Annotated in this window: 59 protein-coding genes (2 of these 59 only partly in view); 31 read left to right on the top strand and 28 right to left on the bottom strand. The window is 65.5% G+C overall.

Annotated features, from left to right (window positions below; translation table 11 throughout):
- The 3 genes in view from BLV60_RS05525 to rlmD are tightly spaced (at most 30 nt apart) and all read left to right on the top strand, a layout consistent with a single transcriptional unit that may run on beyond the window.
- Window positions 1-312: the 3' portion of a peptidoglycan DD-metalloendopeptidase family protein gene (locus BLV60_RS05525; protein WP_093051166.1), read on the top strand. 603 nt of this gene lie to the left of the window's left edge; 312 of the gene's 915 nt are visible here — the last part of the coding sequence; its start codon lies beyond the left edge, outside the window; its stop codon occupies window positions 310-312.
- 4 nt (window positions 313-316) lie between these two features.
- A complete protein-coding gene (locus BLV60_RS05520; RefSeq protein WP_093051163.1) occupies window positions 317-1,363 on the top strand; it encodes a sigma-70 family RNA polymerase sigma factor in 1,047 nt (348 codons plus the stop codon).
- A gap of 30 nt (window positions 1,364-1,393) precedes the next feature.
- Complete coding sequence (rlmD, locus tag BLV60_RS05515) at window positions 1,394-2,830, top strand: 23S rRNA (uracil(1939)-C(5))-methyltransferase RlmD (RefSeq protein ID WP_093051159.1); 1,437 nt, start codon at window positions 1,394-1,396, stop codon at window positions 2,828-2,830.
- Window positions 2,831-2,890: 60 nt separating this feature from the next.
- Here the strand turns inward: rlmD and BLV60_RS05510 are convergent, their stop codons facing one another.
- Window positions 2,891-3,592, bottom strand: coding sequence for a Bax inhibitor-1/YccA family protein (locus tag BLV60_RS05510; protein ID WP_093051157.1), 702 nt, complete (start codon window positions 3,590-3,592; stop codon window positions 2,891-2,893).
- A gap of 164 nt (window positions 3,593-3,756) precedes the next feature.
- Here BLV60_RS05510 and BLV60_RS05505 point away from each other — a divergent pair, with 164 nt between their 5' ends.
- Complete coding sequence (locus BLV60_RS05505; protein WP_093051154.1) at window positions 3,757-4,164, top strand: GlcG/HbpS family heme-binding protein; 408 nt, start codon at window positions 3,757-3,759, stop codon at window positions 4,162-4,164.
- A gap of 182 nt (window positions 4,165-4,346) precedes the next feature.
- Here BLV60_RS05505 and hemP read toward each other — a convergent pair whose 3' ends face one another.
- From hemP to bfr, 13 genes are all read right to left on the bottom strand, one after another.
- On the bottom strand, window positions 4,347-4,559 hold the full coding sequence (gene hemP, locus BLV60_RS05500) for a hemin uptake protein HemP (protein ID WP_093051151.1): 213 nt from the start codon (window positions 4,557-4,559) through the stop codon (window positions 4,347-4,349).
- 95 nt (window positions 4,560-4,654) lie between these two features.
- On the bottom strand, window positions 4,655-5,068 hold the full coding sequence (locus BLV60_RS05495; RefSeq protein ID WP_007830740.1) for an ExbD/TolR family protein: 414 nt from the start codon (window positions 5,066-5,068) through the stop codon (window positions 4,655-4,657).
- Window positions 5,069-5,073: 5 nt separating this feature from the next.
- A complete protein-coding gene (locus BLV60_RS05490; RefSeq protein ID WP_093051148.1) occupies window positions 5,074-5,790 on the bottom strand; it encodes a MotA/TolQ/ExbB proton channel family protein in 717 nt (238 codons plus the stop codon).
- Between the two features lie 22 nt (window positions 5,791-5,812).
- Window positions 5,813-6,523 carry an energy transducer TonB gene (locus tag BLV60_RS05485; RefSeq protein ID WP_093051145.1) on the bottom strand — a complete coding sequence of 237 codons (711 nt, stop codon included), beginning with the start codon at window positions 6,521-6,523 and terminating at the stop codon, window positions 5,813-5,815.
- 92 nt (window positions 6,524-6,615) lie between these two features.
- The gene (locus BLV60_RS05480) at window positions 6,616-6,888 is read right to left on the bottom strand and encodes a (2Fe-2S)-binding protein (RefSeq protein WP_093051142.1); all 273 of its coding nucleotides are present in this window, start codon (window positions 6,886-6,888) and stop codon (window positions 6,616-6,618) included.
- A gap of 115 nt (window positions 6,889-7,003) precedes the next feature.
- Entirely contained in the window at window positions 7,004-7,684 is a 681-nt protein-coding gene (locus BLV60_RS05475) for a Fe2+-dependent dioxygenase (RefSeq protein ID WP_093051139.1), read from the bottom strand.
- 91 nt (window positions 7,685-7,775) lie between these two features.
- Window positions 7,776-10,172 (bottom strand): catecholate siderophore receptor Fiu, encoded by a 2,397-nt coding sequence (locus tag BLV60_RS05470; protein WP_093051136.1) that lies wholly within the window; start codon window positions 10,170-10,172, stop codon window positions 7,776-7,778.
- 231 nt (window positions 10,173-10,403) lie between these two features.
- A complete protein-coding gene (locus BLV60_RS05465; protein WP_093051845.1) occupies window positions 10,404-11,768 on the bottom strand; it encodes a sulfite reductase subunit alpha in 1,365 nt (454 codons plus the stop codon).
- Window positions 11,765-12,769 (bottom strand): FAD:protein FMN transferase, encoded by a 1,005-nt coding sequence (locus tag BLV60_RS05460; protein ID WP_093051133.1) that lies wholly within the window; start codon window positions 12,767-12,769, stop codon window positions 11,765-11,767. Before BLV60_RS05460 ends, BLV60_RS05465 begins: the two co-directional genes overlap by 4 nt.
- Window positions 12,770-12,783: 14 nt before the next feature.
- Entirely contained in the window at window positions 12,784-13,593 is an 810-nt protein-coding gene (locus tag BLV60_RS05455) for a DUF4198 domain-containing protein (protein WP_093051130.1), read from the bottom strand.
- A gap of 52 nt (window positions 13,594-13,645) precedes the next feature.
- A complete protein-coding gene (locus BLV60_RS05450; RefSeq protein WP_371127353.1) occupies window positions 13,646-14,146 on the bottom strand; it encodes a DUF2271 domain-containing protein in 501 nt (166 codons plus the stop codon).
- A gap of 72 nt (window positions 14,147-14,218) precedes the next feature.
- A complete protein-coding gene (locus BLV60_RS05445) occupies window positions 14,219-14,863 on the bottom strand; it encodes a PepSY-associated TM helix domain-containing protein (protein ID WP_093051127.1) in 645 nt (214 codons plus the stop codon).
- A 121-nt stretch (window positions 14,864-14,984) separates the two neighbouring features.
- A complete protein-coding gene (gene bfr, locus BLV60_RS05440; RefSeq protein WP_007830763.1) occupies window positions 14,985-15,461 on the bottom strand; it encodes a bacterioferritin in 477 nt (158 codons plus the stop codon).
- Window positions 15,462-15,717: 256 nt separating this feature from the next.
- Between bfr and ahpC the strand changes: the two genes are divergently transcribed.
- From ahpC to BLV60_RS05405, 7 genes are all read left to right on the top strand, one after another.
- Entirely contained in the window at window positions 15,718-16,290 is a 573-nt protein-coding gene (gene ahpC / locus BLV60_RS05435; RefSeq protein ID WP_093051124.1) for an alkyl hydroperoxide reductase subunit C, read from the top strand.
- 89 nt (window positions 16,291-16,379) lie between these two features.
- On the top strand, window positions 16,380-17,936 hold the full coding sequence (gene ahpF / locus BLV60_RS05430) for an alkyl hydroperoxide reductase subunit F (RefSeq protein ID WP_093051121.1): 1,557 nt from the start codon (window positions 16,380-16,382) through the stop codon (window positions 17,934-17,936).
- A 148-nt stretch (window positions 17,937-18,084) separates the two neighbouring features.
- A complete protein-coding gene (locus tag BLV60_RS05425; RefSeq protein WP_093051118.1) occupies window positions 18,085-20,298 on the top strand; it encodes a TonB-dependent hemoglobin/transferrin/lactoferrin family receptor in 2,214 nt (737 codons plus the stop codon).
- A 37-nt stretch (window positions 20,299-20,335) separates the two neighbouring features.
- Entirely contained in the window at window positions 20,336-21,439 is a 1,104-nt protein-coding gene (locus tag BLV60_RS05420) for a hemin-degrading factor (RefSeq protein WP_093051115.1), read from the top strand.
- On the top strand, window positions 21,436-22,338 hold the full coding sequence (locus BLV60_RS05415) for a heme/hemin ABC transporter substrate-binding protein (RefSeq protein WP_256328871.1): 903 nt from the start codon (window positions 21,436-21,438) through the stop codon (window positions 22,336-22,338). Before BLV60_RS05420 ends, BLV60_RS05415 begins: the two co-directional genes overlap by 4 nt.
- Window positions 22,335-23,369: a FecCD family ABC transporter permease gene (locus BLV60_RS05410; protein ID WP_093051112.1), complete on the top strand. Its 1,035-nt coding sequence runs from the start codon at window positions 22,335-22,337 to the stop codon at window positions 23,367-23,369. The genes BLV60_RS05415 and BLV60_RS05410 overlap by 4 nt, the downstream gene beginning before the upstream one ends.
- 5 nt (window positions 23,370-23,374) lie before the next feature.
- Window positions 23,375-24,172: a heme ABC transporter ATP-binding protein gene (locus BLV60_RS05405; protein WP_093051838.1), complete on the top strand. Its 798-nt coding sequence runs from the start codon at window positions 23,375-23,377 to the stop codon at window positions 24,170-24,172.
- 46 nt (window positions 24,173-24,218) lie between these two features.
- Here the strand turns inward: BLV60_RS05405 and BLV60_RS05400 are convergent, their stop codons facing one another.
- Window positions 24,219-25,046, bottom strand: coding sequence for a posphoenolpyruvate synthetase regulatory kinase/phosphorylase PpsR (locus tag BLV60_RS05400; RefSeq protein ID WP_093051109.1), 828 nt, complete (start codon window positions 25,044-25,046; stop codon window positions 24,219-24,221).
- 177 nt (window positions 25,047-25,223) lie between these two features.
- Between BLV60_RS05400 and ppsA the strand changes: the two genes are divergently transcribed.
- The 7 genes from ppsA to dnaB all read left to right on the top strand — a co-directional run bounded on the left by ppsA (window position 25,224) and on the right by dnaB (window position 31,392).
- Window positions 25,224-27,617, top strand: coding sequence for a phosphoenolpyruvate synthase (gene ppsA / locus BLV60_RS05395; RefSeq protein ID WP_093051106.1), 2,394 nt, complete (start codon window positions 25,224-25,226; stop codon window positions 27,615-27,617).
- 123 nt (window positions 27,618-27,740) lie between these two features.
- Entirely contained in the window at window positions 27,741-28,238 is a 498-nt protein-coding gene (locus BLV60_RS05390) for a hypothetical protein (RefSeq protein WP_093051103.1), read from the top strand.
- 116 nt (window positions 28,239-28,354) lie between these two features.
- Window positions 28,355-28,729, top strand: coding sequence for a 30S ribosomal protein S6 (rpsF, locus tag BLV60_RS05385; RefSeq protein WP_093051100.1), 375 nt, complete (start codon window positions 28,355-28,357; stop codon window positions 28,727-28,729).
- A 4-nt stretch (window positions 28,730-28,733) separates the two neighbouring features.
- Window positions 28,734-29,048: a primosomal replication protein N gene (gene priB / locus BLV60_RS05380; protein WP_093051097.1), complete on the top strand. Its 315-nt coding sequence runs from the start codon at window positions 28,734-28,736 to the stop codon at window positions 29,046-29,048.
- 21 nt (window positions 29,049-29,069) lie between these two features.
- Window positions 29,070-29,351: a 30S ribosomal protein S18 gene (gene rpsR / locus BLV60_RS05375; RefSeq protein ID WP_007830781.1), complete on the top strand. Its 282-nt coding sequence runs from the start codon at window positions 29,070-29,072 to the stop codon at window positions 29,349-29,351.
- 12 nt (window positions 29,352-29,363) lie between these two features.
- Window positions 29,364-29,816, top strand: a complete 453-nt coding sequence (rplI, locus tag BLV60_RS05370; protein WP_093051094.1) for a 50S ribosomal protein L9 — start codon at window positions 29,364-29,366, stop codon at window positions 29,814-29,816.
- Window positions 29,817-29,985: 169 nt separating this feature from the next.
- On the top strand, window positions 29,986-31,392 hold the full coding sequence (dnaB, locus tag BLV60_RS05365) for a replicative DNA helicase (RefSeq protein WP_093051090.1): 1,407 nt from the start codon (window positions 29,986-29,988) through the stop codon (window positions 31,390-31,392).
- 17 nt (window positions 31,393-31,409) lie between these two features.
- Here dnaB and BLV60_RS05360 read toward each other — a convergent pair whose 3' ends face one another.
- The 8 genes from BLV60_RS05360 to BLV60_RS05325 all read right to left on the bottom strand — a co-directional run bounded on the left by BLV60_RS05360 (window position 31,410) and on the right by BLV60_RS05325 (window position 37,076).
- Window positions 31,410-32,159 carry a helix-turn-helix transcriptional regulator gene (locus BLV60_RS05360; protein ID WP_093051088.1) on the bottom strand — a complete coding sequence of 250 codons (750 nt, stop codon included), beginning with the start codon at window positions 32,157-32,159 and terminating at the stop codon, window positions 31,410-31,412.
- The gene (locus tag BLV60_RS05355) at window positions 32,159-32,626 is read right to left on the bottom strand and encodes an MGMT family protein (protein WP_093051085.1); all 468 of its coding nucleotides are present in this window, start codon (window positions 32,624-32,626) and stop codon (window positions 32,159-32,161) included. The genes BLV60_RS05360 and BLV60_RS05355 overlap by 1 nt, the downstream gene beginning before the upstream one ends.
- Window positions 32,623-33,072, bottom strand: a complete 450-nt coding sequence (locus tag BLV60_RS05350) for a GyrI-like domain-containing protein (protein WP_093051082.1) — start codon at window positions 33,070-33,072, stop codon at window positions 32,623-32,625. The genes BLV60_RS05355 and BLV60_RS05350 overlap by 4 nt, the downstream gene beginning before the upstream one ends.
- 13 nt (window positions 33,073-33,085) lie before the next feature.
- Window positions 33,086-33,535 (bottom strand): EVE domain-containing protein, encoded by a 450-nt coding sequence (locus BLV60_RS05345; protein WP_093051079.1) that lies wholly within the window; start codon window positions 33,533-33,535, stop codon window positions 33,086-33,088.
- A 7-nt stretch (window positions 33,536-33,542) separates the two neighbouring features.
- Window positions 33,543-33,920 (bottom strand): VOC family protein, encoded by a 378-nt coding sequence (locus tag BLV60_RS05340; protein WP_093051076.1) that lies wholly within the window; start codon window positions 33,918-33,920, stop codon window positions 33,543-33,545.
- 153 nt (window positions 33,921-34,073) lie between these two features.
- Complete coding sequence (locus BLV60_RS05335; protein ID WP_093051073.1) at window positions 34,074-35,855, bottom strand: PhoH family protein; 1,782 nt, start codon at window positions 35,853-35,855, stop codon at window positions 34,074-34,076.
- 211 nt (window positions 35,856-36,066) lie between these two features.
- Window positions 36,067-36,543, bottom strand: a complete 477-nt coding sequence (locus BLV60_RS05330) for a peroxiredoxin (RefSeq protein WP_007830801.1) — start codon at window positions 36,541-36,543, stop codon at window positions 36,067-36,069.
- Between the two features lie 149 nt (window positions 36,544-36,692).
- Window positions 36,693-37,076, bottom strand: a complete 384-nt coding sequence (locus tag BLV60_RS05325; protein WP_093051070.1) for an Mth938-like domain-containing protein — start codon at window positions 37,074-37,076, stop codon at window positions 36,693-36,695.
- 133 nt (window positions 37,077-37,209) lie between these two features.
- Here BLV60_RS05325 and BLV60_RS05320 point away from each other — a divergent pair, with 133 nt between their 5' ends.
- Genes BLV60_RS05320 through moaD form a run of 7 tightly spaced genes read left to right on the top strand, consistent with a single transcriptional unit; the run spans window position 37,210 to window position 44,325 of the window.
- The gene (locus BLV60_RS05320) at window positions 37,210-38,442 is read left to right on the top strand and encodes a pyridoxal phosphate-dependent aminotransferase (protein WP_093051067.1); all 1,233 of its coding nucleotides are present in this window, start codon (window positions 37,210-37,212) and stop codon (window positions 38,440-38,442) included.
- Window positions 38,439-39,473 (top strand): DUF1176 domain-containing protein, encoded by a 1,035-nt coding sequence (locus BLV60_RS05315; RefSeq protein WP_093051063.1) that lies wholly within the window; start codon window positions 38,439-38,441, stop codon window positions 39,471-39,473. Before BLV60_RS05320 ends, BLV60_RS05315 begins: the two co-directional genes overlap by 4 nt.
- 14 nt (window positions 39,474-39,487) lie before the next feature.
- On the top strand, window positions 39,488-40,810 hold the full coding sequence (locus tag BLV60_RS05310; protein ID WP_093051060.1) for a homoserine dehydrogenase: 1,323 nt from the start codon (window positions 39,488-39,490) through the stop codon (window positions 40,808-40,810).
- On the top strand, window positions 40,807-42,222 hold the full coding sequence (thrC, locus tag BLV60_RS05305; RefSeq protein ID WP_093051057.1) for a threonine synthase: 1,416 nt from the start codon (window positions 40,807-40,809) through the stop codon (window positions 42,220-42,222). Before BLV60_RS05310 ends, thrC begins: the two co-directional genes overlap by 4 nt.
- 18 nt (window positions 42,223-42,240) lie before the next feature.
- Window positions 42,241-42,786 carry a molybdopterin-guanine dinucleotide biosynthesis protein B gene (gene mobB / locus BLV60_RS05300; protein ID WP_093051054.1) on the top strand — a complete coding sequence of 182 codons (546 nt, stop codon included), beginning with the start codon at window positions 42,241-42,243 and terminating at the stop codon, window positions 42,784-42,786.
- Window positions 42,779-44,065 (top strand): molybdopterin molybdotransferase MoeA, encoded by a 1,287-nt coding sequence (glp, locus tag BLV60_RS05295; RefSeq protein WP_093051051.1) that lies wholly within the window; start codon window positions 42,779-42,781, stop codon window positions 44,063-44,065. The genes mobB and glp overlap by 8 nt, the downstream gene beginning before the upstream one ends.
- 8 nt (window positions 44,066-44,073) lie before the next feature.
- Window positions 44,074-44,325 carry a molybdopterin converting factor subunit 1 gene (moaD, locus tag BLV60_RS05290; RefSeq protein ID WP_093051047.1) on the top strand — a complete coding sequence of 84 codons (252 nt, stop codon included), beginning with the start codon at window positions 44,074-44,076 and terminating at the stop codon, window positions 44,323-44,325.
- Here moaD and dapA read toward each other — a convergent pair.
- The gene (gene dapA, locus BLV60_RS05285; RefSeq protein ID WP_093051044.1) at window positions 44,312-45,208 is read right to left on the bottom strand and encodes a 4-hydroxy-tetrahydrodipicolinate synthase; all 897 of its coding nucleotides are present in this window, start codon (window positions 45,206-45,208) and stop codon (window positions 44,312-44,314) included. The genes moaD and dapA overlap by 14 nt on opposite strands.
- A gap of 257 nt (window positions 45,209-45,465) precedes the next feature.
- On the opposite strand from dapA, the gene BLV60_RS05280 reads away from it, so the two are divergent.
- Entirely contained in the window at window positions 45,466-45,942 is a 477-nt protein-coding gene (locus tag BLV60_RS05280) for a molybdenum cofactor biosynthesis protein MoaE (protein WP_093051040.1), read from the top strand.
- 6 nt (window positions 45,943-45,948) lie between these two features.
- Here the strand turns inward: BLV60_RS05280 and BLV60_RS05275 are convergent, their stop codons facing one another.
- On the bottom strand, window positions 45,949-46,944 hold the full coding sequence (locus BLV60_RS05275; protein WP_093051835.1) for a Bug family tripartite tricarboxylate transporter substrate binding protein: 996 nt from the start codon (window positions 46,942-46,944) through the stop codon (window positions 45,949-45,951).
- 140 nt (window positions 46,945-47,084) lie between these two features.
- On the opposite strand from BLV60_RS05275, the gene clpB reads away from it, so the two are divergent.
- The 4 genes from clpB (at window position 47,085) to arfB (ending at window position 51,751) form a co-directional block, all read left to right on the top strand.
- Complete coding sequence (clpB, locus tag BLV60_RS05270) at window positions 47,085-49,706, top strand: ATP-dependent chaperone ClpB (protein ID WP_093051037.1); 2,622 nt, start codon at window positions 47,085-47,087, stop codon at window positions 49,704-49,706.
- Between the two features lie 9 nt (window positions 49,707-49,715).
- Window positions 49,716-50,045 carry a hypothetical protein gene (locus BLV60_RS05265; RefSeq protein WP_256216808.1) on the top strand — a complete coding sequence of 110 codons (330 nt, stop codon included), beginning with the start codon at window positions 49,716-49,718 and terminating at the stop codon, window positions 50,043-50,045.
- Between the two features lie 108 nt (window positions 50,046-50,153).
- Window positions 50,154-51,338 (top strand): acetyl-CoA C-acyltransferase family protein, encoded by a 1,185-nt coding sequence (locus tag BLV60_RS05260; RefSeq protein WP_093051031.1) that lies wholly within the window; start codon window positions 50,154-50,156, stop codon window positions 51,336-51,338.
- A 5-nt stretch (window positions 51,339-51,343) separates the two neighbouring features.
- Complete coding sequence (gene arfB, locus BLV60_RS05255) at window positions 51,344-51,751, top strand: alternative ribosome rescue aminoacyl-tRNA hydrolase ArfB (protein ID WP_093051028.1); 408 nt, start codon at window positions 51,344-51,346, stop codon at window positions 51,749-51,751.
- Here the strand turns inward: arfB and BLV60_RS05250 are convergent.
- A complete protein-coding gene (locus BLV60_RS05250; protein ID WP_093051025.1) occupies window positions 51,720-52,253 on the bottom strand; it encodes a DUF2306 domain-containing protein in 534 nt (177 codons plus the stop codon). The genes arfB and BLV60_RS05250 overlap by 32 nt on opposite strands.
- Before the next feature lie 129 nt (window positions 52,254-52,382).
- On the opposite strand from BLV60_RS05250, the gene BLV60_RS05245 reads away from it, so the two are divergent.
- On the top strand, window positions 52,383-52,964 hold the full coding sequence (locus BLV60_RS05245; protein ID WP_093051022.1) for a DUF3299 domain-containing protein: 582 nt from the start codon (window positions 52,383-52,385) through the stop codon (window positions 52,962-52,964).
- Window positions 52,965-52,983: 19 nt separating this feature from the next.
- Here the strand turns inward: BLV60_RS05245 and BLV60_RS05240 are convergent, their stop codons facing one another.
- Both BLV60_RS05240 and BLV60_RS05235 read right to left on the bottom strand, forming a co-directional pair.
- A complete protein-coding gene (locus BLV60_RS05240; RefSeq protein WP_093051019.1) occupies window positions 52,984-53,868 on the bottom strand; it encodes a LysR substrate-binding domain-containing protein in 885 nt (294 codons plus the stop codon).
- A gap of 13 nt (window positions 53,869-53,881) precedes the next feature.
- Window positions 53,882-54,318, bottom strand: the end of a protein-coding gene (locus tag BLV60_RS05235; protein WP_093051015.1) for a SulP family inorganic anion transporter. It continues 1,285 nt past the right edge of the window; 437 of the gene's 1,722 nt are visible here — the last part of the coding sequence; its start codon lies beyond the right edge, outside the window — the gene reads right to left on this strand; the stop codon is at window positions 53,882-53,884.

Raw genomic sequence — 54,318 nt, 5'->3', positions numbered from 1 at the left:
GCCAAGAACAAGGGCTACGACATCAGTGGCAAGGCGGGCGACCCCGTGCTGGCCGCCGCCGACGGTCGTGTGGTCTATGCAGGCGCAGGCCTGCGTGGCTACGGCAACCTGATCATCCTGAAGCACAACAATACCTACCTCACGGCGTATGCGCACAACCAGACGCTGCTCGTGAAGGAAGACCAGTCGGTTCAGAAGGGCCAGAAGATCGCCGAGATGGGCAACAGCGATGCTGATCGCGTGAAGCTGCATTTCGAGATTCGCCGCCAGGGCAAGCCCGTCGATCCTTCGCGCTACCTGCCCGGCCGGTGATGCCATGGCTGCCTCCCGCCCCCGCCGCACACTGTTGCCTGTGCGCGGGTCGACGGGCAGGGGCAGCAGCCCATCTTCCAGCAAGGGCCAGCGCGAGCTCACCAGCGAGAGCGCTGGTCCCCAAGAAGAAGGCGTAGATCCGTCGTCGACAGACACCGCGCTGCCCAATGGCGTCGCGAGCGAACTGATTGGCGGCGAGGGCGCGGATGCGCTGACCATCTACCTGCGCCAGGTCCGGCGCACCGAGCTCTTCACGCCCGCGCAGGAATACCAGACTGCATGCGCCGCGCGGGCTGGCGACTTCGCCGCGCGCCAATCGATGATCGAGCACAACTTGCGGCTCGTGGTCAACATCGCCAAGAGCTACCTGGGCCGGGGCGTGCCGCTGTCCGACCTCATCGAGGAAGGCAATCTTGGCCTGATGCACGCCATCACCAAGTTCGAGCCCGAACGCGGCTTTCGCTTTTCCACGTATGCGACCTGGTGGATCCGCCAGTCTGTCGAGCGCGCCGTCATGACGCAGGCGCGTGCGATCCGGCTGCCGGTGCACGTGGTGCGCGAACTGCAGCAAGTTCTGAGGGCTCGCCGCACGCTCGAAGGCGACGCCGAATTCCTTGCGCACCGGCCCGACGGCGTGCGCGTGGAAGACATTGCCGCGCTGCTGGGCCGCGAGGTGCAGGCGGTGGCCGACCTGCTGGCCCTGTCCGAGGCCCCGCGCTCGCTGGATGCGGGCGATGCCCGGGGAGACGAGGGCTTCACGCTGGCCGATACCGTGGCTTCTGAAGACGAGCAGAGTAGTCCGACTGGCGTGGCGCACACGCACGAGGTGGAGCGCCTGCTCGACCAATGGGTGCACGCCCTCGATGCGCGCGAACGCGAGGTGCTGGAGGGGCGCTATGGCCTGCACGACCGCGAGCCCGAAACGCTGGAGGTGCTGAGCGTGCGCCTCGGCCTCACGCGCGAGCGTGTACGGCAGATCCAGAACGAGGCGCTGGCCAAGATGCGCCGCCAACTGGCCCGTTCGGGCGTGGGCCGCGACGCGCTGTTCTAGGGGGGCCGGCCACGCTGAGACAATCGGGGGATGACGGAATCCATCGAAGAAAAGAAAGTCCCCACGAATCCCGGCGAAGAATGGCTGCAGGTCGAGTCTCTTGACCTCGATGCGCAGGGCGTGGCGCACAAGGCCGACGGCATGGTCGTGTTCATCGAAGGCGCATTGCCTTTCGAGGAAGTGCAGTTCAATGTCCATCGCCGCAAGAACAACTGGGAGCAGGGCACGGTCACGACCATCCGCCGCGAATCGTCGCAGCGGGTGCGCCCGGGCTGCCCGCATTTCGGCCTGCACACGGGTGCCTGCGGCGGTTGCAAGATGCAGCACCTGGACGCAGCCGCCCAGGTGGCCGTGAAGCAGCGCGCACTGGAAGACAACCTGTGGCACCTCGGCAAGGTCAAACCCGACAACCTGCTGCGGCCGCTCGAAGGGCCGGCCTGGCACTACCGCTACCGTGCGCGTCTTTCGGTGCGCCATGTGGTCAAGAAGGGCACGGTGCTGATCGGTTTTCACGAGCGCAAGAGCCGCTACCTGGCCGACATGCAGGTGTGCCCGGTGCTGCCGAAGCAGGTCAGCGAGATGCTGATGCCGCTGCGCGCGTTGATCGGCTCGATGGATGCGCGCGAGACATGCCCGCAGATCGAGCTGGCCTGTGGTGACGCACCCGATTCCACGCGGCTCGGCACGATCGCTTTGGTGTTGCGTCACCTCGAGCCGCTCTCGCGTGCGGACATCGATCGGTTGAAGGCCTTTGCCGCGGATAACGAAGGCGTCCAGTGGTGGCTGCAGGCCAAGGGGCCGGAAACCGTGAAGCTGCTGGAAGAGGGCGGCACGCCGCTGGCGTATCGGTTGCCGGAGTTCGGCGTCACGATGCCCTTCAAGCCCACCGATTTCACGCAGGTCAATCCGCACATCAATCGGGCGCTGGTGGGCAAGGCGCTGCGCCTGCTCGACGTGCAGTCGGACGAGCGCGTGATCGACTGGTTCTGCGGCCTCGGCAACTTCACCCTGCCGCTGGCGAGCAAGGCGCGCGAGGTGCTGGGCATCGAGGGCAGTGACACGCTGGTGGCGCGCGCGACCGACAACTTCAAGCGAAATCAGCCCGCAACGTCGGCCCGCCGTGCGTTGTCGCCTGCAACCTTCGTGGCGCGCAATTTGTTCGACATGACGCCGGCGATGCTGGTGGCAGATGGCAGCGCCGACAAGTGGCTGGTCGATCCGCCGCGCGAAGGCGCGTTCGCGTTGGCCAAGGCCATGGCCGACCTACACCAGCAGCCCGAGTTGCGCACTGATGGCTGGACGCCGCCCAAGCGCATCGTGTACGTGAGTTGCAATCCCTCAACGCTCGCGCGCGACGCCGGCTTGCTGGTGCACCAGGCGGGCTACCGCTGCACATTCGCGGGGGTGGTCAACATGTTTCCGCACACCGCGCACGTCGAGTCGATAGCGGTCTTCGAGCTGGAATGAAAAAGGGCCCCTCGGGGCCCTTTGTTCTGGTGAGCGCGATTCGCTCGCTTGTTCGTTCGTTCAGTCGCGCTCGCCGCCGAAGATGCCCAGCAGCGCCAGCAGACTCTGGAACACGTTGAACAGGTCGAGGTATAGCGCGAGCGTGGCGCTGATGTAGTTGGTTTCGCCGCCGTCCATGATCTGCTTCAGGTCATAGAGCATGTAGGCAGAGAAGATACCGATGGCAGCCACCGAGATGACCAGCATGCCCGTGGTCGAACCAACGAACACGTTGATGATGGCGCCGAACATCAGCACCAGCGCGCCGACGAACAGGAACTTGCCCATGCCCGACAGGTCGCGCTTGATGACCGTGGCCAGCGAGGCCATCACGAGGAACACGCCGGCGGTGCCGCCGAAGGCCGTCATGATGAGTTCCGAGCCATTCTTGAAGCCGAGCACCATCGCGATCAGGCGCGACAGCATCAGGCCCATGAAGAAGGTGAAGGCCAGCAGCACCGGCACGCCGGCGGCGGAGTTCTTGGTCTTCTCGATGGCGAACATGAAGCCGAAGGCGCCGCCGAGGAAGACGATGAGGCCCAGGCCACTGGTGAGCGAGCGGGTGATGCCGGTGCTCACGCCGACCCAGGCGCCCAGAACGGTGGGCAGCATGCTCAGTGCAAGCAGCCAGTAGGTGTTGCGCAGTACGCGCTGGCGTTCAGCCTGCGCCAGCGGCTGGCCGTAGCCTGTTGAAGTATCTAGGGTGGTAACGCGGTCGTTCATGGCCGGAGCTCCTGTGATTGCTGCAATGACGCAGTTGGGCGCATTCTAGGGGGCTGCAAGAGGGGGTGTCGCAAAGACCGTATGCGGGGTGTTCTCAAGCCCTGAAGACACCCCTGGCAGCATGGCCGTTATGCTGTCGGGTTTTCACGCAAACTGAGCTCATCATGAAGACCAAATCTTTCCTCGAACTCGCCGACGTCAAGGCCGTTGCCGCAGCGGCTGAAGCCGAGGCCCTGAAGAACAACTGGGCGGTGACGATCGCGATCTCGGACGACGCCGGCAACCTGCTCTGGCTGCAGCGCTTGGACGGCGCCGCGGCGCTGTCTTCGCACATCGCTCCTGCCAAGGCGCACACGGCAGCCATGGGCCGGCGCGAAAGCAAGGTCTACGAAGACATCATCAACGGCGGCCGCACGGCGTTCCTGACGGCTCCCGAAGTGCAGGGCTTGCTCGAAGGCGGCGTGCCGATCGTCAAGGACGGCCAGGTGATCGGCGCTGTTGGCGTGAGCGGCGTGAAGTCGAATGAAGATGCCCAGATTGCCAAGGCGGGCATTGCGGCTCTCGGCCTCTGAGTTTTTCTTCCGCACAAAGCAAAACGCCGACTTCGAGGTCGGCGTTTTCTTTTGGGCTGCTTCAGCGTGAAAAAAAGCTTGGCTAGTCGGCGAACCGTTGGCTAGCAAAAAACGACCCTTCGGAGATGAATCTCCTTGAGTCGCCCCACGATGAAACTTGCGCGAAGGGCGGGCTGGACGACTTACTTGGTCAGGATCAGCTTGCCGAGTTTGGTGGCTTGAAGCCGATAGAGAGAACCGTTGTGCATGATGCCCACGGTCTTGCTTCCTTTCAGAAGCTCCGTGCTTTCGACCATCGGCACCGGACGCGTTGCCTGGATGGACGCATGGCCGCCACCCGACTGGTCGAGCGAAGGATGGTTCAGGACAGAAAAGGCATTCGGTGTGGCTGGCATCTGGAGTTCCCTTATCGAAGCGATGAGTGAATGATAATGATTCGCAATAAAAAGTCAATCGTCGCGATCAACTTTTTTTGGCTTGCGATTTCAGATCACTTCGCTTCAGGCTCCGTGATGAAGCCGATCTTGCGCACACCGGCTTCACGGGCTTCCGACATCGCCTTGGCCACGCGCTCGTAACGCACGGCCTTGTCGCCGCGGATATGCAGCTCGGGCTGCGGTTCCTTGGCGGCTTCGGCGGCGAGGCGGTTGGGCAGCTCGCTGTCGTCGATCTTCTGTTCGTTCCAGTAGTAGGAACCGTCAGCCGTGACGCTGAACAGGATGTTCTGCGGTTTGGGCTGCTCTGGCTCGCTGGAAGCGCGCGGCAGGTCGATGTTGACTGCGTGCTTCATCACCGGCACGGTGATGATGAAGATGATGAGGAGCACCAGCATGACGTCGACCAGCGGCGTCATGTTGATCTCGTTCATCACCTCATCGGGTTCGTCTTGCGTTCCGAAAGCCATGATGCTCAGCCCTTCTTGAGCGGAACCACGACGGCATCGCCGCTGCCGCTCTGGACGCGGGCGCCGGTCACGAAGTAGGCGTGCAGGTCGTGGGCGAAGGCGTTGAGCTTGGTCAGCACGAACTTGTTGCCGCGCACCAGGGCGTTGTAGCCCAGCACCGCGGGAATGGCCACGGCAAGGCCGAGCGCTGTCATGATCAACGCTTCACCGATCGGGCCAGCCACCTTGTCAATGGTCGCTTGGCCGGCCGAGCTGATGCTCATGAGCGCGTGATAAATACCCCAGACAGTGCCGAACAGGCCGATGAACGGCGCGGTGGAGCCGACCGAAGCCAGGATCGCGAGGCCGGTCTGCAGTCGGGCAGTGAAGGCGTCGATGCCATTGCGCAGTGCGCGCGTGATCCAGTCGCTCACGTCGAGCGCATCGTGCAGATGGGCCTTGGTGTTGCGATGGTGGGCTGCCGCCTCGCGGCCTTCAAGGGCCAGCGCGCGGAAGGGGTTGCTGTCGTCCTTGCCCAGTTTGTTCAGCGCGGTGGCGAAGTCTTCGCTGTGCCAGAAGTCCTGCGAATGCTTGGCAAGGCGCTTGTAGCGGACGACATCGAGTGCCTTGACGATGATCACGATCCACGACGCGAGCGACATGCCGACCAGCAGCACCGCCACGGCCTTGGTGACGAAATCGCCCTGATTCCAGACGTTCATCAAGCCAAATTGGGAATCCATACGAAGTTGCTCCAGAGAAAAATTAGTTCAGGACGTAGTTGACGGGGGCGTCATAGGACATGGCCTGCACCACGCCGTTGACCTTGCCGGGCACAAACCGGCATTTCATGATGTATTCCACGGCCGCCTCGTCGAGGCGATCGAAGCCGCTGGATTTCTTGACCTCGGCGCTCTTGGGCAGGCCGTCGACACCGACGAGCACTCGCACGATCACCTTGCCCTGTTCGCCGAGCCGTTTGCTCATGGCGGGGTAGGTGGCTTTCGGGTTTTGAAGATAGTCGGCGTTGCTCGATGGCAGCTGCACGGCCGGCGGAGCCGGGGGTGCAGGTGGCGGCGCGGGCGGCGCCGGTGGAGCGGGAGGTGCCGGCGGCGCTGCCGGTGGCGGGGGTTCCGTGACGCCGACGGGCGCCATGGGCGCCGGCGTTGGCTTTGGCTCGCGAATGGCCTGGGGCCGCGGTGGAGGCGGCGCCTTGGTCACCTTGGGTTGGGGCGGTGGTGGGGGCGGCGGAGGCGGGTCCGCCTTCGGCTTCGGTGGCTCGACGAACTGGCTCAGTATCTCGACGGGAATCACCACTTCGGCGGCGCGGCGCAGTAATCCGCTTTGAAGCGCCCAGAGCGCGGCCGCGTGAAACAGGATGACACCGCCGGCAATGACGACATTGCGCGAAAGGCCAAGGACGGATGGGGGGGGAGCAAAGCGGTCAGACACGATCAACCATTCGAATGCGGGCACCGCGAAAGGTGCCCCGATTGCAGCAAAACCGCTACGAAGACGCCACGCGCGCTACTTGCGAAAGATCCACCAGACCGAACCTGCGACCAGAATCAGGCTGCCGCCGAGTGCCGAGACGAGTTCCATGCCTTGCTTTCCTTGATGGAGTTGGCAAGCTGGATCGCTCTCGGACCCGAATCGCAATTCAGCGCGGCGACCGGATGCGAAGCGCTGCACTGCGCGACGATATCGCGCGCACAACCTTCACATTGACCACACTGGGTGGCCACGCCAAGTTCGAATTGCACTTCGTCAAAAGTCATGCCGGCCCGCACGTGGCGTGCGATTTCTCGGTCGGAGACTCGGCGGCAGACGCAAACGATCATGGCTGTGAAAGCGGCAGTTGGCTGGCTGTTGGATGTGGTCGATTATAAATAAGAATCCATCGCATTTGCAATAACTATGTGTTACTGATTCATGCAACATCTTGTTCCCCCGGAATCAGACCTCCGACCAGAGCCGCAGCAGGTTGTGATAGTGCCCGGTCAGCGCCACCGTTTCCTCGCATTCGCCGAGGCGCGCGCGCAGTTTCTGGATGTTCTGGTCGAGCTCGAACAGCATGCTGCGCTGCTGATCGTTTCGCACCATGCTCTGCAGCCAGAAAAATGAGCAGATCCGCGCTCCCCGGGTCACAGGGTGAACGCGATGCAGGCTGCTGGCCGGGTAGAGGATGAGATCGCCGGCCGGCAGCTTCACTTCGTGCGAGCCGTAGGTGTCGATCACCTCCAGTTCGCCGCCCTCGTAGTCTTCGGGGTCGCACAGGAAGAGGGTGCACGACAGGTCAGTGCGCAGTTGTTGACCACTGCCGGGCAGAGCACGGACCGCACCGTCGACATGAACGCCGTAATGCTCGCCCCCCTCGTAGCGATTGAACAGCGGCGGCACGAAGCGCGACGGAAGCGCTGCCGAGAAAAAGAGCGAGTGCCGGGCCAGCGCGGCCAGCACGATGTTGCCCAGCTCCCGGCCGACGGCCGACTGTTCCGGCAACTGGCGATTGCGCTTGACCTGCGCGCCTTGTGCGCCGACCGTCTCGCGCCCGTCGGTCCATTGCGTGGCATCGAGTGCGGTGCGCATTTCACGCACCTGGTCAGGGCTCAGCACTTCGGGCACATGCAGCATCATTTTCAGGAACTCCGCAATGAGAAAAGCCCCGGCGCGGGCCGGGGCTCGAGTTTCGCACCGCACCGGGCAAGCCCGGCGCGCGCAAGGACCGTCAGAACGCGAAGTTCGCGGTGATCTTGGCCGAGCGCGGCGTGCCCGGCGTGTAGCGGTAGCCGCTCTTGTTGATGGCCGCCACGTAGTCCTTGTCGAACAGGTTGTACAGGTTCAGCTGGATGTCGATGTTCTTGTTGATGCGATAGGAGGCCATCGCATCGAACACCCAGTACGAATCGACGTACGCCGGCGTTCCCACCGCACCGTCGGTGCCGCGCTGCAGCTTGCCGTTGTAGCGGGCGCCGCCGCCGACAGTCAGGCCGAACGGGAACTGGTAGGTGGTCCAGAGCGTGAAGGCCTTCTTCGGCGTGTAGGCGAGGGCGGTCGAGCCATCGGCCAGCACCGAGGGGCCGCTCGCCACACGGGTGTTCATGGTGGTGAAGCCCGAGCTCACGCCCCAGTTGTCGGTCAGCGCGCCTGATACGCCCAGCTCGACGCCCTGCACGCGCTTCTTGCCGGTCTGGAAGTACTGCTGCGAGACCGCGTCCTGCACGACTTCGTTGCTCACGTCGGTGCGGTACAGCGCCGCCGTCAGGGCCACCCGCTTGTTCATCACGTCCCACTTGGTGCCGACCTCGTAGGTCTTGGCCTTCTGCGGCAGGAAGTCGGTGCGCCCGGCGCTGTTGCCGGTGCCGCTGGCGGCCAGCTGGAAGTTGGCGCCGCCCGGCGGCTGTGCGGCGGTGCCGTAGGCCGCGTAGACGCTGCTGTTCTCGGTGGGCTTGTAGACCAGGCCGATCTTGCCGGAGAGCAGGTTGTCCGACAGCTTCAGGTTGGTCGGCGTGATCGTCGAGGTCTGCGGGCCGTTGCCGGTGCGTGCCAGCGTCAGTGCGGTGGCGTTGTACGTGGTCGAGTAGTGGTCATAGCGCAGGCCGGCGGTCAACTGCCATTGCTCGTTGAACTTGAGCGTGTCGAAGGCGTAGAGGCCGATGGTGTCGGTGCTGCCGTCCGAGCCGGTGCCGTTGGCAATGCGGTTGTAGCCGCTCACGTACGGGTTCGGGTTGTACAGGTTGGCGGCTGGCCACGAACCGGCTGCTGCTAGCGTGGTGCCTACGCTGGGGTAGCCCGCAGCGTAGTAGTTGTTGGCGGTCTGCTTCTCGCGGATGAATTCGAGACCGCCGTTGAACGAGTGGCTGATGCTGCCGGTGTTGAACTTGGCCGACACGCTCGTCTGGTTGGTGAAGATCGTGTTTTCCTGGTCCTTGTTGGTGGGCAGGTTGCGCGTGACGGTCCAGCTGGCGGGAATCGTGGGGATCACCGTGTTGAGGAAGCCCGCGTTCGCGGCCGGCAGTTGGCCGACACCGGTTGCCGACGCCGTGAGGCCGCCGCCCATGAACGACGTCAGCATGTAGTCCTGCGAGGTCTTGCCGTAGCGCGTGGTGTTGCGGATGGTGATGTCGGGCGTCAGGTCGTGCTCGATGCGCGCGGTGAACATGTCCGCGGTCACATTGTCGAAGTCCGAGCTGGTGCCGTAGAAGTTGCTCGAATCCACGCGCGCGGCGGCGTTCAGGTAGGTGCGGCGCGCCAGGCCGCGCGTGATCGCGGTGGCGTCAGGCGTGCTGTAGCCCGGCAGGCCGATGGTGGGCACACCGCCATCGGGAATGTTGTTCTGCTTGACGTGCAGGTAGTCGAGGAAGATGCGCGTCGGGCTGTTCAGGCCGAGGGCCAGCGACGGGGCGATCGCCGTGCGCTTGTTCTTGACGAAATCGCGGCCGGCCACGCCGCCGTCTTCGGTTACTGCATTCAGGCGGAACGCCGCGCCGATGCCGTTGGCGCTGCTGAGCGACTTGTTCCAGTCGACGCTGCCGCGCTTGAAGTCGGCGCTGCCGAAGCTCAGCGAACCAAGGAAGCTGTCTTCGAGCTTGGGCTTCTTGGTGACGAGGTTGATGTAGCCGGTGGGCGAGGTGCGGCCCACGTCGGTGCCCGACGGGCCCTTCACGACCTCGATCTGTTCGATGTTGAACACGTCGCGCGACACCGAGCCCAGGTCGCGGATGCCGTCGACGAAGATCGCGCTCGAGCTGTCGAAGCCGCGCATGAAGACGGCGTCGCCCGTGTTGGTGTTGCCGTTTTCCCCGAGGAAGAAGGTGCCCACGCCGGGCGTGTTGCGCAACGCCTCGGTCAGGGTGGTCGCGCCCTGGTCGCGAATGATCTGTTCCTTGATGACCTGGATGGTCTGGGGCGTGTTCACCAGAGGAGCCGTGAACTTGGGGTTCGACGAGTTGTCGGTCTTGTAGTCGGCGGCAGTGGAGTCCTGAACGCGGACTTCAGGCAGTGCGCCACCCGATTGGGCGAGAGCGGCTGGGGCCGCAATGGCCATCAGCGTGGCGGCGGCAGCGCCTGAGAGGTGTGGAACGGCGCGCGAAACGGTGTGTTTGCGGCTCTTGATGTAGGCCATGAAGTTCTTCTCCGAAAAGGGCGGCAGCAGGACTCGACTGGCGATGTCCTGGCGGCCTGCGTTTTCTGGAGAAGCGAGGGCGGACTGGCTGGGTGAGTCGACTTACAAAGCGTTTGTAAATCGCTGCGAATGATATTGTTTCTCAATACGGAGAAGCGCAGATGGAGCACTTTCTAATCCGAAAGTTTTGCTTTCTGTTGCTATCGCGCAACTGAAGCAAGCGTGCGGGCCTCAATAGACGTCGCGGCGATAGCGTCCGCTGGCCGTCAGCTCACTCACCAATGCCTCGCCCGCAATCTGCCGCAACGCAGCATCCACGCCCGACGCCATGCCTTGCAAGCTTCCGCAGACATAGACGGCCGCACCGTCGCGCAGCCACCGCAGCAAGGCGTCGGCCGACTGCAGCAGCCGGTGATGGACATAGAAGCGCTCCGCCTGATCGCGCGAGAACACCATGTCGAGCCGCTGCAGCACGCCGTTGGCCTGCCAGGTTTCGATTTCTTCGCGGTAAAGAAAGTCGTGGGCGGCTTGGCGTTCGCCGAACACCAGCCAGTTGTCGTGCCTGCCCGCGGCGGCACGGGCCCGCAGGTGCGCGCGCAGACCGGCCAGGCCGGTGCCGTTGCCGATGAGGATCAGCGGCCGCGTTTCGTTGCCGTCCAGGCGGAATCCCCGATGAGGCCGCAGCCGCAAGGCCACCGTGTCGCCGATGCTGAGGGTGGACGTGAGCAGCCCCGACGCAGCACCAAGCGTCCCGTCGGGATGCTGCTCCTGCCGGACGAGCAATTGCAGTTCGCCGTCGGCATGCACGGATGAGATCGAATAGTCGCGCGGGCGGGCCGGATCGCTTGCCACCGCCACCTGCGCCAGGTCGCCCGAAACCCAATGCGGCATCGCACCGGCCTGCGGCACAAGTCCGAGGTGGAAGACAGGTGCGCCCGCACTGCCTTGATTGAGCCGCTCGCGTGCAGTGAGCCGCCACTGCGTGAAGCTGGTAGTCGTCGCGCTGTCGTCGGTCGCCGGCGTATCGCCCCATTGCGCCTGCCATGCGGCCAATGCAGCAGGGTCGCTGTTGTCGACCTCGATGCGATCGAACTCGCGCTTGGCGCCCGTCGCAAGCAGCCACTCGTCGAGCGCGCGGCCGAAGCCGCAGAAGTTGGCGTACTGGCGGTCGCCCAGCGCCAGAACGGCATAGCGCAGCGAAGGCAGCTTGGGTGGCGAATCCATCATCACGCGTTCGGCGAACAGGCTGGCGCCATCAGGTGCGTCGCCTTCGCCGTAGGTGCTTGCGATGAAGAGTGCACGCCGCGCGGCGGCAAGCGTCGGGGCATCGAGCGTGTTCAGCTCCATCACGCGAGCCGGCATGCCTGCGGCGCTCAGCTGCCGCGCGGTCTGCCAGGCGATGGCTTCGGCCTGTCCGGTCTGGCTGGCGAACAGCACGAGAACGGGGGGCTCGTCGCCGTTCCCCGAGAGCGCCACGGCGTCGCGTGCGGCAGCGGCTTGACGCCTGCGCTCGCGCATGTAGATCGATGCACAAAGCGCCGCATACACCACCACGGTGGAACCCGCGCCCAGCGCGCGCAAGGTGAGGTCGGTCATGCCCGGGCCGGTGCGGGCCACGCGCGCGTGGCCTTTGCCGCAGGCGATGCGTCGCCGTGGCTCACGAACAGTGCGGCAACGTCGTGCTGCTGCGCAAAGTCGAATCCTTCGTCCGGGCCCAGCACCGTCAGCACGGTGGCCAGCGCGTCGGCCTGCATGCATTCCACGTGCAGCACGGTGACGCTGGCCAGCGCATGAGCGACAGGCTCGCCCGTGCGCGGATCGATGGTGTGCGGCCAGTGGCGCCCTTCGTGCGAGCGCCGATGCCAGCGGTCGCCCGAAGTGGCGATGGTCATGTCGGCGAGCGCAACGCGCCGCGCCTTGGTCGGGTCGCCGTCGACGAGCACTTGCCAGGGCTGCCCACCGGGACGTTGCCCGGTGCCTCGCAACTCCCCGCCGACTTCAAAGAGAAGGTCGACAAGGCCAAGTGCGCGCAGCGCCTCGACGCCGTGGTCGACCGCGAAGCCCTTGGCAATGCCCGAAAGGTCGAGCGCGACGCCGCCCGGTTGCAGCAGCGAGCCATCGACCGAATCGAAGGCCAGCCGCGACCAGCCGACGCGCGCACGCGCATCGGCCAGGGCCTTTGCAGCAGGTAGGCCGCCTTCACGCGCTTCGGGGCCGAAGCCCCAGCAAGCGACGAGCGGACCGACTGTCGGATCGATCGCACCACCGCTGGCTGCTGCCCATCGGGAAGCACAGCGCATCACTTCGGCGAACTCCGCCGGCAGCACATACCGCGACCCGGCCGGCGCCCGGTTGAACCGGCTGATGTCCGAGTCCGGCTCCCAGTGGCTCATCTGCGCGATCACGCGGCCAAGCGCCGATTCGACGGCCGCGCGCACCTGCGCCAGCGGCAGCATCCGCGGATTGTCGAAGCGCAGCGACCAGGTCGTGCCCATGGTCTGCCCGCCAAGCTGCTGCAGGGTCGCGGGATCGGCGGGACGCGGTACGGCCGCGTTGGCGTAGCCGCCAGCGCGCCATGTGCTGAACGAAATGCCCAAGGTGGCTTGCTGCGTCAGGGCATCACTTCAAGGGTGGCCGCGTAGTTCAGGCGGCGTTCCTTGGCTTGCGGCACCGTGGTCTTGTTGTCCTTGGTGCTGGCGTCGAGCCAGTACATGCCGGCGGCCGGCCAAGTCACGCTGAACTGGCCCTTGTCGTCGGTCTTGAGCTTGATTTCTTCGAGCTTGTCGCGGTACTGGGTGTTGCCTGCCGTCACCGTCACTTCGAGGCCTTTGGCGGGTTGGCCGTCGAGGTTCAGCGTGAAGGTGGCCTTCTCGCCCTTGACCAGGTCGGTCGGGCTGCCGGTTGCGATCAGTTCCAGCCCCTGGCCGGTCGGCTTGAGCGCCGAAGGCTTGCCGACCGTCACGAAGGTCTCGATGCGGCCGGACGACTGGGTGACCGTCACGTCCTGCGCATCGGCCGGGATTTCCTTGCCGATGGTCTCGGCCGTGCCGCGCGCACGCTTGGTCTGGCCCGTGGCCTTGTCCTTCCAGCTCGCGAAGGCGCCGGCATTGATCACGGCGATGCGGTAGGTGCCCGATTGCGCCACGTTCACGTCGAACACGTTGCGCAGCTTGAGCTTGGCTTCGGTCTCGGGCTTGATGGTGCTGCCGTCGGGCGCGGTGATCTGCAGGCCGTCGAGCCGCAGCGGTGCGTGGTTGGCAACGAACAAGTCGTTCGACACCGCGGCATCGACGCTCACGGTGTCGGCCTTGGAGAACACGGTGGAAGAGGGCAGCAGCCAGGCGTTGTGCGCCTGGGCGAGCGAAGCGGCGGCTGACAGGGCAATGGCGATGGAGGCAGCGCGCAGGTTGAAATGGGTCATGGCAGTTCCTTGATGTGACGGGCTGGCGGTGAAAGGGGCTGTGCGGCGCAGGTCAGGGCTTGAGTTCGAGCTTGATCTCGCCGAGCTCTTCCTTGCCCGTGGCAGTTGGCTGTGCGGCTGCCGTCGGCGGCCACTGGAAGGGAATGCTCACGACCTCGCGGCCACCGACTTCGCGCGCGGCTTCCACCACGAGCTTGTAGGCGCCCGGTGCGAGCTTGGGCATGGGCGCCGTGCCTTCGGTGAAGCTCAGCTGATGCTTGCCGGCGGGCTTGGTGGCGCCCGTCACGCCATCGACCGGCACCGCGAGTTCGCGGCCGCCGCGGCGCCACCACTGGCGCATGTCCTTCAACCATTTCGTGCCTTCGCCCTCGGGGTTGTTGGTCTTGGTGCGCACGTCGTACCAGACGGCCAGCGTGCCGGCGACGGTGTTGTCGGCGCGCTCGATCCAGGTCGCCACGTAGGGGCGGTGGTACTCGGAGACGTTCAGCCGGGGTATCTCGATGTTGACGGCCAGTCCCGACGCGAAGGCCGGGGCTGCGAACAGCGCCGACATGGCCAGCGGTGCGAGTGAATAGCGAACGTGCACGGGAAACCTCTTTTCCTGGATCGACGATTGATGAATGAATCAGTGAATGAACATCAGCGCGAGCAGCACCGGCACGACGAGCCCCATGCCCACCATCGGCCAGGTGAACGGCCTGTTGCCTGCATGCATCTTGAGAATGAACAGGCCGGTGATCGAGAAGACCAGCGCGGCGCCCGCGAAGATGTCTATGAACCAGCTCCACGCGGCGCCGGTGTTGCGGCCCTTGTGGAGGTCGTTGAAGTAGGAGAGCCAGCCGCGGTCGGTGCGCTCGTATTCGATTTCGCCGTCGGCCAGGCTCAGGCGCAGCCAGGCGTCGCCGCCGGGGCGGGGGAGCGACAGATAGATTTCGTCGTCCGACCACTCGGCCTCGCGGCCGGCGGTGCCGACGTCCCAGTGCGTCTGCACCCAGGTCTGGAGTTCGGTGGGCAAGGGCGCTTTCCCCTTGCTGGCCTTGGCGGCGGGCAACTGCTTTTCGAGTTGCGCGCGAAGGGCTTCGTCGATCGAACCGCTCAATTTCGTGACGGCCGGCTTGGCCTCGATCTGTCCCGCGTGGTTGAGCGTGAAGCCCGTGACGCTGAACAGGATCATGCCGATGAGGCAGATGGCCGAACTCACCCAATGCCATTCGTGCAGGGTCTTGAGCCAATAGGCACGGCGGCGGTTGTCGGGGCGGGTGGCAGTCATCGAAGGCGCGGATTTTATCCGTGCAAATGAGAATGACTGTTATTCGTGCAGAGTTAAGTTACGTAAAGCAATAAAAAACGGGACCGAAGTCCCGTTGATTGGCTGGTGCGAGAGCTTCGCGTTACTCGAGTTCGCCCATCTGCGATTGCAGGTAGTTCTGCACCCCGACCTTGTCGATCAGGTCGATCTGGGTTTCGAGAAAGTCGATGTGCTCTTCGGTGTCGTCCAGGATCTCTTGCAACAGATCGCGCGAGACATAGTCGCGCACCGATTCGCAATGCGCGATGCCGTCCTTGATGGTGGCCTGCGCGCCGGTTTCTGCACCGAGGTCGCAGCGCAGCAGTTCGGGCACGTCTTCGCCGATGTTCAGCTTGCCCAGGTCCTGCAGGTTCGGCAGGCCGTCGAGCATGAAGATGCGGTCCATCAGCTTGTCGGCGTGCTTCATTTCGCCGATCGATTCCTCGTATTCCTTCTTCGCCAGCTTGTCCAGACCCCAGTGCTTGAGCATGCGGTAGTGGAGGAAGTACTGGTTGATCGCGGTGAGCTCGTTCTTGAGCTGCGCCTGCAGATGTTCGATGACCTTGGGGTCGCCCTTCATGGTTTTTTCCTTGTTCTGAAAGCGGTGATTGTCAGAGGGGCGCGGTGGCACTTGCAAGCAATCCCATGCTGCGCCGGTCTGCATGCGTGTGATGGTGATACACGTTCGTATTGCGGCCTCGAAAAGGAGGTTCCAGGCTCATCGTGAACATAGCGACTTGCAATACTTTTGATAGATATCAACTATCAAAATATCTTGATTGGTAGTTATACTGATGCTTCGCCCTTTACATCAGTCACCACCACTAGGAACCAGCATGTCCCTGATCAATACCGAAATCATTCCCTTCAAGGCCACCGCGTATCACAACGGCAAGTTCGTGCCCGTCAGCAACGACAACTTCAAGGGCAAATGGTCGGTCGTGGTGTTCTACCCGGCGGACTTTACGTTCGTGTGTCCCACGGAACTCGGCGACCTGGCCGACCACTACGCTGAATTCCAGAAGCTCGGCGTCGAGGTGTATGGCGTGTCGACCGACACCCACTTCACCCACAAGGCCTGGCACGACACCTCGGACACCATCGGCAAGGTCCAGTACCCGCTGATCGGCGACCCGAGCCAGCAACTGGCCCGCGCCTTCCAGGTGCTGATCGAAGAAGGCGAAGACGCAGGCCTGGCCTACCGCGGCACCTTCGTGATCGACCCCGAAGGCAAGATCAAGACCATCGAAGTGCACGACAACGGCATCGGCCGTGACGCTGCCGAACTGCTGCGCCGCGTGAAGGCTGCCCAGTACGTCGCCGCTCACCCCGGTGAAGTCTGCCCCGCCAAGTGGACCGAAGGCGCCGAAACGCTGAAGCCCTCGTTCGACCTCGTCGGCAAGATCTAAGCGCCTGCGTGCGAAGCCCGGGCGCTCACGAGGCCCCGGGCTTTTTTGTCCCCAGTTGATAGTTTTCAGTTATCGAAAGAGAGTCCCTCATGCTCGACGCAAGCACCAAAGCCCAATTGAAGAGTTACCTCGAACGCGCCACGCAGCCGATCGAGATCGTCGCCTCGCTCGACGACAGCAAGGCCTCGGGCGAAATGCTGTCGCTGCTGAAGGACGTTGCCGAATCGTCCCCGCTGGTCAAGCTGACCGAAAGCCGCGACGACAACCATCGCAAGCCCTCGTTCTCGGTCAACCGCCCGAGCGAAAACCACGGCCCGCGCTTTGCCGGCCTGCCGATGGGCCATGAATTCACGTCGCTGATCCTTGCGTTGCTGCAGATCGGCGGCTATCCCCCCAAGGTCGAGCAGGCAGTGCTCGACCAGATCAAGGCGCTCGACGGCGACTTCGAGTTCGAGATCTACGTCTCGCTCACCTGCCACAACTGCCCCGACGTGGTCCAGGCGCTGAACCTGATGGCGGTGCAGAACCCGCGCATCCGCACCACGATGATCGAAGGCGGCACCTTCCAGGAAGAAGTGAAGGAACGCCAGATCATGGCCGTGCCCACCGTGTTCCTCAACGGCACCGAGTTTGGCCAGGGCCGCATGAGCCTGGAAGAGATCCTCGCCAAGATCGATACCAGCGGCGTCGAGCGCGAAGCGAAGAAGATCGCCGCCAAAGACCCGTTCGACGTGCTGATCGTCGGCGGCGGCCCTGCCGGCGCGGCAGCTGCGGTGTACGCAGCGCGCAAGGGCATCCGCACCGGCGTTGCCTCCGAGCGTTTCGGCGGCCAGGTGCTCGACACCATGGGCATCGAGAACTTCATCTCGATCAAGGAAACCGAAGGACCGAAGTTCGCCCACGCGCTCGAAGAGCATGTGCGCGACTACGAGGTCGACATCATGAATCTGCAGCGCGCAAAAGCGCTGGTGCCCGGCAGCGACCTCATCGAGGTGAAGCTGGAAAGCGGCGCGTCGCTCAAGAGCAAGTCGGTCATCATCTCGACCGGCGCACGCTGGCGCAACATCAACGTGCCCGGCGAGCACGAGTTCAAGAACAAGGGCGTGGCCTACTGCCCGCACTGCGACGGTCCGCTGTTCAAGGGCAAGCGCGTCGCGGTGATCGGTGGCGGCAACTCGGGCGTCGAAGCGGCGATCGACCTGGCCGGCATCGTGGGCCACGTCACGCTGATCGAGTTCGACACGCAATTGCGCGCCGACGCCGTGCTGCAGCGCAAGCTCAGGAGCCTGAAGAACGTCGACGTGTTCACCAACGCACAGACCACCGAGATCACCGGCGACCAGAAGGTCAACGGCCTGGTCTACAAGGACCGCGCCACGGGCGAGCTGAAGAAGGTCGAGCTCGAAGGCGTGTTCATCCAGATCGGCCTCGTGCCCAACACCGACTGGCTCAAGGGCACGGTCGAGCTGTCGAAACACGGCGAAATCATCGTCGACGCGCGCGGCCAGACCTCTGTGCCCGGTGTGTTCGCGGCGGGCGATGCCACCACGGTGCCGTTCAAGCAGATCATCATCGCGGCAGGCGACGGCGCGAAGGCGGCGCTCGGTGCGTTCGACCATCTGATCCGCACATCGGCCCCTGCATGAGTAAGTCTTAAGTTGTTTCAATGAGAATTGTTCTCATACAATAAAAAGCACGGGCTACAGCCCTTCATTGCCAGCCAGGTCGTTCGCGTAGTCTTCTGCGCCTGAAGGTCCAGCAAGCAGTTCTTTAACTGTTTCTGGACCTTTTTTCGTGGCCTCCAAACTCAACCGACGTCCCTCCCATCGCCTTGCCCTCCTGCCTTGCCTGATCGCCTCCGGGCTCGGTCTTTCGGCACCCTCGTGGGCCCAGCGCGTCGCGGCGCTCAATGAGGTGGTGGTGAGCGGTTCGCGCTCGGAGCAGGCGAGGGACGATCTTCCGGTGAGCACCGAGGTCATCAACCGCGACGACATCGAATCGAAGCAGATCACCGACATCCGCGACGCGGTGCGCGACCTGCCCAACGTGTCCGTCAAGCGCGCCCCCGCGCGCTTCGGCCTCGCGCAGGGCAACACCGGCCGCGACAGCAATGCGGGCTTCAACATCCGTGGCCTCGACGGCAACCGCGTGCTGCTGCTGACGGACGGCATCCGCACGCCGCGCAGCTATGTCTTCAGCGCCAACGCGTTCGGGCGCGACTACTTCGACATCAGCCTTGTCGAGCGCATCGAGATCATCAAGGGCCCGGCCTCTGCGCTCTATGGCTCCGACGGCCTCGCGGGCCTGGTGAACTTCATCACGCGCGATCCGTCGTCCTACCTGCGCGACGGCAAGAGCTTCGGCGGCAGCGCCAGCATTGGCTACAGCGGCGAAGACAACGGCACGCATGGTGGCGTCACGCTGGCGGGCAAGGCCAACGACACGCTGCAGTGGCTCATCTCGGCCAACATGGGCCGCTCCAGCGCGCTGGAGAACATGGGCACCAACAACGCCGCCAACGTCGACCGCACCACGCCCAACCCCGAGCGCGATCGCAACAAGGCGCTGCTTGCCAAGGTCATCCTCACGCCCAATGCCGACCAGCGCCACGGCTTCACCTTCGAGCACATCGAGAAGACCAGCCGCTACGACCTGCTCTCGGGCGTCGCCAAGCCGCCCTATGCGTCCACCTCGGTCATCGGCCTCAACGCGAAGAACGACCTGCAGCGCGACCGCTTCACCTATGACGGCCGCCTGCGCCTGAACTCTGTCATGGCCGACAGCCTGCTCGCCGTGGTGAGCTACCAGAAGGCGAAGTCGCGCGAGTTCATCTACGAAGACCGCTTCACCGCCGCCGACCGCACGCGCGACGTCACCTACGACGAAAGCACCTGGCAGTTCGGCCTGCAGGCCGACAAGACCGTGCGCACGGGCGATTGGGCACAGAAGATCACCTACGGCTTCGACTACACGCGCACCAACGTCGAGAACCTGCAGACCGGCCTGGTACCCCCGGCCGGCGAGACCTTCCCGCTCAAGCGCTTTCCCGACACGCGCGAGACCTCGTCCGCGTTCTACGTGCAGGACGAATTCATCCACGACCGCTGGAGCATCACGCCGGGCATCCGCTTCGACCGCTTCTCGCTCGACGCGAAGCAGGCCGGTTTCGGCGCGCAGGCCGTGTCGCTCTCGGGCTCGGCCGTATCGCCCAAGCTCGGCGTGCTGTTCCGCGCAACGCCGCAATGGAGCGTGTACGGCAACTACGCCTCTGGCTTCAAGGCGCCCAACGCGTTCCAGGTCAACAACTTCTTCGAGAACGTGATCTCGGGCTACAAGACGATTCCCAACCCGAACCTCAAGCCCGAGAAGAGCCAGAACATCGAGCTCGGCGTGCGCGGGCGCACCGGCGTACTGAGCTTCGACGTGGCCGCGTTCACCGGTGACTACAAGGACCTGATCGAGAACGACCGCCAGGTCGGCGGCGTGTTCGGCTCGCGCACCAATCCGGCGACCTTCCAGTCGGTCAACATCGGGCGCGCGCGCATCAGCGGCTTCGAGATCAAGGGCGAACTCGACTTCACCGACAACGGCAACGGCTTCTCCGTGCCCTTCGCCTATGGCCAGACGCGCGGGCGCGACCGCACCAACAACCGGCCGCTCAACTCGATCGACCCGAGCAAGGCCAGCGTCGGCGTCAAGTACCAGGCGCCGGTGTGGAGCGTGCGCCTCGACGCCGTGAACCACGCACGCAAGAAGTGGTCGGACATCGACGGCACCGAGGTCACGATCGGCACCCAGTTCCGGACGCCCGCTGCCACCACCTTCGACCTGAGCGCACAGTGGCGCATCCGCAAGGACTTGCGCCTGAACGCGGCAATCGTCAATCTCACCAACAAGCGCTACTGGATGTGGAGCGACGTGCGCGGCCTGACCTCGACCTCGACGATCCGCGACGCCTACACCCAGCCGGGCCGCAGCTTCAACGTGTCGCTCGTGGCGGACTTCTGATCGCCGCACCCCGCTCTCACCACAACAAGGAAACCCGATGATCAACGCCCAAGACATCCGAGACCGATTCGCCGCATTGCGCGCCAAGGGCATGCGCCACAAGGACGCCGCTGCGGCCATGGGCCTGTCCGAAGGCGCCGCGGTGGCCGCGCACGTGGGCACGCACGACAAGGCCCTGCGCGCTACGCGACTGCACGGCCCCTGGGTCGAGCTGCTGCAGGCGCTGGAGCTGTGCGGCCCCGTGCTGGCGCTCACGCGCAACGAGACCACGGTGCACGAGAAGACGGGTGTCTATGAAAAGGTGTCGGGCAGCGACGCGATGGGGCTCGCGCTGGGCGAGGCCATCGACCTGCGGCTGTTCTTCAGCCGCTGGCATGCGGGCTTCGCGGTGAGCGAGGCAGCGGCCAACCCGGGCGTGCTGCCGTCTCTGAGCCTGCAGTTCTTCAATGCGCAGGGCGTGGCCGTGCACAAGATCTTCGTGCGCGACGCCACCGACCGCGATGCCTTCCAGTCGGTCATCGACAGCTTCACCGCGCCGGACGAACCCGTGGTGTTTGCCGCGCCCGAAGACAAGGCAGTGCCGCGCGAAGACAGCGTCATCGACACGGCAGGCCTCGCCGAAGCCTGGCGCGGCATGCAGGACACGCACGAGTTCTTCGGCCTGCTGAACAAGTTCGGCGTGGAGCGCCAACAGAGCTTTCGCCTGACCGAAGGCGAGTTCACTCAGCGCGCCGAACTGAGTGCCATCAGCAGCCTGCTGAACGAAGCCGCGTTCGACGGCACGCCGATCATGGTTTTCGTCGGCAGCCCAGGTTGCATCCAGATCCACTCCGGCCCGGTGGTACGCATCGAACCGATGGAAATGAAGGGCCACGGCGAGAACGCGACGCCGATGCGTTGGCTCAACGTGCTCGACCCCGGCTTCAACCTGCACATGCGTGAAGACCGCATCGCCAGCGTCTGGATCGTCGAGAAGCCGACCAGCGACGGTGTCGTGACATCGGTCGAAGCCTTCGACCAGCAGGGCGAGCTGATGGCGATGTTCTTCGGCGCGCGCAAGCCCGGCATGCCGGAGCGCGAGGAATGGCGTCGCATCGTGCGCGAGCTGCCGCGTCTTCAACCTGCGACCGAGGCCCCATGACCTCCTTTCACGAAATGAACGATCGTTTTTCGCTGCAGCGCCGCGACGTGCTGCGCCTGCTCGGCGCCTCGTCGCTGGGCGCCACCGCGCTGCCCCTGTTCGCGCAGGACGCGAAGCTGCCCAAGCTCGTGACCGTCAGCGGCGCGATCACTGAAGTCGTCTACCAGCTAGGGGCGGAAGCGCAGCTTGCCGGCACCGACACCACCAGTCTGTATCCCGCTGCCGCGCGTGCCACGCCGAAGGTCGGCTACATGCGCCAGCTGTCGGCTGAGGGCCTGCTGTCGCTGAAGCCCGACGCGATCATCGCCACCAACGAGTCGGGCCCGGCTGTCGTGCTCGACCAGGTTCGCAGCGCGGGCGTCAAGGTCGAGATCATCGAGGCCGACCACAGCTGGGGCGAAGTGCAGCGCAAGGTACAGGCCGTCGGCCGCGCCGCTGCGCGCGAAGCGCAGGCGCGCGAGCTGCAGGCGAAGCTCGATGCCGATTGGAGCCAAGTGCAACAGCGCGTGGCCGCAGCGTCGAAGGGGCGCAAGCCGCGCGTGCTGTTCGTGCTGTCGCACAGCGCCAGCCCGCAGGTTTCGGGCGAGAAGACCGCTGCGCACTCGGTGATCGGCTTTGCGGGCGGCGTCAACGCACTCGGCGGTTTCCAGGGCTACAGGCCGATGACCGCCGAAGCCATGGCCAGCGCCGCGCCCGACATCATCCTCACCAGCACGCAGAGCATCGAAGCCCACGGCGGCGTCGACAAGTTCTGGCAGCGGCCCGAGCTTGCGCTCACGCCGGCGTTCAAGAAGCGCAGCCTGATCACGCAGGACGCCTTGCTGCTGCTGGGCTTCGGCCCGCGCATGCCTGCGGCCATCGCCGAACTGCACGAAAAGTTCCTGGCTGCCACCGCATGAGCCAGCGCTTCTCGGCACAGGCCGTGCTGGGCGGCAGTGCGTTGCTGCTCGTCGCCGCCTTCGTGGTGGGGGCTGTTTCGGGGGCGTATGCCATCAGCCTGCCGCAACTCTGGGGCGTGCTGACCTCGCTGGGGCAGGGCGCCGACAAATCGCCCGAGCACCTGGTGTTTCTCAACATCCGCCTGCCGCGCCTCGTGCTGGGCGTGGCGGCGGGTGCGGGACTCGGCATGGCGGGCACGCTGATGCAGGGGCTGTTCCGCAACCCGCTGGCCGACCCGGGGCTTGTTGGCATCAGCAGTGGCGCGGCGCTGGCGGCGGGCGTAACGATCATCCTCGGCGCATGGCTGTGGCCCGTGCTGCCGCGCACGCTGGGCAGCTGGACGCTGGTGCTCATGGCATTCGGCGGCGGGCTGTCGGTGACCTTGCTGATCTACGGCCTGTCGCGCAGCGAAGGTGGCACGCGCATGGCGCTGATGCTGCTGGCGGGCATCGCGGTCAATGCGCTGGCGAGCGCGGGGCTTGGTTTTCTCAGCGTGATGGCGACCGACGAGCAATTGCGCAGCCTGCAGTTCTGGCTGCTGGGCAGCCTGGGCGGTGCGCGCTGGAGCGCCGTGCTGCTGGTCGGCGCGGCGGTGCTGCTGTCGTGCGCGGCGGCGCGGTCTCTGGCGGCGCCGCTGAACGCCATTGCGCTGGGCGAGGCGCAGGCGGCGCTGCTCGGCGTGGACGTCGAACGCATCAAGCGGCGCGCCATCGTCGTCACGGCCGTGGCTGTAGGGGCGGTGACGGCGACGACCGGGATCATCGGCTTCATCGGCCTGATCGCGCCGCACTGGGTGCGCATGGTGGCCGGGCCCGATCACCGCGTGGTGTTGCCGGCGTCAGCTCTGCTTGGGGCGGCGCTGGTGCTGGCAGCCGACACTGTGGCCCGCACGGTGATGGCGCCGGCCGAACTGCCGCTGGGCGTGCTCACGGCGTTCATCGGCGCGCCGATGTTCCTGTGGATGCTGCGGCACTTCAAGGGGCGCATATGACTGCGATGCCGCGCGATCCGATGGCGCTGTGCTGCGCCGGTGTGGAGGTCCGCGTCGGGGCGAAGACGCTGCTCGCCGATGCTTCCGTTCACCTGGCGCCGGGCCGGGTAACGGCCATCCTCGGGCCCAACGGCGCGGGCAAGTCGACGCTGTTATCGGTGCTGGCCGGCCAGCGCGCGCCGACGCGGGGGAGGGTGACGCTCGACGGCCGTCCGCTCGAAGACCACGGCATGCCGGCACTGGCGCTGCGCCGGGCCCTGATGCCGCAGGAGAGCGCGGTCGCCTTCGACTTCACAGCGCAGGAGATCGTGGCGCTGGGCCGCTACCCGCACCGCCGATCGCCGGGCCGCGACGAGGACGCGATCGTCGAAGAGGCGATGAGGCTGACCGACGTGTCGGCGCTGGCGCCGCGCGTCCTCAACACCCTGTCGGGTGGCGAGAAGGCGCGGGCCCACATGGCTCGGGCGCTGGCCCAACTCTGGCATCCGCGGCCCGACGGCGCGACCCGCTGGTTGCTGCTCGACGAGCCCACTGCGGCGCTCGACCTCGCGCACCAGCATTCGGCGATGCGCCTGCTGCGCGCCTGGGCCGCACGCGGCGTGGGCGTGGTGGCCGTGCTGCACGACCTGAACCTCGCGCAGCGCTACGCCGACGAGGTGGTGGTTCTGGGCGGCGCTTCGGGCGGGCTGATGCAGGGGGCGACGGCTGAGGTGCTCCAGCCGGGGCTGATCGAGGCGGTCTGGGGCACTCCGTGCCAGCCGGTGACGAGCGTGGACGGCACGGTCCAGTATCTTTTCGGGTAGCTCTTGTTCTTGTCGCTGATTGCTATCCAAAAGATAGCAATCAACCTCAGTAGACCAGCCGTTCGGGCCGCAGCTCCTGCAGGATCGTGGTCGCGATCTCCTCGATCGACTTGGTGGTCGTCGACAGCCAGCGGATGCCGGCGCGCCGCATCATCGCCTCGGCCTCGCTCACCTCGTGGCGGCAGTTCTCGAGGCTGGCGTAGCGCGAATTCGGCCGGCGCTCGTTGCGGATCTCGCTGAGCCGCTCGGGCTGGATGGTCAGGCCGAAGATCTTCTTGCGATGCGGAATCAAGGCCGGCGGCAGCTGCCGGCGGTCGAAATCTTCCGGAATCAGCGGGTAGTTGGCCGCCTTCAGGCCGTGCTGCATTGCCAGGTAGAGCGAGGTCGGCGTCTTGCCGCTGCGGCTCACGCCCACCAGGATCACGTCGGCGCCTTCCAGGTCACGGTTGCTCTGGCCGTCGTCGTGCTGCAGGCTGAAGTCGATCGCGGCGATGCGGTCGTTGTATTCCTTGCTCTTGCTGACGTCGCTGAAGCGGCCGATCCGGTGGTTCGACTTCACGGCCAGCTCGATTTCGAGCGGCCGCACGAAGGTGCCGAACATGTCCAGCAGCATGCCCTTGCAGCCGGTTTCGATCACTTCCAGCACGTCCATGTTGGCCAGCGTGGTGAAGACGATGGGGCGCACGCCCTCGAGTTCGGCCGTGTGGTTGATCTGCCGCACCGCCTGGTGGGCCTTGTCGACCGTGTCGGTAAAAGGTAGTCGGACATGGCGCGGTTTCATCTCGAACTGGGCCAGAACGGCGTTACCGAAGGTTTCGGCGGTGATGCCGGTGCCGTCGGAAATGAAGAAAACAGTGCGTGAATGCGTGGTCATGCGGCCTTGTCCTGCGGCGCGGGCAACCTTGCCACGCCTACAATCCGGGCCATTATCGGGAATCCGCTTCCCAGCCCCAATTCTTTCCATGCACACCGCGCCCGCACCCAAAGCAACGACAACGATCGTGCCGCGCCGTCTGCATGCGGCATCGGTTTCAACTTCTGGAGCTTCCCCATGTCTGCACTTTTCGACGCGACCGCCCTGGTCGTACCGTTTGAAAACCTGAGAATGACCGACGTCGAGGCGGTTGGCGGCAAGAACGCCAGCCTCGGCGAAATGATCTCGCAGCTGCCGCAGGGCGTGCGGGTGCCCACCGGTTTCGCGACCACGGCGCACGCATTCCGCCAGTTCCTGGCCCACGACGGCCTGGCCGACAAGATCAGCAAGCGCCTGGCCGCGCTGGACACCGAGGATGTGCGCGCGCTGGCCACCGCCGGTGCCGAGATCCGCGCCATGGTCGAGGCCCAGCCGTTCCCGGCCGACCTGCAGAAAGCCATTGGCGAGGCCTTCGTCACGCTGAGTGCCGGCAACCCGGCCGCCTCGTTCGCCGTGCGCTCGTCGGCCACCGCCGAAGATCTGCCCGACGCGTCCTTCGCGGGCCAGCAGGAAACTTTCCTGAACGTGGTCGGCATCGATGACGTGCTGCACAAGATGAAGGAGGTGTTCGCCTCCCTCTACAACGACCGCGCCATCAGCTACCGCGTGCACAAGGGCTTCGAGCACGACGTGGTCGCGCTGTCGGCCGGCGTGCAGCGCATGGTGCGCTCCGACCTCGGCGCCGCCGGCGTGATGTTCACCATCGACACCGAGTCCGGCTTCGAAGACGTGGTGTTCATCACCTCCAGCTACGGCCTGGGCGAAACGGTGGTGCAGGGCGCCGTGAACCCCGACGAGTTCTACGTGCACAAGCCGACGCTGCGCGCCGGCAAGAAGGCCGTCATCCGCCGCAACCTCGGCTCCAAGCTGATCCAGATGGAGTTCGCCACGCCCGAAGAGAAAAAGGCGAGCGGCAAGCTGGTGAAGACCACCGACGTCAAGGCCGAGCAGCGCAACCGCTACTCGCTGAGCGACGCCGATGTCGAGCAACTCGCCAGGTACGCGCTGGTCATCGAAGAGCACTATGGCCGCCCGATGGACATCGAGTGGGGCAAGGACGGCACCGACGGTCATCTCTACATCCTGCAGGCGCGCCCGGAAACGGTGAAGAGCCAGCAGCAGGGCAAGGCCGAGCAGCGCTACAAGCTGCTGGGCAAAGGTGCCGTGCTGGCCGAGGGCCGTGCCATCGGCCAGAAAATCGGCACCGGCCCCGTGCGGCTGGTGCACAACATCAGCGAGATGGACAAGGTCCAGGCCGGCGACGTGCTCGTCACCGACATGACGGACCCCAACTGGGAACCGGTGATGAAGCGCGCTGCCGCCATCGTCACCAACCGCGGCGGGCGCACCTGCCACGCGGCCATCATCGCGCGCGAACTGGGCATTCCGGCCGTGGTCGGCTGCGGCGACGCCACCGACCTGCTGAAGGACGGCACGCTGGTCACGGTGAGCTGCGCCGAGGGCGACACCGGCTTCATCTACGACGGCCTGCTCGAAACCGAAGTGACCGAAGTGCAGCGCGGCGTGATGCCCGAGATCGACATCCAGCTGATGATGAACGTGGGCAACCCCCAGCTCGCCTTCGACTTCGCGCAGCTGCCGAACCACGGCGTGGGCCTCGCGCGGCTCGAGTTCATCATCAACAACAACATCGGCGTGCACCCGAAGGCGATCCTCGACTACCCGAACGTCGACAACGACCTGAAGAAGGCGGTCGAGTCGGTGGCACGCGGCCACGCCTCGCCGCGCGCCTTCTACGTCGACAAGGTTGCCGAAGGCATCGCGACCATCGCGGCGGCCTTCTGGCCCAAGAAGGTCATCGTGCGCCTCTCGGACTTCAAGTCGAACGAGTACCGCAAGCTGATCGGCGGCAGCCGCTACGAGCCGGAAGAAGAAAACCCGATGCTGGGCTTCCGCGGCGCCGCACGCTACCTGAGCGCCGATTTCGGCGAGGCCTTCGCCATGGAGTGCGAAGCGCTGAAGCGCGTGCGCAACGACATGGGCCTGACCAACGTGCAGATCATGGTGCCCTTCGTGCGCACCCTGGGCCAGGCCGAGCGCGTGACCACTTTGCTGGGCGAGCATGGCCTGAAGCGCGGTGAGAACGACCTCAAGCTGATCATGATGTGCGAGGTGCCGAGCAACGCCATCCTGCCCGAGGAGTTCCTGAAATTCTTCGACGGCTTCTCGATCGGCTCGAACGACCTGACCCAGCTCACGCTGGGCCTGGACCGCGACTCGGGCCTCGAGCTGCTGGCAGCCGACTTCGACGAACGCGATCCGGCCATCAAGGCGCTGCTGAGCCGCGTCATCAAGGCCTGCAAGGCCGAGGGCAAGTATGTTGGCATCTGCGGCCAGGGCCCCAGCGACCACCCGGACTTCGCGCTGTGGCTGGCGGAGGAGGGGATCGAATCGATCTCCCTGAACCCCGACAGCGTGATCGACACCTGGCAGCAACTCGCCAAGCGCTGAAGCCCGGACTGCGGAAATCCCCATGGGGGGATTCCCGCGACGGTGGGGTGTTATTGAAACGAATTGCGTAATTGATGCCAGACTTGTGAGATTCACGGGCGCATCCCGGAAGGGAAGACCACCATGATTCTTGTCAAGACGCAAACGGGCCATCAGGTTCTCAAGGACCGCTCGGTCCCTCTGTCGCCGCGCCAGCGCTCGGCCTTCATCCTTTTCGATGGCAAGCGCTCGGTCGATGAGGTGCTGGCCAACGGCATGGGCATTGCCCGCGAAGACATCGACCAGATGGTTGCGCTGGGCCTGCTCGAGCCGGCGGAGGGCAGCGCAGCATCGCCGGCCGCCGGAGGCGCATCCGCCGAGGCAGCGGCGAAACCGGTCGCGCCGGCCGCACCCGCTGCTCCCGCTGTGAGCTCCTCCGGGCGCAGCAAGCAGCAGCGCTACAAGGACGCCTATCCCATCGCCACGCAGCTCACCGGCAGCCTGGGCCTGATGGGGTTCCGGCTCAACCTGCAGGTCGAGGGCACGACGAGCTACGAAGACCTCCTGGCGCTGGCGCCCAAGATCCGGGCCGCGGTGGGCCCGGAAAAGGCAGCCGCCCTGGACAAGGCCCTCAACGACTGAGGTGGCTTGCCGAAGTGCGCGCTACAGGGCTATAATCGCCGGCTTTGCCTTGCCACACTGCGCCCGACGCTGCAGGTGGCTTTTCCTCTTCTTCGGAAGAATCCACAAGGAGTGCCATGCGTCACTACGAAATCATTTTGCTGATCCACCCGGATCAGAGCGAACAAGTTCCGGCCATGCTGGAGCGCTACAAGGGCCTGATCACGGCCGGCGGCGGCAAGATCCACCGCGTTGAAGACTGGGGCCGTCGTCAGCTGGCTTACCAGATCAACAAGCTCAACAAGGCCCACTACCTGTGCGTCAACATCGAAGCTGAGCAAACCGTGATGGGCGAACTCGAACACGCGTTCAAGTTCAACGACGCCGTGCTGCGCCACCTGACCGTTCAGAAGAAGAAGGCCGAAACCGGTCCTTCGTCGATGATGAAGACGGTCGAGCGCGAAGAGGCTCGCAAGGCCCAGCAGGCCGAATACGCCGCCAACAACAACTGATGGCGTGACTGCTGCCGCTGCGGCAACCGGGGTCAACCAGCTTCTGCTGACCGCCTCCGTTGCCGAACTCGGAGCATTGCGATTCACACCAGCCGGCTTGCCCGCCATAGACCTGAAGCTCGAACACGAGTCGACGCTCCAGGAGGCAGGTAAACCCAGGCAGGTGAAGACGGCCCTCAAGGCCGTTGCCTTCGGCGCCATCGCCGAACGGCTCGCAAAGCAGTCGATGGGAAGTCTCTGGCGTTTTCAGGGCTTTCTCGCGACACCGGGCAACGGCAAGCATCCGGTCCTGCACATCCAGGATTTTCAGCAAGATTAATTTTCGACAAGAGGTCCCCAAATGGCCACGTTCAAGAAATTCAACAAAGACAAGCGCCCGAAGCGCAACACCCAGTCGCTGCTGTTCAAGCGCAAGCGCTTCTGCCGCTTCACCGTCGCTGGCGTCGAGGAAATCGACTACAAGGACATCGACACGCTGCGTGACTTCATCAGCGAAAACGGCAAGATCATCCCCGCCCGCCTGACCGGCACGCGCGCGATCTACCAACGCCAGCTGAACACCGCCATCAAGCGCGCGCGCTTCCTGGCCATGGTGCCGTACAGCGACCAGCACCGCGTCTAAGGAGTCGATACCATGCAAATCATTCTTCTGGACAAGGTTGTCAACGTCGGCGGCCTGGGCGACATCGTCAAGGTCAAGGACGGCTACGCACGCAACTTCCTGATCCCGACGGGCCGCGCCCGCCGCGCCACCGCCGCCAACAAGGCCGAATTCGAAGCCAAGCGCGCCGAACTCGAAAAGGCTGCGGCCGCCAAGCTGGCCGAATCGCAAGCTCAAGGCGAAAAGCTCGGTGGCACGACCATCAAGCTGACGCAAAAGGCTGGCGTCGACGGCCGTCTGTTCGGCTCGGTCACCAACGGCGACATCGCCGAAGAACTGGGCAAGCAAGGCTACAAGGTTGCCAAGTCGCAAGTGCGCCTGCCCAACGGCCCGATCAAGGTCGTCGGCGACAGCACCGTGAGCGTGGCCCTGCACACCGACGTGGTGGTCGACATCACCGTGACGGTCTACGGCGAAACCGCCTGATCGTCCACAGCGCCTGTGCGCTGCAGCAAAAGCCGCCTTCGGGCGGCTTTTCTTTTTCTGCGCCTGAGTTTTCCAGTCGATTGCACTGGAAGATCACCGTTTATTCACAACCTTGTCCACACGCGCATCGGCGCGCGCGGCTTAGCATGCAGGGTTGCAAGGGAAGTCCATGTCCGCCGTTTTCTCCTATGCCGACAATGACCCGTCGGCCGATCGCCAAGTTGCCCAACTGCGCATTCCGCCTCATTCCATCGAGGCCGAATCCAGCGTGCTCGGCGGCCTGCTGCTCGACAACGGCGCCTGGGACCGCATGGGTGACCTGCTGGTCGACGGCGACTTCTACCGCCACGAACACAAGCTGATCTACGCCGCCATCGGCGGGCTGATCAACGCCAGCAAACCGGCCGACGTGATCACCGTCTACGAGCAGCTGCAGAACCTCGGCAAGGCCGACGACATCGGCGGGCTGGTGTATCTGAACTCGCTCGCGCAGTACGTGCCCAGCGCGAGCAACATCCGCCGCTACGCCGAGATCGTGCGTGAGCGCTCGATCCTGCGCAAACTGGTTTCCGCCAGCGACGAGATCGCGACCAACGCCTTCAATCCGCAGGGCAAGGCGGTCGACAAGATCCTCGACGAAGCCGAACAGAAGATCTTCAACATCGGCGAAGAAGGCACGCGGATGAAGCAGGGCTTCCAGAGCATGGATGCCCTGGTGGTCGAACTGCTCGACCGCGTGACGGAAATGGCCGAGAACCCGAACGACATCACGGGCGTGCGCACCGGCTTCAACGACTTCGACAAGATGACCTCGGGCCTGCAGCCGGGCGACATGATCGTGCTGGCTGCTCGTCCCTCGATGGGGAAGACCTCGCTCGCGATCAACATCGCCGAGCACGTGGCGCTTGAAGAAGGTCTGCCGGTGGCGGTGTTCTCGATGGAAATGGGCGCCGCGCAGTTGGCGGTGCGTATCGTGGGCTCCATCGGCCGCATCGACCAGGGTCACCTGCGTACCGGCAAGCTCAGCGACGAAGAGTGGCCGCGCCTGACCGAGGCCATCGAGAAGCTGCGTACCGTGTCGCTGCACATCGACGAAACGCCGGGCCTCTCGACCAGCGAATTGCGCGCCAACGCGCGCCGCCTCGCGCGCCAGTACGGGCGTCTGGGCCTGATCGTGGTCGACTACCTGCAGCTGATGTCGACCAGCACTTCGGGCGACGAAAACCGCGCCACCGCCGTGGGCGAAATCTCGCGCGGCCTGAAGATGCTGGCCAAGGAGCTGAAGTGCCCGGTGATCGCGCTGTCGCAGCTCAGCCGGGGTGTGGAAAGCCGCACCGACAAGCGCCCCATGATGAGCGACTTGCGCGAATCCGGCGCCATCGAGCAGGACGCGGACATCATCATGTTCATCTACCGCGACGACTACTACAACAAGGAGTCGAAGGAGCCGGGCGTGGCCGAGGTGATCATCAGCAAGCACCGGAACGGCCCGACCGGCACCATCAAGCTGGCCTTCCTGAAGCCGATCACCAAGTTCGAGAACCTGGTGGGTTACAGCCACAACGACGAGTACTGAGCCGGCGCGGAAGGTCGTCAGCTGGAGCCGTTGCCGGACCAGGGCGGCGAGTCCAATGGCTTCTGCGGCACCACCTTGCCCTGTGCCGTCTCGGCCTTCATCTGTCGAAGCATGTCTGCCAGCGTCTTGCCCGGCTCGTCGCGAAAGCGCTCAGGCAGCACCTCGATCGCGTCCATGCGATCCAGGCGAAACCCCCGGAAGTCATTGCGCAGTTCGCACCAGGTCGAGAGCGTCCAGACCTTGCCCCAATAGAAGCAGCCGAGCGGCCGCACCGTGCGTTCGCTGGCGTCGCCCGATACGTCGTGGTACTGCAGCAGCAGCTTGTTGTGCGACTGCACCGCTTCGCGCAGCGTCTGCAGCCGCGTGCGCAGGGTTTTGTCCAGGCCCATCGCGGGGGCGTAGAGCGCCAGAGCTTCGGCCGAGACGCGCGCCGCCGGCGGCAGCACCGACAGGATCTTGCCCAGCCCGGTCTCGATGTCGCGTGCCAGCGCTGGATCGACCCAGCTCTGTGCGAGCCGCGCCGCGGCCACCAGGGCCGAGGCCTCGTCCTGCGTGAACATCAGCGGTGGCAGCTCGAAGCCGGCGCCCAGTCGATAACCCACGCCTGCCTCGCCCTCGATGGGCACGCCTTGATGCTGCAGATCGGCCACGTCGCGGTACACGGTGCGCTCCGACACTTCGAGGCGCTGCGCCAGGAACGCGGCCGTGGTCAGCCGGCGCCCGCGGATGAGCTGCACGAGTTGGAACAGGCGGTCTGCGCGGCGCATCAGCGTGTTCCGGTGAGCTTCTTCGCGAAGTCTTCGACGAAGTAGCGCTTGCCGCGCCGCACGACCGTGTGGCCTTCGGCTTCGAGCTTCGACATCTGCGCCTCGATGCCGCCGGGATACTTGGGGTTGAGCTCGCCACCGATCTTGAGGGTGCGCCAGTAGGGCGTTCGTTCTTCCGTCCTCTCTGCCTCCTCGGCCGCATGCGCGACCATGTGCGCAAAGATCGCCGTGGTCACGGTGCAGCCGATGGTCGCCTGGTGGCGCAGTGCGATGTCCTCGCCGATGCCCATCACCGTTGCGAGCCGGCCTTCCGGAATGCTGCGCATCGCAGCTTCGACCTCCCGCGGCGACGGCGTGGCGATGGTCCCTTCGCCGCGCCGGGAGCGCATGGCGGCGGGAATCTCCTTGACGTTCGGCAGGTGAGGGTAGCTGGCCAGCCGGTCGCGCCAGCTCTTCTTGGGGCTCATGAAACTCCGATGTGGATCGCCACCTTGTCCGGCCCTTCGTAGGCTTCGAAATCGCTGCGGTAGCGGCGCGCGACTTCCGGGTGCGCCTCGAAATATTGCCAGATGCGTTGCCATGTGGCGATGACCATCTGCGGCATCTCTCCCTGGCCGGTGAACACGAGGTAGTCGCCGGCCTCGACGGCGCGGCTGCCCTCGCTGCCCGAGACGGCGACACCCGCCGTCACGTCGAAGGCGCCGTGGGCGTCGGATTCGTAGGCCGAGTAGACGCTGAAGATGCGAGCGTCGCCGGTGCGGTCCGGCGTCGATGCGTAAGTCTCTTCGCCGAAGAAGCGGCCCCACAGCTTGCCGATGCGGGCGGTTGCGGGCTCGTTCTCCTCGCGGTTGGTGGTGCGGATGGTGAGGCCCGCGACGTGAAAGGCGTCCTGGTGTTGGCGGGTGGGTTCCATAGGGGGTTTCTCCTCAAAGCGACAGTGTTTTCAGATCGGCCTTCATTGCCTGCGCGATCAGCTTCATGTCGGCGTCGGTGACGTCGAACATGCCAAAGCGAAACTTGTAGCCCCATTGCTTGGGGTTCTCGATGAAGGCCAGGCGCTCGATCAGTGGTGCGATTGGCGCCTCGTGCCCGGCTGCATAGCTCACGTCGCGCCGCCACGGCACGAAGCCGTTGCCCATGTCGAACTCATACGGCTCGCCGGGTTGCACGACGCCGATCGACACGAAGCTCTGCAGCCTGTCCGTGCCACCGAACACCGTGGACGGCGAATAGTAGGCGACGCGGTCGCCCGCCGAGAGCCGCTTGAGCGGCGAATGCTTGCCGTGGCCGACCTGCATGAAGCCGAGCGGCCGGTGGTCGCGGCCGAGCCGCGCGTGCTCGGCGCTGGCCACGGCAATCCAGTTGCGTTGCGCCATGACGGGATCAATCCAACGCGTGCAGGCCGACTTCGTTGCCTTCGGTGTCGCGCATGTGGGCGATGAAGCCCATGCCGGGCGGCAGCGCAGACTTTGGCGCCACGATCTGCCCGCCGGCGGCTTCGACCCGCGCAAGCACGGCGTCGATGCCGGGGTTGCAGTCGAGGTAGATGCGGATGCCCGCGCCGGCGCGCGCGCTGGCGTTGGCACCGGCCTGCAGGGCACCGCCCGTGGCGGGATCGTCGTAGGGGAACACGGCCAGCGTCTCGCCGCCGAAGTTCTCGCGGCGCAGCTTGCGGGCCAGCACGGTTTCGTAGAAGGCCTGGGCGCGGTCCATGTCGGCGACCGGGATCTCGAACCAGCTGATGGCGTTCTGCTTTTGCATTCTGGGGCTCTCTTTCGTGTCGGTTGAAGGAGCCCTGATGGTGCGAGCCGCCTACTGACAACGTCTTGTCAGTAGCCTGTCATGGCGGGCGAAAAAAAGCCCGCGATGCTCCGGGGAGCATGCGCGGGCTTGTGTCGGCCGGTGCCGCTGGTTCTAGAGCACGTCGCTTGCGAAATCCGCCAACCGCGATCGTTCGCCGCGCGCCAGCGTGATGTGCCCGCCGTGCGGCCAGCCCTTGAACTTGTCGACCGCGAAGGTCAGGCCCGAGGAGCCTTCCGTCAGGTACGGCGTGTCGATCTGCGCGAGGTTGCCCATGCAGATGATCTTCGTGCCGGGGCCGGCACGGGTGATCAGCGTCTTCATCTGCTTGGGCGTGAGGTTCTGCGCCTCGTCGATGATCACGTACTTGTTGAGGAAGGTGCGTCCGCGCATGAAGTTCATGCTCTTGACCTTGATGCGGCTGCGGATCAGCTCGTTGGTGGCCGCGCGGCCCCACTCGCCGGCGCCGCCGCCGTCGCCCTTGGCCAGGAACTCGAGGTTGTCGTCGAGCGCGCCCATCCAGGGGCCCATCTTTTCCTCTTCCGTGCCGGGCAGGAAGCCGATGTCTTCGCCGACGCTCACGGTGGCGCGGGTCATGATGATCTCGGTGTAGCGGCGGTCGTCGAGCACCTGCGTGAGGCCGGAAGCCAGTGCCATCAGGGTCTTGCCGGTGCCGGCGGTGCCGGTCAGCGTGACGAAGTCGATCTCCGGATCCATCAGCAGGTTCATCGCGAAGTTCTGCTCGCGGTTGCGCGTGTTGACGCCCCAGACCGCGTTCTTGCCCGAGCTGTAGTCCTTGAGCGTCTTGAGCACCGCGGTCTTGTCGCGGATTTCGGTGACGCGGGCGTACATGCTCGGCTCGCCGGGCGCCTCGAAGTACACGAACTGGTTGATGTACAGGTTGGGCACCAGCGGACCGCTGATCCGGTAGAAGGTGTTGCTGCCGCTCTGCCAGCTTTCGACCGTCTTGCTCTGGCGGGTCCAGAAGTCGGGCGGCAGTGCGAGCGAACCGGCGTAGAGCAGGTCGCCGTCTTCCAGTGTCTTGTCGTTCTGGTAGTCGTCGGCGGCCAGGCCCAGCGCGCGCGCCTTGACGCGCATGTTGATGTCTTTCGACACCAGCACCACTTCCTGCTTCGGCTTGCCCGGGCGGTCCTTGGCGTACTCGTCGCGCAGCGCGTGCACCACGCCGAGGATCTGGTTGTCGGCCTTGCCCTGGGGCAGGCTGATCGGCAGCGAGTAGTCGAGCGGGGCGGTCTGGAAGAACAGCCGGCCACCGGCCTCGCGGTGGCCCGTGGTGTCGAGCTTCAGGCCCTTGTCGATGTCGGCGTCCTGGGCGCCGGCCAGCGCATCGAGCGTGCGGCTGGTCTGGCGGCCGTTGCGCGCGACTTCGGTGGTGCCTTTCTTGTGGCCGTCGAGTTCTTCCAGCACGATCATCGGCAGGAAGATGTCGTGCTCCTCGAAGCGGAACAGGCACATGGGGTCGTGCAGCAGCACGTTCGTGTCGAGCACGAACAGCTTGGCCGGACCGGTGGACTTGTTGCGTTTGTGGCGTGTCGGCGCTTGCGGTGCCGGGGCGGGAGCTGGTGCGACTTCGACGACCGGCGCCTTCCTCGTCTCGACCTGCACCATGGCCTCCGGCTGCGGTGCGCTCACGGGCGCGGGTGCCGGCGCAGGTTTGGATCTGGCCCGGCGCGTCGGGCGCGTGGTGGCGCCGCCGGCGCCTTCAGTGCCGAGGCTGTCGAACAATTCCAGCGGCTGCGGGCTGTGCACCGTGGCTTCGTCAGCGCGCGAATCGCCGGAACGGCGCGAGCCCCTGTGCGAGGACCGGGCAGGCGCATCGAGTGCGTCCGGCGAGAGCAATGCAGCGCGTTTCGTGGGGGCGGGGGGCAGTGGCATGTGTCAGATCGCTCGCAGAAAATGGGAACCAGAAAACGAAAAAGCCGCCTGAAGACCAAGGCGGCTTTGTTCGGGGGATGCGGTCGTGGAGCTCAACGGCATGAAACCATTATGCACACCGCAGATGACGCGCCGGAGGCTCTTTACGCGCTGCGTTGGGCATTCCCCACGCCAGAGCGGAAAAGTGCACGGCCGGCTCGCCGGGCGGCGGTCAGGCAGCTTTCTTGAGCGCCTTGACGGCCTTGAGCACGTCGTCGACATGGCCGGGAACCTTGAGCCCGCGCCATTCGGCCTTCAGGATGCCGTCGGCGCCGATCAGGAAGGTGCTGCGCTCGATGCCCTTGACCTTCTTGCCGTACATGATCTTGTTCTTGACCACGCCGAACATGTGGCACATCTTTTCTTCCGTGTCGGCGATGAGCTCGAAGGGCAGCTCGAGCTTGGCCTTGAATTCGTCGTGCGACTTCATGTTGTCGCGGGACACGCCGAACACCGTGGCACCGGCCTTTTCGAAGTCCTTGTAGCGGTCGCGAAACTGCATGGCTTCGGTGGTGCAACCCGGAGTGTTATCTTTCGGGTAAAAATACATGACCAGCACGTGGCCGAGATGCGAGGTATTCGAGACCTTGAGGCCGCCCGTGGCGTTGGCGTCGAATTCAGGAATGGGTTTGTTGACAACGATCGCCATGAAACTTGTTTTCTCCGTTAGATTCCGTTCCCGAGCCCTCTCGTCCCGTTTCGGACGGGACTTGCTCAAGGAATGGAGGATTGGTCGTTGCTAACTTTGGGGTAGCGGGCCTGTTCGCAACCCGGTATTTTACCCCGAAAATACCTCTCTCAGCCACCCACCGGGCTCTCGACCAGCAGGGCGGCAATCACGTGCCGGCCTTCTCCGGCCAGGATGTTGTAGGTTCTGCAGGCCGCCGCGGTGTCCATGGTCTCGACGCCAGTGCGCTGCGCCATCAGGGGCTTCAGCCATGCGGGCTGGGGGAAGCGGATACGGTTTCCGCTGCCGAAAATGATCAATTCCGCACCCAGGGTCGCCAATTGCGCGAAATGTTCGGCGCCGAGCTGATCGAAGCTTGAACAATTCCATTCGAAGCGCTCGCCGCGCGAGCCAACCACTACGCTGCCTTCGACTTTTTCGTTGTTGATTGCCACCCAGCCGGGGCCGTGTGCGGTGAGGGACTGAGCATCGGATTTGTCGGGCTGGAGCTTCATCTGGGCACTGGGAACTGTGGTCAAATTATAGGTTTTCCCTAGTGCCACGGGGCTCGCAAGGGCCTTTGACTCCGCGGTGACCCCGCATCAAGCGCATCCAAGCAACTCCGTAACCCGCGCCCGGGAGGGCCTTTTGAAGCAGCTCAAGAAATCGGCCAAGCTGGCCAACGTTCTTTATGACATCCGCGGTCCCATCATGGACGCCGCCAAGCAGATGGAAGAGGACGGCCAGAAGATCATCAAGCTCAACATCGGCAATCTGGCCGTGTTCGGCTTCGATGCCCCCGAGGAAATCCAGCAGGACATGATCCGCAACCTGCCCACCTCGGCCGGTTATTCGGATAGCAAGGGCGTCTTCGCCGCGCGCAAGGCGGTGATGCACGAGACGCAGAAGCAGGGCATTGCGGGCGTCACCCTCGACGACATCTACCTTGGCAACGGCGCCAGCGAGCTGATCGCCATGTCCACCAACGCGCTTCTCAACGATGGCGACGAACTGCTGCTGCCGGCCCCTGATTACCCGCTGTGGACTGCTTCCACGAGCCTGTCGGGTGGCACGCCGGTGCACTACCTGTGCGACGAGGCTAACGGCTGGATGCCCAACCTCGACGACATCCGCGCCAAGATCACGCCGCGTACCAAGGGCATCGTGGTCATCAACCCGAACAACCCGACCGGCGCGCTGTACTCGAACGACCTGCTCAAGAGCATTGTGGCCATCGCCCGCGAGCACGGCCTCGTGATCTTTGCCGACGAGGTCTACGACAAGGTGCTGTACGACGGCGTCAAGCACACCGCCATTGCCAGCCTGTCGACCGACGTGCTCACGCTCACCTTCAATTCGCTGTCCAAGAGCTACCGTTCGTGCGGCTATCGCGCCGGCTGGCTCGTGGTGTCGGGCGACAAGCGCAGCGCGCAGGACTACATCGAGGGCCTGAACATGCTCTCGAACATGCGCCTGTGCGCCAACGTGCCGGGCCAGTGGGCCATCCAGACAGCACTTGGCGGCTACCAGAGCATCAACGACCTCGTGTGCGAGGGCGGTCGCCTGCGCCGCCAGCGCGACCTGGCCTACGAGCTGATCACCGCCATTCCGGGCGTGAGTTGCGTCAAGCCGAGCGCAGCGCTCTACATGTTCCCCAAGCTCGACCCCGAGGTCTATCCGATCGAGGACGACCGCCAGTTCTTCCTCGAGCTGCTGAAGGAAACCCGCGTGATGCTGGTGCAGGGCACCGGCTTCAACTGGGCCACGCCGGACCACTTCCGCATCGTGTTCCTGCCCCATGAAGACGACCTGCGCGAGGCCATCAACCGCATCGCGAAGTTCCTGGAGCAGTACCGTTTGCGCCGCAAGTCGCGCTCATGAAATCTGCCTGCATCGCTGCTGCGGCGCTGTCGCTCGCCGCGTTGTCCGCCGGAGCCGCCGACAAGGAGCTTGTCTCGTTCTCGCACAACGACTGGGAGCTGGCCTGCGACAACACGCGCACCTGCCGCGCCGCCGGCTACCAGCCGGACAGCGGGGCGAGCGAGCCGGTGTCGATGCTCATCACCCGCAAGGCCGGGCCCGGCACGGCAATAGACATCCAGCTGCAGATCGGCGATGACGACGGCGTCAAGGGCCCGCTGCGCTTCAAGGTCGGCAAGGCCACCGTCTCGGGCCTGGCTGCGGGCACCGCCAGCTTCGACGACAGCCAGGTCCGCACCGTCCTGCCCGAGCTGCTCAAGGGCGACGACGCCACGGTGACCGCCAACGGCGGCAAGAAGTGGACTCTTTCGCTCGCCGGCCTCAACGCCGTGCTGCTGAAGATGGACGAAGCCCAGGGCCGCGTCGGCACGCCGGGTGCGCTGGTGCGCCGCGGCAGCAAGCCCGAGTCTTCGGTGCTGCCGCCGGTGACGGCCCCCGTCGTGAACGTGGTCGTGCCGCCGAAGGCGCACCCCGGCGACGACGCACTCGCCGCGCGCATCTTCCCGTTCCTGAAGCTGGACAGCGCCAAGGAAGACTGCAACAACCGCGAAGACATCAACGCCAAGTCGCTGACCGTCTCGCGCCTGACCGACCGGAAGGTGCTGCTGTCGCTGGGCTGCGGCATGGGCGCCTACAACTATTCCAGCCTGCTCTGGATCGCCAACGACAAACCGCCCTATGCGCCGGTGTCCATCGAGGCGAATGGCGACTTCGACGAGAAGGAAGGCAGCGTCACCTCTGCCATGAAAGGCCGAGGCATCGGCGACTGCTGGTCGAGCGAGACCTGGCATTTCAACGGCAAGGATTTCGTGCGCACCGGCTCCACAGGCGACGGCATGTGCCGCGGCTTTGCCGGCGGCGCCTGGACCTTGCCCCGCTACGTCAGCCGCGTCGTGACTTCCACGCCGTCAGCCACCCCATCCAAACCATGAACGCGACTCTCCCAATGAAACCCATCCAAGTAGGCCTGCTCGGCGCAGGCACGGTCGGCAGCGGCACCTTCAAGGTGCTCCAGCGCAACCAGGAAGAAATCAAGCGCCGCGCCGGCCGTGGCATCGAGATCACCATGGTGGCCGACCTCGACACCGCCCGCGCCCGCGAAGTGGTCGGCGAAGGCGTCAAGGTGGTCAGCGACGCGCGCGAAGTCATCGCCAACCCCGACATCGACATCGTCATCGAGCTCATCGGCGGCTATGGCATTGCCAAGCAACTGGTGCTCGAGGCCATCGCGGCCGGCAAGCACGTGGTTACCGCCAACAAGGCGCTGCTCGCGGTGCACGGCACCGAGATCTTCGCGGCCGCGCACGCCAAGGGCGTGATGGTGGCCTTCGAGGCTGCGGTGGCCGGCGGCATCCCGATCATCAAGGCGCTGCGCGAAGGCCTCACGGCCAACAGCATCCAGTGGCTGGCCGGCATCATCAACGGCACCACCAACTTCATCCTGTCCGAGATGCGCGACAAGGGCCTGGACTTCGCGACCGTGCTCAAGGAGGCGCAACGCCTGGGCTATGCCGAAGCCGACCCGACCTTCGACATCGAAGGCGTGGACGCCGGCCACAAGGTCACGCTGATGAGCGCCATTGCCTTCGGCATTCCGGTGCAGTTCGACAAGGCCCACATCGAAGGCATCACCAAGCTTGCCGCGCAGGACATCAGGTACGCCGAACAGCTGGGCTACCGCATCAAGCTGCTTGGCGTTACCAAGCGAACCGCCAAGGGCATCGAGCTGCGCGTGCATCCGTCGCTCGTGCCGTCGAAGCGCCTGCTGGCCAACGTCGAAGGCGCGATGAACGCGGTGGTGGTGCACGGCGACGCCGTCGGCACCACGCTCTACTACGGCAAGGGCGCCGGCAGCGAGCCGACCGCCAGCGCCGTGATCGCCGACCTGGTCGACATCACCCGCCTGCACACCGCCGACGCCGCGCACCGCGTGCCGCATCTGGCCTTCCACCCCGACGCGATGAGCGACCTGAAGGTGCTGCCGATGTCGGAAGTCGTCACCAGCTACTACCTGCGCCTGCGCGTGGCCGACCAGGCCGGCGTGCTCGCCAAGGTGACGGGCCTGCTGGCCACCGCCGGTATCAGCATCGACGCCGTGCTGCAGCGCGAAGCCGACGAAGTGGGCGGCGAGGGCTCCACGCAGACCGACCTCATCATCCTCACGCACGACGCGCGCGAAGGCACCGTCAATGACGTCATTGCCGAGCTGCAGGCGCTGCCGACCGTGCTCGAACCCATCGTGCGCATCCGCAAGGAAGAGCTGAAGTGAACTACCTGAGCACCCGCGGCCACCCCGACCGCAAGCGCTTCTGCGAAATCCTTCTTGAAGGCCTCGCGCCCGACGGCGGCCTCTATCTGCCCGAAACGTATCCGCAGGTCCACACCGCCACGCTCGCCAAATGGCGCGCGCTGCCGTACGCCGAACTGGCCTTCGAGATCCTCTCGCTCTACATCGACGACATTCCGCCGGCCGACCTGAAGGCGATCTGCGCGAAGACCTACACAGCCGAAGTGTTCGGCACCGACGAGATCGTGCCGCTGCGCGAGCTCGAAGACGGCGTGTACCTCGAAGCCCTGTCCAACGGCCCCACGCTGGCCTTCAAGGACATGGCGATGCAGCTGCTGGGCAACCTGTTCGAGTACGAACTGGCCCGCCGCGGCTCCGAGCTCAACATCCTCGGCGCCACCAGCGGCGACACCGGCAGCGCGGCCGAATACGCCATGCGCGGCAAGAAGGGCGTGCGCGTCTTCATGACCTCGCCCGACGGCCGCATGAGCCCGTTCCAGCAGGCGCAGATGTTCAGCCTGCAGGACGCCAACATCCACAACATCGCCATCACCGGCGTGTTCGACGACTGCCAGGACATCGTCAAGGCGGTGTCGAACGACCTGGGCTTCAAGCGCAAGTACCGCATCGGCACGGTCAACTCGATCAACTGGGCGCGCCTTCTGGCGCAGGTCGTCTACTACTTCGCGGGCTACTTCCAGGCCACGGCGAGCAACGACAAGCCGGTGAGCTTCACCGTGCCCTCGGGCAACTTCGGCAACGTCTGCGCGGGCCACGTGGCGCGCATGATGGGCCTGCCGATCCAGACGCTGGTGGTCGCCACCAACGAGAACGACGTGCTCGACGAGTTCTTCCGCACCGGCGTGTACCGCGTGCGCGCGGCCGTCGATACGCACGAAACCTCCAGCCCGTCGATGGACATCAGCAAGGCCAGCAACTTCGAGCGCTTCGTGTTCGACCTGGTCGGGCGCGACTCCGCCAGGCTGCGTCAGCTGTTCGTGGACGACCTGGGCCTGCAGGGCAGCTTCGACCTGAGCGCCGACCCGGCGTTCAAGCAGGCCGCGGGGCGCTTCGGCTTCCGCAGCGGCCGCAGCACGCACGCCGACCGCCTGGCCACCATCCGCGACACCGAGAAGCGCTTTGCCACGCTGATCGATCCGCATACGGCCGACGGCCTCAAGGCCGCGCGCGAGCAGATCACGCCCGGCGTGCCGATGGTGGTGCTCGAAACCGCGCTGCCGATCAAGTTCGCCGCCACGCTGGTCGAGGCACTGGGCGAAGAGCCCGCGCGGCCGAAGAAGTTCGAAGGCATCGAGGCGCTGCCCAAGCGCGTCGTCAAGCTGCCGGCGGACGCGGAAGCCGTCAAGGCCTACATCGCAGAGAACTGTGACTGATCACGGCCGGGCTCCCGCATGAAGGTCGTCGGTTTTGCCGGCTATTCGGGCGCGGGCAAGACCACGCTGCTCGAGCGCCTGATTCCGGCGCTCAAGCGGCTCGGCCAGCGCGTGTCGGTGGTCAAGCATGCGCACCACAAGTTCGACATCGACCATCCGGGCAAGGACACCTACCGCCATCGCGAGGCCGGCGCCTTCGAGGTGGTCGTGGCGTCAGACAAGCGGCTGGCCGTGATGCGCGAATTCGAAGTTCCCGTTGAACTCAGCGTGCACCAGTTGCTGGCCGAGGTGCACCCGGCGGCCGACTGGGTGCTGGTCGAGGGCTTCCGGCACAGCGACGTGCTCAAGATCGAGGTCTGGCGCGAGCCGGAAGCGGGCGAGCCTTCGCGGCCCGTGCTGTACACCAACGATCCCTTCGTCACCGCCGTGGCCACCGACGCGCCGGCCAGCCTGCCGTCGCCGACCGAACGGCCGCTGTTCGACCTCAACGACGCCGAGGCCATTGCGAAGTGGTTGATCGACAGCGGCGACCGCTTCGAATACAACCCCGATCACCATGGCTGAATCCCCCGTTCCTTTTTCCGCTTCTTCTTCGCGCCCGCCGCTGATGCCTTTGGACGAGGCCATCGCGGTCCTGCTCGCGAAGGCGCAGCCGAAGCTGCCCACCGAAAGCGTCGGCACCTTCGACGCCGACGGCCGCGTGCTGGCGCAAGACCTCGTCTCCGGCCTCACGGTGCCGCCGCGCGACAACAGCGCGATGGACGGCTATGCCGTGCGCATCGCCGACTGCGTCGCGCCGGGCGCCGAGCTGACAGTGGCGCAGCGCATTCCTGCAGGCACTGTCGGCACGCCGCTCGCGGCCGGCACCGCGGCGCGCATCTTCACGGGTGCACAGATCCCGGAGGGGGCCGACGCGGTCGTGATGCAGGAAGACACCACGGCCACGCCGCAGGAAGGCAGCCTGGGCTCGGTGCGCATCGCCATCGTTCCGGCGGCCGGGCAGTGGATTCGCCGTGCCGGCGAAGACGTGGCCTCCGGTGACGTCGTACTGAAGCAGGGCGAACGCCTCACGCCAGCCGCACTCGGCCTCGCGGCCAGCGTCGGCTTTCACAAGCTGCAGGTGGCCCGCAAGCCGCGCGTGGCCATGCTCTCCACCGGCGACGAGCTGGTGATGCCCGGCGAGGTTGCGCCTGACGCGATGAAGCCCGGCGCCATCTACAACTCGAACCGTTTCTTCATGCGGGCCCTGCTGCACCGCCTGGGCTGCGAGGTGAACGACCTGGGCATCGTACCCGACGACCGCGAAGCCACCATCGCCGCGTTGCGCAACGCGGCTGAGGCCAGCGATCTGATCATCACCACCGGCGGCGTCTCCGTCGGCGAGGAAGACCATATCCGCGCGGCGCTGCAGTCGCTCGGCGAGCTGCAGCTCTGGTCGCTGTCGATGAAGCCCGGCAAGCCTTTTGCCTATGGCTCCATTGCGCGCAGCAACGGGCAGGGCGCATGTCATGTGACGGGGCTGCCCGGCAATCCGGTGTCGAGCTTCCTCACATTCCTGATGCTGGTGCGGCCCTTCCTGCTGACGCTGCAGGGTGCCACGCGCGTCGCGCCGGAGGCGGTGAAGATGCGTGCCGATTTCGACTGGCTGCGTGCCGACAAACGCCGCGAGTTCCTGCGCGCGCGGCGCAATGCGGCCGGCGGCCTCGACCTGTTCGGCAACCAGAGTTCGGGCGTGCTCACGTCGATGGTCTGGGGCGACGGCGTGGTCGACAACCCGTCGGGCCAGACGATCAAGTCGGGCGACACCGTCAACTTCATTCCGTTCGCATCGCTGCTGGGCTGAATTCCGTCATGAAGGTCCAGGTCCGTTATTTCGCCTCGGTGCGCGAGGCACTTTCCAGCAGCGGCGAAACCGTCGACACGCAAGCCGAAACGCTGTCGGCCCTGCGCGACGAACTCATCGCCAGGGGCGGCGCCTACGCCACCGCGCTTGCGCGCGGCAAGGCGGTGCGGATGGCGCTCGATCAGGCCATGAGCGACGAGGCCGCCGCCTTGAGCGAAGGCTGCGAGGTCGCTTTCTTCCCGCCTGTCACGGGCGGTTGAGCCGGGCATCCAGCGCCACGAGGCGCTCGCGCAGGCCGTCGGACGCGCGGGTCATCGGCGAGCGCAACTCGTCGCGCATTTCGCCCATGTGCGCCAGCAATGCCTTCAGCGGGCCCGGGTTCGGTTCGGCAAACAGCATTTCCACCAGCGGCTGCAACGCCTGCCATTCGGCGCGCGCCTCGGGCAGCCGGTTTTCCGCAAGCAGGCGCACCAGCCGGACGAAGCGGCGCGTCTGCACGTTTCCGCTGGCCGCGATGGCGCCTACGCCGCCTTCGGCCATGGTGCCGAAGATCTGGTGGTCTTCGCCCGTCAGCACCTGCAGCCGCCCGTCGGCGATCACAGCGCGCGTCTTGGCCATGTCGCCGCCGCAGTCCTTGATGCCGCGAATGCGCGGATGCCCGGCCAGCGTCAGCAGCGTGTCGCGGGCGATGGTGACGCCCGTGCGATAGGGAATGTCGTAGACCAGCACCGGCACCGTGCTCGCATCGGCGATGGCGCGGAACCATTCGAGCAGGCCGGCCTGCGACGGGCGGATGTAGTTCGGCGCGGACACCAGAAGGCCCGCCAGCGGGCGTTCCGAGAGCTTGCGCGCCCAGGCCGTGGCCTTGCCCAGGTGGTAGCCGGAAATGCCCATGACGACCGGCAGGCCGCAGGCCGCTTCCAGCACGGTGTCGAGCACGGCCAGTTGCTCGGCCTCGTCTAGCGCGGCGGCCTCGCCAGTGGAGCCGCAGGGCACGAAGCCCGTCACGCCGTCGTCGGCGAGCCGCCGGGTCAGCGCGGCGAGGGCGGCATGGTCTACCGCGCCGTCGCGGAACGGTGTGACGAGGGCCACCCAGAAGCCGGAGAAGTCAGGGGTGGTGGAGCTTGGTTGTTGATGAGGCACGCGGGTTTCCTTTCAGGAATCGACCGATGGAAAGAACCACCGTCCGATGCGCGCGAAACCCATGAGGGGCCAAAAAAACCTTGGCAGGTTCCGTCGCTCATCCGACGACGGAACCTCGGCTCCGGTCAGACGAGCTTTGGTTTTTTGGCTTTGTTGCTGCCTTGGCGCGCGCGGCGGCCTTCGGGGTGCGAAGGCACCGGGAAGAGCGTGGCGGGACAAGGCATTGCGGCAGTCTATCGCGATGCCACAATTCGGACATGAGCGTTGCGCGTGTTTCGATCCAGACGGCCGATTTCGACCTTTCGCAGGAGGTTGCCGCGTTGCGCGACGGCGACAAACGCGTGGGCGCCGTCTGCAGCTTCGTCGGCACCGTGCGCGACCGCAACGACGGCAGCACCGTCGCCTCGATGGAGCTGGAGCACTACCCCGGCATGACCGAAAAGGCCATCGAAGCCATGATCGACGAGGCGCACAGGCGCTTCGACATCCTCGGCGCGCGCGTGATCCATCGCGTCGGGCTGCTGCAGCCGCTGGACCAGATCATGATGGTGGCGGTGGTGTCGGCGCACCGCGGCCAGAGCTTCGAGGCCTGCGAGTTCCTGATGGACTATCTCAAGACCCAGGCGCCGTTCTGGAAGAAAGAGCAGACGCCCGAAGGCGCCCGCTGGGTCGATGCGCGCGTGGCCGACGACGCGGCGCTGGCGCGCTGGGGCATCAGGGCCCCGAATGCCTGAAGACGCTCAGAGGGGCTTGAAGCCGCTCGCCTGGATGATCCGCTCCCAGGTCTGCGTGTACGTGCGCACGCGGCCCGCGAACTGGCCCTGCGGCTCGTAGCCGACCGTCAGCCCCATCGTCGTGAGCTTCTGCTTCACGTCAGGCATCGCCAGCACCTTCTGCAGCGCATCGCCGTACTTGTCGATGATCGGCTGCGGCGTGCCCACCGGCGCGAAGATGCCGTAGTAGGGCAGGTCTTCCAGGTTCGAGAAGCCCAGCTCGGTGAAGGTCGGCACGTTCGGAATCACGGCCTGGCGCTTGGCGCCGATGGAGGCCACGATGCGCACCTTGCCCGCCTTGTGGTTCTCGATGAAGTCAGGCACCGAGGCGATGCCTGCGGTGATCTGGTTGCCCAGCATGTCGGCCGTCATCGGCGCGCTGCCGCGGTAGGGCGCGGGCTGCACGTCGATCTTGTACTTGTCCGAGATCATCTTCACCAGGAACTCGGGGATCGAGGCCGGCGCCGGGATGCCGATGGTTTCCTTGCCGCCCTTCTGCGTGCGGACCCACTTCACGTACTCGTCGATGCTCTTGGCCGGCGTGCCGCCCGACACCGCCAGCACGTTGGCGAAGGTGGCGAAGCCGGCCACGGGCACGAAGTCGGTGGCGGGGTTGAAGCCCGGGTTCTTCACCACCTGCGGCAGGATCGAGATGGTGTGGTCGTGCGACAGGAACAGCGTGTGGCCATCGGCCGGGGAAGACTTCAGCACCGTTGCGGCAATCTGCCCACCCGCGCCGGCGCGGTTCTCGACCACCACGGGCACGCCCAGCACATCCTTGAGTTTTTCGCCCAGCGTGCGTGCAATGGCGTCGGTGCCGGCGCCGGCGGGGAAGCCCACGAGCAGGCGGATGGGGGTGCCGCTTTGCGCTTGCGCAAGGCCGGACAGGCCCATGGTGGCTAGAAAGAGGCCCACGCTGATCGCCCGGCGCACCGGTTGAACGCGCTGCATTGAAAAAACCATGATCGACTCCATTCGAGAGAGGGAAATGCCTACGGGCAGGGGAAACGGATCTTGTGCAATAGCCGTGCCCACGGCACCGGCGTAGCCGGCAGCCTTGAATCGTGCCCGAACAGCCCTATTTTGGATGCAGGAATACCACCATGCGACAAGACAAACTCACCACCAAATTTCAGGAAGCGCTGGGCGATGCCCAGACGCTCGCGCTGGGCAGCGACAACGCCTACATCGAACCGGCCCACCTGCTGGTCGCGATGCTGCGCCAGGACGACGGCCCGCGCGCCCTGCTGGAGCGTGCCGGCGTCAACGTACCTGGCCTGACGCAGGCGGCCGAGGCCGCCATCAAGAAGCTGCCGCAGGTGCAGGGCCACGACATCGTCCAGGTCGGCCCCGAACTGGGCAAGCTGCTCCAGGCCACCGAAAAGGAAGCCCTCAAGCGCAATGACCAGTTCATTGCTGGCGAACTTTTCCTCCTGGCATTGGCCGACAGCAAGGCCGACATCGGCAAGACCGCCCGCGAAAACGGCCTGAGCCGCAAGTCGCTCGAAGCCGCCATCGACGCCGTGCGCGGCGGGCAGGGCGTGAACAGCGCCGATGCCGAAGGGCAGCGCGAAGCGCTCAAGAAATACACCATGGACCTGACCGAGCGCGCCCGCCTGGGCAAGCTCGACCCAGTCATCGGCCGCGACGAGGAAATCCGCCGCGCCATCCAGGTGCTGCAACGCCGCACCAAGAACAACCCCGTGCTCATCGGCGAACCCGGCGTGGGCAAGACCGCCATCGTCGAAGGCCTCGCACAGCGCATCGTTGCGGGTGAGGTGCCCGATTCGCTCAAGGGCAAGCGGGTGCTGTCGCTCGACATGGCTGCGTTGCTGGCTGGTGCCAAGTTCCGCGGCGAATTCGAAGAGCGCCTGAAGACCGTGCTGAACGAACTCGCGAAGGACGAAGGCCAGACCATCGTCTTCATCGACGAGCTGCACACCATGGTCGGCGCCGGCAAGGCCGAAGGCGCGATGGATGCGGGCAACATGCTCAAGCCGGCGCTTGCGCGCGGCGAGCTGCACTGCGTGGGCGCCACCACGCTCGACGAATACCGCAAGTACATCGAGAAAGATGCCGCGCTGGAGCGCCGCTTCCAGAAGATCATCGTGGGTGAGCCCAGCGTCGAGGCCACCATCGCCATCCTGCGCGGCCTGCAGGAAAAATACGAAGTGCACCACGGCGTGCAGATCACCGACCCGGCCATCGTGGCCGCGGCCGAGCTGTCTGACCGCTACATCACCGACCGCTTCCTGCCCGACAAGGCCATCGACCTGATCGACGAGGCCGCGGCCAAGATCAAGATTGAGATGGACTCCAAGCCCGAGGTCATGGACCGACTCGATCGCCGCCTGATCCAGCTGCAGATCGAGCGCGAAGCCGTGCGCCGCGAAAAGGACGAGGCCTCGCAGAAGCGCTTTGGCCTGATCGAGGACGAGATCGAAAAGCTGCAGAAGGAAATTGCCGACTACGACGAGATCTGGCAGGCCGAGAAGGCCCAGGCCCAGGGCAGCGCACAAGTGCGCGAAGACGTCGACAAGATCAAGTTCCAGATCGAAGAGTGGAAGCGCAAGGGCGACTTCAACAAGGTCGCCGAGCTCCAGTACGGCCAGCTGCCCGCGCTCGAAAAGCGCTTGAAGGAGGCCGAGGCCAGCGAGGCGAACAAGGGCAAGTCCAGCGCGCCCACGCTGCTGCGCACCCAGGTCGGCGCGGAAGAAATCGCCGAGGTCGTGGCGCGCGCCACCGGCATTCCGGTTGCCAAGCTGATGCAGGGCGAGCGCGACAAGCTGCTCGTGATGGAAGACAAGCTGCACGAGCGCGTGGTCGGCCAGGACGAGGCCATCGGTGCGGTCGCCAACGCGATCCGCCGCTCGCGCTCGGGCCTTTCCGATCCGAACCGCCCGACCGGCTCGTTCCTGTTCCTCGGCCCCACGGGCGTGGGCAAGACCGAGCTGTGCAAGGCGCTCGCGGGCTTCCTGTTCGACAGCGAAGACCACCTGATCCGCATCGACATGAGCGAGTTCATGGAGAAGCATTCGGTCGCGCGCCTCATCGGCGCGCCGCCGGGCTACGTGGGCTATGAAGAGGGCGGCTACCTCACGGAAGCCGTGCGCCGCAAGCCCTACAGCGTGGTGCTGCTCGACGAGGTCGAGAAGGCCCACCCCGACGTGTTCAACGTGCTGCTGCAGGTGCTCGACGATGGTCGCCTTACCGACGGCCAGGGCCGCACCGTGGACTTCAAGAACACCGTGATCGTGATGACGAGCAACATCGGCTCGCCCATCATCCAGGCCATGGTGGGCAAGCCTTCCGAAGAGATCAAGGAGGCGGTGTGGGACGAGCTGAAGAACTACTTCCGCCCCGAGTTCCTGAACCGCATCGACGAGACGGTCGTGTTCCACGCGCTCGACGCGAAGAACATCGAATCGATCGCGGCGATCCAGCTCAAGGTGCTGAAGGCGCGGCTCGCGAAGATGGATCTGGGGCTGGAGGTGTCGCCGGCGGCGCTGGCAGAAATTGCCAAGGTCGGCTTCGACCCGGTGTTCGGCGCGCGTCCGCTGAAGCGTGCCATTCAGCAGCGCATCGAGAACCCGCTCTCGAAGCTGCTGCTCGACGGCAGCTTCGGGCCGAAGGACACGATCGAGGTCACGACCGACCCGATCCAGTCGCCGGGCAAGTTCTCGTTCGCCAAGGCCGGGGAACCAACGGCGGCGGCTTCGGCCTAAAGTTGGATGATGAACTTCATTTTTCGCGTCATTCTTCTGCTCCTGGGGCTGGTTTTCGCGGCCAGCCTGGCCGTGGCGGTCATGCTGCTGGCGGCTGTGTGGGGTGTGCGCTACGCCTGGGGGCGTCTCACGGGCAAGCCCGTGACGCCTTGGGTCATGCGTTTCAACCCGCGCTCGGGCTTCGATAAATTTCGTAATGCGGCACAGCCGGCCGAACCGACCGCCGCTGACGTGGCCAATGCGCGGGCACGCGGCGAATCGGTGGAGCGCCCGGTGCGCATTCGCGGCAGCGCCAGCGACGTGACCGACGTGTCGCCGAAATCGGTCTCGCGCGGCTGAGCCACTGCTATTTCAGGCGCGACAACCCGTCGCGCCTTTCGCCGTCAGAATCGTCCTCCTGCAGCCGCCGCTGAGTGCGGCTTTCGCTTTCATCAGGAGAGACATTCCATGACATCGCGCGACATCTTCGTGGTCGGCACTGCCCGCACCGCCATCGGCACCTTCGGCGGCGCGCTGAAGGACGTGCCCAACACCCAACTGGCCACCACCGCCGTCAAGGCTGCCATCGAGCGCAGCGGCGTGGCCGCCGATGCCATTGGCCACGTGGTCATGGGCAACGTGATTCCCACCGACGTGAAGGATGCGTACCTCAGCCGCGTGGCCGCCATCGACGCTGGCTGCCCCATCGAGACGCCAGCCTTCAACGTCAACCGCCTCTGCGGCTCGGGCCTGCAAGCCATCGTGTCGGCGGCGCAGGCCATTGCGCTGGGCGACTGCGACATCGCCATTGGCGGTGGCTCGGAATCGATGAGCCGCGGCCCGTATTTCGACACCTCGGCGCGCTACGGCGCGCGCATGGGCGACGCGGTGCTGGTCGACTACATGCTGGGCATCCTGCACGACCCGTGGGAGAAGATCCACATGGGCATCACTGCAGAGAACGTGGCTGCCCGCTACGGCATCACGCGCGGGCAGATGGACGAACTGGCCGTAAGCAGCCAGCAGCGCGCGGCAGCCGCCATCGAGGCAGGACGCTTCAAAGAGCAGATCGTTCCAGTCGAAGTGAAGACGCGCAAGGGCATCGTCTTGTTCGACACCGACGAGCACGTGCGCGCCGACACCACTGTCGAGACGCTCGCGAAGATGAAGCCCGCTTTCAAGAAGGACGGCCTCGTCACCGCCGGCAACGCCTCGGGCATTAACGACGGCGCCGCCGCCGTGGTGCTGGCAAGCGGCGAGAGCGTCAAGGCGCGGGGCCTGAAGCCGCTGGCGCGCCTGGTCGGCTACGCACACGCCGGTGTCGAGCCCGCATACATGGGCATCGGCCCGGTGCCGGCCACGCGCAAGGTGCTGGAGCGCACCGGCCTGAAGGTGAGCGACTTCGACGTGATCGAGTCGAACGAAGCCTTCGCGGCGCAGGCCTGCGCGGTCATCAAGGAGCTGGACTTCGATCCGGCCAAGGTGAACCCGAACGGCTCGGGCATTTCATTGGGCCACCCGGTGGGCGCGACCGGCGCGATCATCACGACGAAGGCGATTGCGGAGCTGCATCGCACGGGTGGACGCTATGCGCTGGTGACGATGTGCATCGGCGGCGGCCAGGGCATTGCCGCCGTCTTCGAAAGAGTCTGACCCACATGCTCCGTCCGCCCATCCTGCTCGACCCCGACGAGGTCGACTTCAGTGCCATCCGGGCGCAGGGTGCGGGCGGGCAGAACGTCAACAAGGTGTCGAGCGCGGTGCATCTGCGCTACGACATCCACGCCAGCTCGCTGCCGGCCGACGTGAAGGAACGGCTGCTCGCGCTGCGCGACAGCCGCATCACGCAGGAAGGCGTGTTCGTGCTGAAGGCGCAGCAGCACCGCACGCAGGAGATGAACCGCGCCGACGCGCTCGCGCGCCTGCAGGCGGTGATTGACAGCGTGGCTACGCCACCGCGCGTTCGGCGCGCCACCAAGCCGACCTACGGTTCGAAGCAGCGCCGGCTCGAAGGCAAGAGCCAGCGCGCGCAGATCAAGAACCTGCGCGGGCCGGTGCGGGACTGAGCGCGCCAGCGCCGCCGCGCAGCCGGCGGATCTGCAGGCCGACGCCGATCAGGTACAGCACGAGCAGCACGCCGGTGATCGCCTTGAGCTCCGGCGCGTCGGCGTTCGGCAGCAGCGGGGCGCCGAGCGGCAGGCGCGTCAGCGTTTCGGTGAAGGCCGGAATCCAGTGGAACAGGAAGCTGGCCGAGAACGCGATGGCCTCGACATAGCGCGCCGACTTGCCGAAGAGCACGCCCCGGCCCGCGAGCGTGCCCACGGCCAGCGCCAGCAGCGTGATGATGCCCAGCGCATGCGGCTTGCCGAAGCCGCCATGCTGGAAGATGCCGAAGCCCGTGAGGCAAGTGAGCACGGTGGTCCACACGAAGACCTGGCCGAGCCCGGTGCGCATCGTGATCTCCTTGTAGCGGAACAGGGCCAGCAGCCCTGCGGCGACGGCGATCAGGCTGATCGCGGTATGAACTGTGCCCAGGGACGTGAGTCCCAGCCATCCTGTCGGTGCCATGCGGATCCCCTCGTTGTTCGTGGTGCGGCATTTTGGCGCGTTGCATCAAATTTGTGGAATCTGGGATGAAATGAGTGCAAAAGGCCCTGCTTTACGGACCTGAAACATCTCCCAAGCACAATCGTGGTCATGAGAAGGCTCTTTTCGCGCGCCGTGCTGGCTGCGCTCCTGCTTGTGCCGGCCGCGGCGCTCCTGACCGGCTGCGGTCCGGGAGTGGCGGCGCAGCAGACCGCGAGCGCCGCGCCGGCCCCCGAGCTCAAGTGGGAAGAGCTGATTCCCAAGAGTTGGGACCCGACCAAGCGCTACCGCAACATCAGCCTCGAGGCGCTGCGCGACAACGACCCGCGCGCGATCCAGATGCTCGACGAGATGCGCGCCGTCTGGGACAACGCACCAGTCAACGTGGCGCTGGACGACAAGCCGGCCAAGCTGGCGGGTTTCGTCGTGCCACTCGACAGCACGCAGGACGGCATCCGCGAATTCCTGCTGGTGCCGTATTTCGGCGCCTGCATCCACACCCCGCCGCCGCCCGCCAACCAGATCGTGCACGTGATCGCGGCCACCACCGTGAAGGGCCTGCACGCGATGGACACGGTGTACGTCAGCGGCACGCTGAAGGCGGCGCGCTATTCGTCGGTGGACATGGGCGTGAGCGGCTACGAGATCAAGTCGGCCGCGGTCGAGCGTTTCGTGGCCAAGCAGCCGCAGTAAGCCGCGCCGGCCGCGCAGCTCAGGCCATGCGCTGCGACAGAAAGTCCAGGAACGACGTGATCCGCGCTGTCAACTGCGTGTTGCGGTAGTACACCGCGTTGACCGGCTGGCGCACGTCCGCTGTTTCTTTTGCCAGCACCTGCACCAGCGCGCCGCTCGCGCGGTCGGCACCCGTCATGAAATCCGACAGGCAGACGATGCCTACGCCGGCCAGCGCCAGCTGGCGCAGCGTTTCGCCGCTCGACGCCATCAGCGTCGGCGCGATGTTCCATTCGTCGCCGTGCACGCCGCGCAGGGGCCAGCGGTTCAGCGACTCGGGCTGGGTGAAGCCCAGCAGCGCGTGCTCGGCCAGGTCGGCCACCTTGCGCGGCTTGCCGTGCGCTTCGAGGTATGCCGGGCTCGCGAGCACGCGCAGCCGGTGCGTGCCCAGTGGCCGCGCATGCAGCGTGGAATCGCGCAGCGGCCCGATGCGGATCGCGATGTCGGTGCGGCGCTCCAGCAGGTCGATGGGCAGGTCGTCGGTGTCGAGTTCGAGGCTGATCTGCGGGTAGAGCCTTCGAAACTCCGGCACCAGCGGCACGATGGCGTGCAGCATGAAGGGCGAGGCCGCGTTCACGCGCAGCCGGCCGGCCGGCTGCTGGCGGCGCGCGGCCATCTGCTCTTCGGCGTCGTCGATGGCATCGAGGATGGCGCGCGTGCGCTGCAGGAAGGCCGCGCCTTCTTCCGTCAGCTCTAGCCGCCGCGTGGTCCGGCGCAGCAGCGTGGTGTCGAGCTTCTGTTCGAGCCGGCTCAGCGCGCGGCTGATGCCCGAGACCGTTTGCGCCAGCTGCTCGGACGCAGCCGTGATCGAGCCCGTGTCCACCACCGTACGGAACGCGACCAGTTCTTCGATGGTGGTCTTCATGGGCGCTGGCGGGTCAGGCTTCTGCTTCCTGCACCGCGGGTATGCCGTCGATGCGCGGCATCAGCGCCGCGAGCGCTTCGCCGTCGGTGCGGTAGCTGAACAGCATCGGCCCGGGCGCCAACAGGCCGGCGCGCTCCAGCACCTGCATCGCGGGCAGCTTCAGGCCGCTCAGGTGCAGGCGGATGCCCTTGGATTCCATCATCCGGCGGATCGAGCCGAACACCTCCGCGCCGGTGATGTCGATGCGGTTGATGGGCTGCGCGAACAGGCACACGTCGGTGAGCTCGGGCCGCTCGGCCAGCGCCACGGTGAGCGCGCGTTCCAGCGTGGAGGCCGAGGCGAAGTCGAGCTCGGCATCCATGCGCAGCGCATAGAGCTGCGGCGCCAGCGGCGGCAATTTCCAGAGGTTGCGGTCGCGCAGGCTGCCGTCGGGGTGCAGGCCCACTTCGA

The sequence above is a fragment of the Variovorax sp. YR634 genome, assembly GCF_900106655.1.
GTDB lineage: Bacteria > Pseudomonadota > Gammaproteobacteria > Burkholderiales > Burkholderiaceae_C > Variovorax.
The sequence above is the reverse complement of the archived record's forward strand: the minus strand, read 5'-3'. Positions and strand labels throughout refer to the sequence as shown.

Bases quoted from the DNA above. Each gene is read 5' to 3' on its own strand.
- BLV60_RS05275 (WP_093051835.1), bottom strand. From the start codon at position 46,944: ATGGTTTTTTCAATGCAGCGCGTTCAACCGGTGCGCCGGGCGATCAGC.
- BLV60_RS05405 (WP_093051838.1), top strand. From the start codon at position 23,375: ATGCCGCGCGATCCGATGGCGCTGTGCTGCGCCGGTGTGGAGGTCCGC.
- BLV60_RS05455 (WP_093051130.1), bottom strand. From the start codon at position 13,593: ATGACCCATTTCAACCTGCGCGCTGCCTCCATCGCCATTGCCCTGTCA.
- clpB (WP_093051037.1), top strand. From the start codon at position 47,085: ATGCGACAAGACAAACTCACCACCAAATTTCAGGAAGCGCTGGGCGAT.
- rplI (WP_093051094.1), top strand. From the start codon at position 29,364: ATGCAAATCATTCTTCTGGACAAGGTTGTCAACGTCGGCGGCCTGGGC.
- BLV60_RS05330 (WP_007830801.1), bottom strand. From the start codon at position 36,543: ATGGCGATCGTTGTCAACAAACCCATTCCTGAATTCGACGCCAACGCC.
- BLV60_RS05260 (WP_093051031.1), top strand. From the start codon at position 50,154: ATGACATCGCGCGACATCTTCGTGGTCGGCACTGCCCGCACCGCCATC.
- moaD (WP_093051047.1), top strand. From the start codon at position 44,074: ATGAAGGTCCAGGTCCGTTATTTCGCCTCGGTGCGCGAGGCACTTTCC.
- BLV60_RS05350 (WP_093051082.1), bottom strand. From the start codon at position 33,072: ATGGAACCCACCCGCCAACACCAGGACGCCTTTCACGTCGCGGGCCTC.
- BLV60_RS05450 (WP_371127353.1), bottom strand. From the start codon at position 14,146: ATGTCGGCGCTGTTCGCAGCCCCGGCCTTCGCGTCGGGACTGGCCGTC.
- BLV60_RS05240 (WP_093051019.1), bottom strand. From the start codon at position 53,868: ATGAAGACCACCATCGAAGAACTGGTCGCGTTCCGTACGGTGGTGGAC.
- rpsR (WP_007830781.1), top strand. From the start codon at position 29,070: ATGGCCACGTTCAAGAAATTCAACAAAGACAAGCGCCCGAAGCGCAAC.
- BLV60_RS05280 (WP_093051040.1), top strand. From the start codon at position 45,466: ATGAGCGTTGCGCGTGTTTCGATCCAGACGGCCGATTTCGACCTTTCG.
- arfB (WP_093051028.1), top strand. From the start codon at position 51,344: ATGCTCCGTCCGCCCATCCTGCTCGACCCCGACGAGGTCGACTTCAGT.
- hemP (WP_093051151.1), bottom strand. From the start codon at position 4,559: ATGCCAGCCACACCGAATGCCTTTTCTGTCCTGAACCATCCTTCGCTC.
- BLV60_RS05345 (WP_093051079.1), bottom strand. From the start codon at position 33,535: ATGGCGCAACGCAACTGGATTGCCGTGGCCAGCGCCGAGCACGCGCGG.
- ahpF (WP_093051121.1), top strand. From the start codon at position 16,380: ATGCTCGACGCAAGCACCAAAGCCCAATTGAAGAGTTACCTCGAACGC.
- BLV60_RS05250 (WP_093051025.1), bottom strand. From the start codon at position 52,253: ATGGCACCGACAGGATGGCTGGGACTCACGTCCCTGGGCACAGTTCAT.
- rpsF (WP_093051100.1), top strand. From the start codon at position 28,355: ATGCGTCACTACGAAATCATTTTGCTGATCCACCCGGATCAGAGCGAA.
- BLV60_RS05480 (WP_093051142.1), bottom strand. From the start codon at position 6,888: ATGATCGTTTGCGTCTGCCGCCGAGTCTCCGACCGAGAAATCGCACGC.
- BLV60_RS05325 (WP_093051070.1), bottom strand. From the start codon at position 37,076: ATGAAGCTCCAGCCCGACAAATCCGATGCTCAGTCCCTCACCGCACAC.
- BLV60_RS05310 (WP_093051060.1), top strand. From the start codon at position 39,488: ATGAAACCCATCCAAGTAGGCCTGCTCGGCGCAGGCACGGTCGGCAGC.
- BLV60_RS05390 (WP_093051103.1), top strand. From the start codon at position 27,741: ATGATTCTTGTCAAGACGCAAACGGGCCATCAGGTTCTCAAGGACCGC.
- BLV60_RS05340 (WP_093051076.1), bottom strand. From the start codon at position 33,920: ATGCAAAAGCAGAACGCCATCAGCTGGTTCGAGATCCCGGTCGCCGAC.
- BLV60_RS05315 (WP_093051063.1), top strand. From the start codon at position 38,439: ATGAAATCTGCCTGCATCGCTGCTGCGGCGCTGTCGCTCGCCGCGTTG.
- BLV60_RS05420 (WP_093051115.1), top strand. From the start codon at position 20,336: ATGATCAACGCCCAAGACATCCGAGACCGATTCGCCGCATTGCGCGCC.
- glp (WP_093051051.1), top strand. From the start codon at position 42,779: ATGGCTGAATCCCCCGTTCCTTTTTCCGCTTCTTCTTCGCGCCCGCCG.
- BLV60_RS05510 (WP_093051157.1), bottom strand. From the start codon at position 3,592: ATGAACGACCGCGTTACCACCCTAGATACTTCAACAGGCTACGGCCAG.
- BLV60_RS05445 (WP_093051127.1), bottom strand. From the start codon at position 14,863: ATGACTGCCACCCGCCCCGACAACCGCCGCCGTGCCTATTGGCTCAAG.
- BLV60_RS05495 (WP_007830740.1), bottom strand. From the start codon at position 5,068: ATGGCTTTCGGAACGCAAGACGAACCCGATGAGGTGATGAACGAGATC.
- BLV60_RS05475 (WP_093051139.1), bottom strand. From the start codon at position 7,684: ATGATGCTGCATGTGCCCGAAGTGCTGAGCCCTGACCAGGTGCGTGAA.
- BLV60_RS05410 (WP_093051112.1), top strand. From the start codon at position 22,335: ATGAGCCAGCGCTTCTCGGCACAGGCCGTGCTGGGCGGCAGTGCGTTG.
- ppsA (WP_093051106.1), top strand. From the start codon at position 25,224: ATGTCTGCACTTTTCGACGCGACCGCCCTGGTCGTACCGTTTGAAAAC.
- mobB (WP_093051054.1), top strand. From the start codon at position 42,241: ATGAAGGTCGTCGGTTTTGCCGGCTATTCGGGCGCGGGCAAGACCACG.
- BLV60_RS05360 (WP_093051088.1), bottom strand. From the start codon at position 32,159: ATGCGCCGCGCAGACCGCCTGTTCCAACTCGTGCAGCTCATCCGCGGG.
- BLV60_RS05245 (WP_093051022.1), top strand. From the start codon at position 52,383: ATGAGAAGGCTCTTTTCGCGCGCCGTGCTGGCTGCGCTCCTGCTTGTG.
- BLV60_RS05355 (WP_093051085.1), bottom strand. From the start codon at position 32,626: ATGAGCCCCAAGAAGAGCTGGCGCGACCGGCTGGCCAGCTACCCTCAC.
- rlmD (WP_093051159.1), top strand. From the start codon at position 1,394: ATGACGGAATCCATCGAAGAAAAGAAAGTCCCCACGAATCCCGGCGAA.
- BLV60_RS05265 (WP_256216808.1), top strand. From the start codon at position 49,716: ATGAACTTCATTTTTCGCGTCATTCTTCTGCTCCTGGGGCTGGTTTTC.
- BLV60_RS05335 (WP_093051073.1), bottom strand. From the start codon at position 35,855: ATGCCACTGCCCCCCGCCCCCACGAAACGCGCTGCATTGCTCTCGCCG.
- BLV60_RS05415 (WP_256328871.1), top strand. From the start codon at position 21,436: ATGACCTCCTTTCACGAAATGAACGATCGTTTTTCGCTGCAGCGCCGC.
- BLV60_RS05505 (WP_093051154.1), top strand. From the start codon at position 3,757: ATGAAGACCAAATCTTTCCTCGAACTCGCCGACGTCAAGGCCGTTGCC.
- BLV60_RS05465 (WP_093051845.1), bottom strand. From the start codon at position 11,768: ATGACCGACCTCACCTTGCGCGCGCTGGGCGCGGGTTCCACCGTGGTG.
- BLV60_RS05400 (WP_093051109.1), bottom strand. From the start codon at position 25,046: ATGACCACGCATTCACGCACTGTTTTCTTCATTTCCGACGGCACCGGC.
- BLV60_RS05520 (WP_093051163.1), top strand. From the start codon at position 317: ATGGCTGCCTCCCGCCCCCGCCGCACACTGTTGCCTGTGCGCGGGTCG.
- dnaB (WP_093051090.1), top strand. From the start codon at position 29,986: ATGTCCGCCGTTTTCTCCTATGCCGACAATGACCCGTCGGCCGATCGC.
- BLV60_RS05490 (WP_093051148.1), bottom strand. From the start codon at position 5,790: ATGGATTCCCAATTTGGCTTGATGAACGTCTGGAATCAGGGCGATTTC.
- bfr (WP_007830763.1), bottom strand. From the start codon at position 15,461: ATGAAGGGCGACCCCAAGGTCATCGAACATCTGCAGGCGCAGCTCAAG.
- BLV60_RS05470 (WP_093051136.1), bottom strand. From the start codon at position 10,172: ATGGCCTACATCAAGAGCCGCAAACACACCGTTTCGCGCGCCGTTCCA.
- ahpC (WP_093051124.1), top strand. From the start codon at position 15,718: ATGTCCCTGATCAATACCGAAATCATTCCCTTCAAGGCCACCGCGTAT.